This window comes from Nitrospirota bacterium (assembly GCA_040754395.1).
Taxonomy (GTDB): Bacteria; Nitrospirota; Thermodesulfovibrionia; order Thermodesulfovibrionales; family SM23-35; genus JBFMCL01.
The window spans coordinates 1-41,286 of the sequence record JBFMCL010000024.1; the positions used below are offsets into that span (position 1 = coordinate 1).

At 49.5% G+C, this 41,286-nt stretch carries 41 protein-coding genes and 1 tRNA gene; 20 read left to right on the forward strand and 22 right to left on the reverse strand.

Translation table 11 applies throughout. The annotated features are described in order from the left end of the window. Positions 1–90: 90 nt before the first annotated feature. The 9 genes from AB1552_11570 to AB1552_11610 form a co-directional block, all read right to left on the reverse strand. Positions 91–483: a hypothetical protein gene (locus tag AB1552_11570; protein ID MEW6054405.1), complete on the reverse strand. Its 393-nt coding sequence runs from the start codon at positions 481–483 to the stop codon at positions 91–93. Positions 484–746: 263 nt separating this feature from the next. Then, positions 747–1,019, reverse strand: a complete 273-nt coding sequence (locus AB1552_11575; GenBank protein ID MEW6054406.1) for an HU family DNA-binding protein — start codon at positions 1,017–1,019, stop codon at positions 747–749. A gap of 428 nt (positions 1,020–1,447) precedes the next feature. Continuing rightward, entirely contained in the window at positions 1,448–1,732 is a 285-nt protein-coding gene (locus tag AB1552_11580) for a hypothetical protein (GenBank protein ID MEW6054407.1), read from the reverse strand. Positions 1,733–2,000: 268 nt separating this feature from the next. Next, a tRNA-Val gene (locus AB1552_11585) sits at positions 2,001–2,075 on the reverse strand. A 58-nt stretch (positions 2,076–2,133) separates the two neighbouring features. Further along, entirely contained in the window at positions 2,134–2,547 is a 414-nt protein-coding gene (gene ndk, locus AB1552_11590; protein MEW6054408.1) for a nucleoside-diphosphate kinase, read from the reverse strand. An 11-nt stretch (positions 2,548–2,558) separates the two neighbouring features. Continuing rightward, a complete protein-coding gene (mdh, locus tag AB1552_11595; protein MEW6054409.1) occupies positions 2,559–3,485 on the reverse strand; it encodes a malate dehydrogenase in 927 nt (308 codons plus the stop codon). Between the two features lie 66 nt (positions 3,486–3,551). Continuing rightward, entirely contained in the window at positions 3,552–4,856 is a 1,305-nt protein-coding gene (locus AB1552_11600) for a hemolysin family protein (protein MEW6054410.1), read from the reverse strand. Positions 4,857–4,985: 129 nt separating this feature from the next. Further along, positions 4,986–6,065 carry an isocitrate/isopropylmalate dehydrogenase family protein gene (locus AB1552_11605; protein ID MEW6054411.1) on the reverse strand — a complete coding sequence of 360 codons (1,080 nt, stop codon included), beginning with the start codon at positions 6,063–6,065 and terminating at the stop codon, positions 4,986–4,988. Beyond that, complete coding sequence (locus tag AB1552_11610; GenBank protein ID MEW6054412.1) at positions 6,062–7,303, reverse strand: homocitrate synthase; 1,242 nt, start codon at positions 7,301–7,303, stop codon at positions 6,062–6,064. Before AB1552_11610 ends, AB1552_11605 begins: the two co-directional genes overlap by 4 nt. A gap of 230 nt (positions 7,304–7,533) precedes the next feature. Here AB1552_11610 and fabG point away from each other — a divergent pair, with 230 nt between their 5' ends. The 15 genes from fabG to AB1552_11685 all read left to right on the forward strand — a co-directional run bounded on the left by fabG (position 7,534) and on the right by AB1552_11685 (position 21,535). Then, the gene (gene fabG, locus AB1552_11615; GenBank protein MEW6054413.1) at positions 7,534–8,274 is read left to right on the forward strand and encodes a 3-oxoacyl-[acyl-carrier-protein] reductase; all 741 of its coding nucleotides are present in this window, start codon (positions 7,534–7,536) and stop codon (positions 8,272–8,274) included. Positions 8,275–8,341: 67 nt separating this feature from the next. After that, on the forward strand, positions 8,342–8,575 hold the full coding sequence (gene acpP, locus AB1552_11620; GenBank protein MEW6054414.1) for an acyl carrier protein: 234 nt from the start codon (positions 8,342–8,344) through the stop codon (positions 8,573–8,575). Between the two features lie 17 nt (positions 8,576–8,592). Further along, entirely contained in the window at positions 8,593–9,837 is a 1,245-nt protein-coding gene (gene fabF / locus AB1552_11625; GenBank protein ID MEW6054415.1) for a beta-ketoacyl-ACP synthase II, read from the forward strand. An 11-nt stretch (positions 9,838–9,848) separates the two neighbouring features. After that, on the forward strand, positions 9,849–10,544 hold the full coding sequence (gene rnc, locus AB1552_11630) for a ribonuclease III (GenBank protein MEW6054416.1): 696 nt from the start codon (positions 9,849–9,851) through the stop codon (positions 10,542–10,544). A 156-nt stretch (positions 10,545–10,700) separates the two neighbouring features. After that, complete coding sequence (locus AB1552_11635) at positions 10,701–10,856, forward strand: YHS domain-containing protein (GenBank protein ID MEW6054417.1); 156 nt, start codon at positions 10,701–10,703, stop codon at positions 10,854–10,856. Positions 10,857–10,868: 12 nt separating this feature from the next. Further along, the gene (locus AB1552_11640; GenBank protein ID MEW6054418.1) at positions 10,869–11,351 is read left to right on the forward strand and encodes a hypothetical protein; all 483 of its coding nucleotides are present in this window, start codon (positions 10,869–10,871) and stop codon (positions 11,349–11,351) included. Between the two features lie 121 nt (positions 11,352–11,472). Beyond that, positions 11,473–11,862, forward strand: a complete 390-nt coding sequence (locus tag AB1552_11645) for a phosphate-starvation-inducible PsiE family protein (GenBank protein ID MEW6054419.1) — start codon at positions 11,473–11,475, stop codon at positions 11,860–11,862. A 111-nt stretch (positions 11,863–11,973) separates the two neighbouring features. Then, complete coding sequence (locus AB1552_11650; GenBank protein ID MEW6054420.1) at positions 11,974–13,047, forward strand: HAMP domain-containing sensor histidine kinase; 1,074 nt, start codon at positions 11,974–11,976, stop codon at positions 13,045–13,047. A 132-nt stretch (positions 13,048–13,179) separates the two neighbouring features. Then, positions 13,180–14,232: a DUF1566 domain-containing protein gene (locus AB1552_11655; protein MEW6054421.1), complete on the forward strand. Its 1,053-nt coding sequence runs from the start codon at positions 13,180–13,182 to the stop codon at positions 14,230–14,232. A gap of 48 nt (positions 14,233–14,280) precedes the next feature. Continuing rightward, positions 14,281–16,686, forward strand: coding sequence for a multicopper oxidase domain-containing protein (locus AB1552_11660; GenBank protein ID MEW6054422.1), 2,406 nt, complete (start codon positions 14,281–14,283; stop codon positions 16,684–16,686). A gap of 247 nt (positions 16,687–16,933) precedes the next feature. After that, the gene (locus tag AB1552_11665) at positions 16,934–17,641 is read left to right on the forward strand and encodes a PilZ domain-containing protein (protein MEW6054423.1); all 708 of its coding nucleotides are present in this window, start codon (positions 16,934–16,936) and stop codon (positions 17,639–17,641) included. A 212-nt stretch (positions 17,642–17,853) separates the two neighbouring features. Next, positions 17,854–18,009: a hypothetical protein gene (locus tag AB1552_11670; GenBank protein ID MEW6054424.1), complete on the forward strand. Its 156-nt coding sequence runs from the start codon at positions 17,854–17,856 to the stop codon at positions 18,007–18,009. A 190-nt stretch (positions 18,010–18,199) separates the two neighbouring features. Then, positions 18,200–18,604 (forward strand): hypothetical protein, encoded by a 405-nt coding sequence (locus AB1552_11675; protein ID MEW6054425.1) that lies wholly within the window; start codon positions 18,200–18,202, stop codon positions 18,602–18,604. A gap of 228 nt (positions 18,605–18,832) precedes the next feature. Beyond that, entirely contained in the window at positions 18,833–21,130 is a 2,298-nt protein-coding gene (locus AB1552_11680) for a heavy metal translocating P-type ATPase (protein ID MEW6054426.1), read from the forward strand. 18 nt (positions 21,131–21,148) lie between these two features. After that, entirely contained in the window at positions 21,149–21,535 is a 387-nt protein-coding gene (locus AB1552_11685) for a DUF302 domain-containing protein (GenBank protein MEW6054427.1), read from the forward strand. A gap of 8 nt (positions 21,536–21,543) precedes the next feature. Here the strand turns inward: AB1552_11685 and nrdR are convergent, their stop codons facing one another. The 13 genes from nrdR to AB1552_11750 form a co-directional block, all read right to left on the reverse strand. Continuing rightward, complete coding sequence (gene nrdR / locus AB1552_11690; protein ID MEW6054428.1) at positions 21,544–21,999, reverse strand: transcriptional regulator NrdR; 456 nt, start codon at positions 21,997–21,999, stop codon at positions 21,544–21,546. A gap of 114 nt (positions 22,000–22,113) precedes the next feature. After that, positions 22,114–23,352: a serine hydroxymethyltransferase gene (gene glyA / locus AB1552_11695; protein MEW6054429.1), complete on the reverse strand. Its 1,239-nt coding sequence runs from the start codon at positions 23,350–23,352 to the stop codon at positions 22,114–22,116. After that, positions 23,333–23,800, reverse strand: a complete 468-nt coding sequence (gene rpiB / locus AB1552_11700) for a ribose 5-phosphate isomerase B (GenBank protein ID MEW6054430.1) — start codon at positions 23,798–23,800, stop codon at positions 23,333–23,335. Before rpiB ends, glyA begins: the two co-directional genes overlap by 20 nt. Positions 23,801–23,884: 84 nt before the next feature. Next, positions 23,885–25,471 (reverse strand): methionine--tRNA ligase, encoded by a 1,587-nt coding sequence (metG, locus tag AB1552_11705; GenBank protein MEW6054431.1) that lies wholly within the window; start codon positions 25,469–25,471, stop codon positions 23,885–23,887. After that, positions 25,472–26,353 (reverse strand): regulatory iron-sulfur-containing complex subunit RicT, encoded by an 882-nt coding sequence (ricT, locus tag AB1552_11710; protein ID MEW6054432.1) that lies wholly within the window; start codon positions 26,351–26,353, stop codon positions 25,472–25,474. It abuts the gene before it with no gap. Beyond that, positions 26,346–27,395 (reverse strand): DNA polymerase III subunit delta', encoded by a 1,050-nt coding sequence (gene holB, locus AB1552_11715; GenBank protein ID MEW6054433.1) that lies wholly within the window; start codon positions 27,393–27,395, stop codon positions 26,346–26,348. Before holB ends, ricT begins: the two co-directional genes overlap by 8 nt. Positions 27,396–27,537: 142 nt before the next feature. Beyond that, positions 27,538–28,692: an OmpA family protein gene (locus AB1552_11720; protein ID MEW6054434.1), complete on the reverse strand. Its 1,155-nt coding sequence runs from the start codon at positions 28,690–28,692 to the stop codon at positions 27,538–27,540. Positions 28,693–28,730: 38 nt separating this feature from the next. Continuing rightward, on the reverse strand, positions 28,731–29,354 hold the full coding sequence (gene tmk, locus AB1552_11725; GenBank protein MEW6054435.1) for a dTMP kinase: 624 nt from the start codon (positions 29,352–29,354) through the stop codon (positions 28,731–28,733). A gap of 18 nt (positions 29,355–29,372) precedes the next feature. Further along, entirely contained in the window at positions 29,373–30,386 is a 1,014-nt protein-coding gene (locus tag AB1552_11730) for a hypothetical protein (GenBank protein ID MEW6054436.1), read from the reverse strand. A gap of 189 nt (positions 30,387–30,575) precedes the next feature. Continuing rightward, positions 30,576–30,674 carry an AURKAIP1/COX24 domain-containing protein gene (locus AB1552_11735; GenBank protein ID MEW6054437.1) on the reverse strand — a complete coding sequence of 33 codons (99 nt, stop codon included), beginning with the start codon at positions 30,672–30,674 and terminating at the stop codon, positions 30,576–30,578. A gap of 63 nt (positions 30,675–30,737) precedes the next feature. Further along, positions 30,738–35,075: an acyl-CoA dehydratase activase gene (locus AB1552_11740; protein ID MEW6054438.1), complete on the reverse strand. Its 4,338-nt coding sequence runs from the start codon at positions 35,073–35,075 to the stop codon at positions 30,738–30,740. Positions 35,076–35,142: 67 nt separating this feature from the next. Continuing rightward, on the reverse strand, positions 35,143–35,718 hold the full coding sequence (locus AB1552_11745) for an isoprenylcysteine carboxylmethyltransferase family protein (protein MEW6054439.1): 576 nt from the start codon (positions 35,716–35,718) through the stop codon (positions 35,143–35,145). A gap of 154 nt (positions 35,719–35,872) precedes the next feature. Then, the gene (locus AB1552_11750) at positions 35,873–36,748 is read right to left on the reverse strand and encodes a glycine--tRNA ligase subunit alpha (protein MEW6054440.1); all 876 of its coding nucleotides are present in this window, start codon (positions 36,746–36,748) and stop codon (positions 35,873–35,875) included. Positions 36,749–36,948: 200 nt separating this feature from the next. On the opposite strand from AB1552_11750, the gene AB1552_11755 reads away from it, so the two are divergent. From AB1552_11755 to AB1552_11775, 5 genes are all read left to right on the forward strand, one after another. Next, the gene (locus AB1552_11755) at positions 36,949–38,046 is read left to right on the forward strand and encodes a 3-methyl-2-oxobutanoate dehydrogenase subunit VorB (GenBank protein MEW6054441.1); all 1,098 of its coding nucleotides are present in this window, start codon (positions 36,949–36,951) and stop codon (positions 38,044–38,046) included. Between the two features lie 144 nt (positions 38,047–38,190). After that, positions 38,191–38,562: a 30S ribosomal protein S12 gene (gene rpsL / locus AB1552_11760; protein MEW6054442.1), complete on the forward strand. Its 372-nt coding sequence runs from the start codon at positions 38,191–38,193 to the stop codon at positions 38,560–38,562. A 13-nt stretch (positions 38,563–38,575) separates the two neighbouring features. Continuing rightward, entirely contained in the window at positions 38,576–39,046 is a 471-nt protein-coding gene (gene rpsG, locus AB1552_11765; GenBank protein MEW6054443.1) for a 30S ribosomal protein S7, read from the forward strand. Between the two features lie 21 nt (positions 39,047–39,067). Continuing rightward, on the forward strand, positions 39,068–41,146 hold the full coding sequence (gene fusA / locus AB1552_11770) for an elongation factor G (GenBank protein MEW6054444.1): 2,079 nt from the start codon (positions 39,068–39,070) through the stop codon (positions 41,144–41,146). Positions 41,147–41,170: 24 nt separating this feature from the next. Further along, positions 41,171–41,286, forward strand: a 116-nt coding sequence (locus tag AB1552_11775; GenBank protein MEW6054445.1) for a GTP-binding protein, incomplete at its 3' end; no start/stop codon positions are given.

A 41,286-nucleotide genomic window follows, 5' to 3' on the forward strand; every position in this document is an offset into this window, starting at 1 on the left:
CTCTTTGTACCACTCTTTTGAATACTCTCTACTTGTTCCATCGATGACACTCCTTTCGTCTAACCCAATTTGGAGTGTCACCCTATTTCCCTAATTCCTTGGTATCATAAACTGGTCGTTAGGACAAGCAATGAGAATTCCTTTACCTGGTGAATTAAGAAAATTGATAACAGGTTTAAATTGGTAAGGGTAAAAATCTGTATTTGTAGTCTCCATGCTATAAATCAAATTAGCAAGTCGACCACTGAGACGAATATAGGTAAGATTTTGTCTAAGGTCTGCTGCTCGGCCAAACTTGCCAGCAGCTAATAGTTTTAGAGGATCTGTAATTTTATCTGCAATTTCGAATTGATTTTCAGGTACGAAATGTGTTTCGTCGGGGAAAACTACTTCCCAGACTAAGCGGCCAGCTCGCTCTCGGTGTTTTCCAGTTAAAACGCCGATACGCCCAGGATCAGCAATAAGTCTGACTCTTGTTCCCACTTCTAACTTACATATCCCTATTTTTATAATTTTTTATTAACTTTATACTTGTTAGCATTCTTATGAAGATAATTTATGTGATATGCATATTTGTGCCAATAATTATTAATAATTTCAAGCAAGTCGAGGCGTTCACTTGCGGTTGTCCCCTCATCCATACCAAAGGGCTTCTCCTTCCTTTATCAGCAATACAATGGACAACAATTCCTTAAAAAAGCCCCTCGAATTCACAAGGGGCTTTCTGGTCAATATCTTCATTGCCCTTACTTCACTGCATCCTTGAACGCCTTGCCAGCAGAGAACTTCGGCAGTTTTCGTGCCGCAATCTTCATTGTTGCGCCAGTCCGCGGGTTCCTTCCGGTCCTTGCTTTTCTCTTGGCAAGCGAGAAGGTGCCAAACCCCACGAGAGAGACTTTTTCTCCCTTCTTGACCGCTTTGAAAATTGCCGTGAGCGCTCCCTCAAGCGCCTTTGCCGCACATGCCTTTGTACACCCTGATGCCGCTGCCATTTTCGCAATCAGATCCGCTTTTGTCATTTCACTGCCCCCCTCTTGAAGATATGTTGGTAGATACGCATTGAAACGATTGTATGAAAAGAAAGGATGTCTGTCAAGGGATGCGGAAGAGGATGCTGTTCCTCTCAGGGGGAGGGCGGTAATTATTGGGAAGGTGGAGCTTCAGGGGAGTATGGAATTACGCTCCTATTTCTTCTTTCCTTGCGGGTAAGCTTTTGGGGTCAGCCCTTGAATCGTGATGAATATGCATTGTGTTGGAGCCCACTCTCAATTTCTGTTTGCACCCAACAAAGCTAACACGACTTGATAACCGTTTCTTTCTGTGGTTCTATCCCCCGTTCCTTGGAAAGGAGATACTAGGGTCAGGTCTTGTTTCTTGATTAACATGGCCAATATCTTCTCAAAACGTTTTCTATCATCTAAATTTTGCTCCGACATACATATTTGTACTAGTAATGTTTAATAATTTGAAGTAAAGGACAATGTTCCCTTGCAGGTGTTAGAAATAGCTTGAAACGGAAAGCTTTATCCTCTCTTGCTGTATAAGTTTCTTCATTCTGGTATCTTATTTCGACTTCATGGGCCTCTTGATATTTTTCACGTATTTGTTGTATTTCTAATGCATGTGTTCTTATATATTTGGAGGTGGTCGGGGAATTTTGTAGAATCTGTTTAGAATTCGTTCGGCAGCAAATGCCACCAGAGCCTTTACAGACCACCCCGATGATTTTCATTCCCTCCCTTACCCGAAAGGGGGCGTTTCGAGTAAATTTGCCCACCTGAAAAGCCCGAAAACCATCGATTTTGTTTGCTTTATTGACATTTGCAGGGTAGAATTTTGCCCAAAAGGAATGCCAAAGGAGTAAAAATATTAGCACCATCTCACATGGCAAAAGCGGTAGGTATTCTGGATAACACGCTTAACGAAAAAACGATTAGCACAAAAATAGCACAATTTGTGAGCTGAGTTGAATAAGAGATCGAGGCAAGTTATTGATTTAATGGTAGGCGCGAAGGGGATTGAACCCTTGGCCTCTTCCGCGTCAAGGAAGCGCTCTCCCACTGAGCTACGCGCCTATAGAAAAAACTATTTAACCTGAATCCGGTAAATCTTGTCAAGGCTGACAAGATGCAATCAGTGAATCTCGAGGGCTGAAAAGAAATACGGTATTTCGTAAGCAGCCGATTCCTTCGAGTCCGATCCGTGGACGATATTATGTTCAATGTCTGACGCAAAGTCAGCCCTGATCGTGCCGGGAGCGGCGTCCTTCGGGTTTGTCGCGCCCATGATCTCCCTGACCTTTGCAATTGCCTGCTCTCCTTCAACGACCATCAGCACGACAGGCCCTTCGGACATGAACGCGGTCAGGCTCCCGTAAAAAGGCCTGTCCTTGTGCACGATATAAAACCCTTTTGCCTCGTCTTCGGACATGCGGATCATCTTGATCGCCGCTATTCTGAGGCCGGCCTGCTCAAACCTCCTGATTACTTCACCGATGACGTTCTGTTTTACCCCGTCAGGCTTGACTATTGATAATGTTCTTTCCATGTTCCCTCCGTCTATATCGACAGCTTTTTTATCAGGGTTGCGACCGATGCGCATGATTTCCTGAACTGCGCCTTTTCCTCTTTCGAGAGTTTCACCTCGACAACTTTTTCCGCCCCGTCTTTTCCGAGGATGACCGGCACCCCCATGTACAAATCCTTTACCCCGTATTCCCCGTTCAAATAGGCGGCACAGGGGAGAACCCTTTTTTCATCCAGCAGGATGGCCTTGATCATCTGAAAGGTTGATGCCGCAGGGGCATAATAGGCGCTGCCTGATTTCAGGTATGCGACTATTTCCGCACCACCGTTCCGTGTCCTTTCTATCAGTGCCTGGATCTTTTTCCGGGGCAGCAGCTCAGTCAGCGGAAGTCCTTTCACTGTCGTGAACCTCGGCAACGGGACCATATCGTCCCCGTGGCCGCCGAGCACAAGCGCCTCGACGTCTTCGGGAGAAACCTTCAGTTCCCAGGAAAGAAACGCTGAAAGCCTTGCGGCGTCAAGAATGCCGCCCATGCCCAACACGCGCCTGCAGGAGAATTCAGTGGTTTTCCACGCGAGCTGTGCCATGACATCCATGGGGTTTGTGACTATAAGGAGGATGCTGTTCGGTGACAGAGGCGCCACTTCGCTGCAGACCCCCCTTACGATGTTGGCGTTTGCATGGAGAAGGTCATTCCGGGACATGCCGGGTTTTCTTGCAAGCCCTGCGGTAATAACGATGAGGTCTGAACCTGCGGTATCGGCATAACTGTTCGTCCCCAGTATCGCGGATGAGGAATTCCAGAGAGGACAGGCCTCTGCCATATCAAGCGCCTTCCCCTGAGGCATGCCCTCCACGATATCAAACAGGACTACGTCAGCCAGCCCGGACTGCACGATAAGCTGTGCGGTTGTCGCGCCGACGTTTCCGGCTCCTATGACCGAGATCTTCTTTTTCATTGAGAACTAAAATTATAAAGGATAGGATGGGATAATGGCAAGGAACATCATGCAAAATGCAGGGGACTAATCTTCGACAGGGTTTTCGGAGAGCTTCTCGAGCTTTACTTTTGCGATCCTCCTGCCGACCATTTCCACGATTCTCAGCTTCATGTTGTCCGCAATGATCTCGTCGCCCGGTTCGGGTATGCGCTGAAGAAAGGTGACAATAAACCCGCCAAGCGTTTCGTATTCGGGCGACTCAGGTATCTCGATCCGGCAATCTTCCTGGAGGTCCCTGATGCTGATCGAGGCATCTATGATCATTGTGCCGTCACCAATATGAATGACAGGACTCTCCACATCAAATTCATCCCTTATCTCGCCGATAATCTCCTCAATCAGGTCTTCCAGCGTCACCAGGCCCGAAACCGCTCCGTACTCGTCTATGACGATGGCCATATGGACACGTTTCCTCTGCATTTCTTTCAGTAAGGAACTGATTTTCAGTGTTTCCGGAGCAAACAAGGGCGGTTTGACAATCCTCCTGACGATTACGTTCTCCGACATCAGAAGGGTGTTGAAAAAATCCTTTGCATGGAGGATTCCCCTGATATCATTGATATCTTTTCCGATTACCGGATACCGGGAAAATTTTTCCTCGAAAATGATATGCTTCACCTCATCAATCGGCATGTTGATGCCGATCGTGACCATTTGGGGGGATGGCACCATAACCTCTTTCACGAAGATGTCAGTGAAGGCGAACACACTGTGGATCAGTTCTTTCTCCGCTGCCTCGAAAATGCCCTTTTCTTTCCCTTCCTCTATCAGCATCTTGATTTCTTCTTCCGATATGTATCCTCTTTCACGGAATGCCTTTTTCCCGAAGGGTTTCAGCAGGATATTCGTGCTTGCGGTCAGGATTGTGACGAATACGCTTGCAAGTTTCGAGAATTTTTCTATTTTCGGCGCAAGAAAAAGGCCCACTGCCTCGGGATGGGAAAGGGCTATCGATTTCGGGATCAGCTCACCCAGCACCACGGAAAAATAGGTGATAATGATTGCGACAATCGCGATGGACACAGCGTCGCTGGAGGCGGCGATGATAGAGACCGGTACCGTTTCGAGAAACGGCTTGAGGAACCGGATAGCCACTGCACCGCTGATCGCGGAAGCAAGCGCCACTGCCATGGTGACCCCGATCTGGATTGTGGCGAGGAATTTTTCAGGGTTCTCCCTCAGCCTGCCAAGAGATTCGGCATTCTTCCTGCCTTCGTCGATCATCTGTTTTATGCGCGTTTTCCTGAGGGTGACGACGGCGATTTCGGCGGCGGCAAAAAAACCGTTCAGGCAGATGAAAATGAGTATGATAACGATATCAGACCACATGGATCGTTACGGGCAAAGGGTCTGCAGAGCTGTCTGCGCCGACCCTTAGTCTGCTGTGAGGGAAAATGTCCTTGTCCGCAGTTTTATTGGGAGGTTCTTTTTTTTGTGAGTCACTTTCCATTATGCAGATTACTTTAGTCTCTCGATTATGGCGTCTGCCATGCCTGATGTTGTTGCGGCAGTCGGGTCATCGGGAGCAGGCTTCAGGTCATATGTCACATGCCTTCCTTCTGCCACGACAGAGGCTACGGCTGATTCGAGTCTGCCGGCTGCGTCGAGTTCTCCGAGATGTCTGAGCATCATGACACCTGAGAGTATCATAGCAAGGGGATTGACTTTATTCAACCCTTTGTACTTCGGCGCGCTGCCGTGTACCGGTTCAAATACCGCATATTCTCCGCCGAGGTTCGCACCCGGGGCAACGCCAAGTCCGCCGATCAGGCCGGCTGCAAGGTCGGATACCACATCTCCGTAAAGGTTTGGCAGCACGATGACATCATACAGTTCGGGTTTCTGGACGAGCTGCATGCACATGTTATCAACGATCCTGTCTTCGAACTCGATATCGGGATACTGCGCAGCCACGGCCCTTGAGGTTTCGAGAAAGAGGCCGTCGGAATATTTCATGATATTCGCTTTATGTACCGAAGTAACCTTTCTCCTTTTATTCTTGCGGGCATACTCAAACGCGAACCTTACGATCCTTTCCGTCCCGAATACGGATATCGGTTTTATGCTGATGCCCGAGTCGTGCCTGATCTGCTTTCCGGTCAGTTCATGAATCAGGCCGATTACCTTTCTTGCATCCTCCGAGTCTTTTTCAAATTCTATTCCTGCATAAAGGTCTTCGGTATTTTCCCTGACGATAACGAGATCGACAGCATCAAAACGAGTCCTGACACCCTTGAATGTCCTCGAAGGCCTGAGGCAGCAGTAGAGGTCGAGCACCTGCCTGAGCGTCACATTCACGCTCCGGAAGCCTGTTCCCACCGGCGTGGTGATGGGCCCTTTAATGGCGACCCTGTTTTTCTTGATGGAATCAAGCACTCTCTGGGGCAGAGGGGTTCCCTCCTGTTCGAACACATCAAGCCCCGCTTCCTGGATATCCCATGTGATGGGAACCCCGGTCGCTTCGATTACGCGCCGCGTTGCCTCTGAGATTTCGGGTCCTGTTCCGTCTCCGGGGATGAGGGTAATGGTATACATCAGATGTCCACCTTGAGGATCTTCTTCACCGTCTCAGGATACGTCGCGATCAGCTTCAGCTCATCGTCGGTGAGCGGCTTCTGCGTGTGAAGATTTGAATACTGCACAAGCTCGAGCACCTTTCTTGCCTCATTGTCGTCATGGAAGTGAATCCCGAGCTTGTCATAGACATGCCTGAACCCTTTGATGCCTCCATACTCCCCGGTTGTTATGATCCTTCCGGTTTCTGCAAGCTCAGGTTCGCCCCTGCCTACATCCTCCGGGTCATAGAGTTCATAATTGCGCCTGTCTTTCAGCGCGCCATCCGCATGTATCCCTGATTCATGGGCGAATGCGTTTGCGCCTATCCCCGGCTGGTTGATCGGTATCGGAATATTGAATGCATAGGAGGCATATTTGCCGATCTTCCACGCCATCTTGAGGTCAATATGCTTGTCCAGAGGCAGCTTGTCTTTCAGTCCCTGGGAGAATTTCAGCGCGAGTATTGTCGAAACAAGGTCGCAATTGCCGCAGCGCTCCCCGAACCCGTTGACGGTGGTATTGATATAAGTATCGACACCTGCTTCAATCGCCCCCTGTGCTCCGGCAACAGAAACCGCCTCTGCCATGCCAAGGTCATTGTGGCAGTGCATCTCGAGGGGAAACTTCGTTGCAAGCGCCAGCGCCTTTGCCCTTTCATAAATGGTGATCGGGTCGTCCGTCCCCAGTGTATCGCAGTATCTGAAACGGTCTGCCCCGGCCTCTTTTCCCGCGAGGATGAACTCGATCAGCCTCTCCAGCTCTGTTCTTGATGCATCCTCCGCATTAATCCCGACGGTTTCGGCGCCGAGTTCCCTTGCTGTCTTGACCGCCTCAACAAGAGACTGCGTGATGTCCCTGAACGTCTTTTTTCCCTGGAATTTGCCTGATATCATGATCTCTGACGTAGATACGGAAATATTGATATGCTTGAGATCAGGACAGTTTTTGAAGCTCAGCCTTACATCCTCGGGGATCGCCCTGCACCAGCCCTCGAGGTGTATCCTTTTGATGGCCCCGAGTTTTACCAGCTCGAGGTTTGCATTGATGTAGTTGATTTCGTGCTTGAGCGTGGGAAAGCCGATCTCGCTCTGGAATAAGCCCATCTCATCGAGATAGATATTCAGCATCGTCTTTGCGAGTTTCGGGAGGAGAATCCGGGATGTCTGGACACCGTCCCTGTTTGTTACGTCGATCAGATATACTGTACCTTTCATCTGCATGTATCTCTTTCATTAATTAAATTTCCCCTGGAGGTATTCTTCAGGGATATGGATTTGACCGGAAAATGCTTGTTAGGGCATATAGTGTCTCAACCTTATATCCTAATATTAATAGCATAAATTGATTAATATTACAATAACTTCCCTGCTCAGATGCACTGCCGGATCAAATAAAGACTGGAAAAGAGCACCGCTCTCTGTTAAAATTAAAGCCAGTTTTTTTAAAGAAAATGGAATTTAAGGGACAGACAGCATTAGTTACCGGCGGAACGCGCGGCATCGGCAAGGCGATTGCAGAGCAGCTTGCACGAAAGGGCGTCAATGTCATAGTCGCCGGAAGAACCCTCGCTGCGGCAGACGAGGTTGCAGAATCGTTGGCGGCACTGGGCGTTCAGGCTGCGGGAAAAAGACTCGATGTGTCAGATGCGGCAGAGGTCGAAAAGGTCTTTGAGGAGATCCGGTCAGAGTTCAGGAGGATAGATATCCTGGTGAACAACGCCGGGATTACCAGGGACGGACTCCTGATGAGAATGAAGGAGGATGCATGGGATGCCGTCCTCGGGATCAATCTGAAGGGAGTTTTTCTCTGCTCACGGGAAGCGATAAAGGATATGGCGAAGCAGCGCTACGGCCGGATTATCAATATCACCTCGGTGGCTGCCTTCATGGGAAACCCCGGACAGGCAAATTACAGTGCTTCAAAGGCAGGAATAGTCGGGTTCACAAAAACAGTAGCGAAAGAGTATGCGGGCAGGGGCGTTACCGTAAATGCTGTTGCCCCGGGTTTCATAGAGACGGCAATGACGGATGTTCTGCCAGATAATATCAAAGAGGAGATGAAAAAACTCATACCGCTGGCCCGGTTCGGTTCAGTGGAAGACGTGGCGAATGCTGCTGTCTTTCTTGCATCGCCTGAATCCGGGTATATCACCGGCCAGGTGATACATGTGAATGGCGGCATGTATATGTAATGCGTGAAGACACGGAAACAGCAGATCCAGTAAAAAATCATTGAAGAGTGCATATGGAGGTGTATGAATGTTCGAAGAAAAAGTAAAGGAAATCATTGCAAAGCAACTCGGGGTGAATGCGGCGGAGGTTGTCCCTGAAGCGTCATTTGTCGAAGACCTCGGTGCGGATTCACTTGATACGGTTGAGCTCGTCATGGCATTTGAAGAGGCCTTTGGCATTGAGATACCTGATGAGGATGCAGAGAAGATCTCCAAGGTGAAAGATGCCATCGAATACATCAATACAAAAAAATCAGCGTAAGTCCCTCGAGTTTTTTCATGAATAAGAAGAGAGTTGTTATTACCGGGGTGGGTATGATTACCCCCCTTGGTATAGGCGTTGAAGAGAGCTGGAAGGGTCTTGTCGACGGCAATCCCGGCATCCGGAGGATTACCCAGTTTGATGCCTCGGCATTCCCGACCCAGATTGCAGGTGAGGTGCAGAACTTCAACCCTGAGGATTACATCGAACTGAAAGAAATCAAAAAGATGGACCGGTTTATCCATTTTGCGCTTGCCGCTGCGGAGATGGCGGTCAAAGATGCCGGGTTCAGTGTCACCGGGCAGAACGCTGACAGGGTTGGCGTAATTGTCGGGTCCGGCATCGGCGGACTGCATGCGATCGAACATTACCATTCGGTTCTGCTGGAGAAAGGGCCAAGAAAGATTACGCCTTTCTTTATCCCGATGCTGGTGGTCAATCTTGCAGCAGGCCAGATATCGATCAGATTCGGGGCAAAAGGCCCGAACTCGGCTGTTGCGACCGCATGTGCTACCGGGAGTCATGCAATCGGCGATGCATTCAAGATTATCCAGAGGGGAGACGCGGATGCAGTGATCGCAGGGGGAACAGAGGCGGTGATAACGCCTCTCGGCATCGGCGGATTCAACGCAATGAAGGCATTGTCCACGAGAAATGATGCGCCTGAAAAGGCGAGCAGACCATTTGACATCGCAAGAGACGGATTTGTGATGGGGGAGGGGGCAGGCATTGTCATCCTTGAGAGTTTTGAAAATGCCATGGACCGTGGAGCAAAAATATATGCGGAAATTGTGGGATACGGAATGACTGCCGATGCTTATCATATCACTGCGCCTGCCCCGGGCGGCGAGGGTGCGGCGCGGTGCATGGCGATGGCATTGAATGATGGAGGGGTCAGCGCCTCCGAAGTAGGGTATATCAATGCACACGGGACGTCTACGAAATTCGGTGATGAACTTGAAACAAGCGCGATAAAGACCGTTTTCGGCGACTATGCTTACAAACTGACGGTCAGCTCGACAAAGTCGATGATAGGCCATCTTCTGGGGGCTGCCGGTGGAGTCGAGGGGGTTATCTCCATATTGGCAGTGCATCATGACATTGTGCCGCCGACAATAAATCTCGACAATCCCGACCCGGAATGCGACCTTGATTATGTGCCGCATGAGGCGAGAAGGATGACTGTCGATTATGCCCTGACGAATTCGTTCGGATTCGGCGGGACGAATGCTTGTCTGCTGTTTAAGAAGTTTGCAGAGTAACTCTTCTTTCCATGCGTGAACACGATCTCACAGAACTGGAAGAAAGTCTCGGCTATTCATTCAAAAACAAGGATATCCTGGCGGAAGCCCTTACTCACCGGTCTTACTGCCACGAGCACCCCGACAGGACAGAATGCTACAATGAGCGACTTGAATTCCTCGGGGATTCGGTGCTCGGGCTGTCGATCGTTGAAGCGCTTTTCCTGTATGACAGCAAACTGACAGAATCCACAATGGCAAAGACCAAATCCTATCTCGTAAAGGAGGCGGTTCTCTCTGAAATCGCAGGCTCGATTTCCCTCGGCAGGTATCTCAGGCTTGGCAAGGGTGAAGAATCCACAGGGGGCAGAAAAAAAAGGTCTCTTCTTGCGGATGCCCTGGAAGCGGTGTTTGGCGCGGTGTATATTGACGGGGGATATGACAGGGCCAGAAAGCTGATCCAGCGGCTGTTCAGGGAGAAAATCGTTGCGATCATGAATTCCGGAGAATTCCAGGACTTTAAAACAACTCTCCAGGAAAAGACCCAGCTTTTTTACGGTATGGTCCCTGAATATGTCATGATAAAGGAAGAGGGAGAGGAACATAAGAAGGTATTTACCGTGGAAGTGCTTGTGATGGGCGAAAAACTCGGCACGGGTGTCGGAAAAAACAAAAAGGAGGCGGAAACGCTGGCTGCCCGGGAAGCACTCAAAAAACTCCCGCAGTAAAATTCAGGTGTATTTGACTGAAGTGCGCATTTCTGATAGTCTTTTCTCAATAGAAGGCTGACGTATTCACCACACTCATAAAACGTCCGGGGATATCCCATGTGCGTTGGCTCCCGGGATTTTGCAAGACCATTAAATTGTCAGGAGGTGATCAGCGTGGCAAAAGATCCGGTATGCAACATGCAGGTGGATGAGAAGAAGGCAGCCGCAACAAGCGTGTATAAAGGCGCCACATACCATTTCTGCGCAAAGATCTGCAAGGAAAAATTCGACAAGGACCCTGAGAAGTATATGACAAAAGAACAGAAATAACCGGGAGGAGAGATGAAAAGACTGCTATTGATGTTTGTATTGTTGGCGTTGTGGACAACGGCCTTTGCACAGACAGGAACCCATGGCGGGATGCAGGGGCATGAGATGATGCCTGAAAAAGGAAAGCAGATGCCCGTGATGCACTGTCCCGGGATGCAGCAGATGTCCGGCGGTATGATGCGCGAAGGAAAGCAGATGCCTGCGATGCAGATGTGTCCCATGATGGGATCTGGCATCATGCAGGACATGATGACAATGATGATGGATATGATGGACATGCAGGAAAAGATGCTTAAGGGAGTAAAGGCTGCCGACAAGAAAAAAATGATGACGGATATCGCCGGGATGAAGAAAAAACTCCAGGAAATGATCGAGACGTGCAAGTGTCAAATGCACAAAATGATGCAGCATCACATGACGGAACCCCCCGCACAAGCCGGAGGGACGGAAGCAGATAAACCTGCTCCTCCTGCAACTGAACCGCACAAGCATTAGGGGACGCGCGCAGTCCTTATCACGATGCTTTGCTCAATGGCCTCAACAGGAATTCTGTGAGGCCATTGCCTGCTCCGCCAGGCAGACACAGGTTACATTGCGGATGGGAGATCAAAAGAATATGGATGCGCATGTGCGATCAAAACTTATTCTTGTGCCCGTCAAGATCATTGCGCTTCTTATTGCCTTAATGATACTGGTAAGGCTCGGGTATGTCTTTTATGATTTTCTTCTGAATCCCTTTCACGAGCCTGCGACGCTTAGTGAAGAATCGGTCAAGCATGTTATGACGGCGCTTATACTTCTCGAGCTTTTTGCGCTGACGCTCCGGTTTCTTGTGCAGGATCTCATAGACCCTATTCTCATTCTCATCACCGTTTTGACAGCCCTTGGAAGGGACTTGATTGTGCTGAATTTCAAAGAGACTCATTATCTCAGTCTCCTTGCATTGGGATTCATATTCGCAGTTACGATTGCAGGGATTTATTTTTTGAGGAAAAATCCCGGATAACCTACGGGAACCCGGACGGGTATACCATTGCATCAGAAAAGAGTTTCTTCCCCCTGCATAACGATACTGCAGTATCACTTATCCTGTATGAAGAGAAGGCATATCATGGAAATGAGAAACAGTAAAATAAAAGCGGTCATAGTGGTATTCCTGGTTATTGTCAACAGTTCCCTTCATTATTTTACAGAGATGACGCGTATCTACTATCACATTTTTTTCCGGGAACTCTATTTTCTTCCGCTGATTCTTGCAGGATTCTGGTTTGGTCTGCAGGGAGGAATAGTTGCCGCTCTCGGTATCAGTGTGCTCTATGTGCCCTTCGTTGTTCTCCATTGGCAGGGGTTTTCTCCGGGAGATTTCGACAGAGTGCTGGAAATCCTGCTGTTTGGCGTTGTTGCATCAGGCCTCGGCTTCCTGTCCGACAGGAGAAAATCGGAAGAGAAGGCAAAAGTGGAGGCAGAGCGCTATGCGCGGGAACAGGCTGAAAGCGCAAACCGTCTGAAGTCGGATTTTTTGTCAATCATGTCTCATGAACTCAAGACACCCCTGATCAGTATCATTGGCTACAATGACCTTCTGCTTGACGGCGTTGCCGGAGACATGACAGAGGATCAGAAAGCTTCGCTGAAAAAAATAGACAAGCATGCAAAAAAGCTGCTGGAACTTATCGAAACAATGCTTGTTCTCACCGGAATCGAAGCCCAGGCTCCGGAGAAAAGAGAGATTGCTGTCTCTGTGCTGCTTGACGAATTCCGGGCCGAGAACAGGAGTCTGTTCGAGAATTCCAGGCTCGAATTTTTCTGGAACATTCCATTGGGACTCCCCTCCATTCACACGGATTCCACAAAACTCAAGATAATCCTGAAAAACCTTCTCACGAATGCAGTGAAGTTTACTGAACAGGGCAATGTTACGGTTGACGTGTGCACAGAGAGAGGTGGGGTCAGTTTTAGCGTGACCGATACAGGCATCGGGATTCCCCGGGATGCGCTGACGATTATTTTTGAACCGTTTCGTCAGGTGGAAAGCCCGCTTACCCGTCAGCATGGAGGGGTCGGGCTGGGGCTATATATTGCGAGGCGGATTCTTGACCTGATTGGCGGGACGATACACGTGCAGAGTGAAGTCGGCAAAGGTTCACGTTTCAGCATCTGGATTCCGTCCGGCTTTGACGGAAGACACTGACAGGATGCTTCTGACCCGGAAAATGAGTATTTCACATCCCCGAAAAGACGAGAAAATGGATGCCAGTATGCATGCAGATATGTTCACTGACGGCTTTGCGTATATGGCAAGAGGAATGTTGCCGGGGCAATAATGAAGGGCTGCCTTTGGACCGGCCAGATCACATGTCATGATACTGAGGGAAGAGAAGTGCCCTGCAGCGACAGCGGCCAGGATGCAGAGTTCAGGACAGGCATCCCATGGCCTGAGCCGAGATTTAAAAAGGAGGGAGATACGGTTCTGGATTGTCTCACAGGGCTTGTGTGGACAAAAAATGCGAATATTGCGGAATATCCTCTGATGTGGCAGGAAGCCCTTGATTACATCGCTGATAAGAACCATGAAAAATTGTTCGGTTACAGTGACTGGAGGCTTCCGAACCGACGGGAACTCAGAAGCCTGATAAGCTTCCAGACAATAAAGCCTGCGCTTCCCGAGAATCATCCTTTTATAAATGTATTCCCCGGCTGGTACTGGACATCCACCACTTCAGCAGTGAATACTGCGTATGCCTGGTATGTGCATATGGAAGGTGCCAGGATGTTCTATGGAGGAAAGAAACAGAACTATATCGTCTGGCCTGTGAGGGGCGAAGGGTACGGGATACTGCCAGCAACAGGACAGTCCGGATGCTTTGATGCGGAAGGACGGGTTATGCCCTGTAACGGAACAGGTCAGGACGGAGAATTCAGGCATGGCCAACCATTGCCTGAAAAACGTTTTGCAGTTTATGGGGAAGCGGTGATTGATAACCTGACAGGACTCTGCTGGGTAAAAAAAACATCCCTTGCGGGCAGGCCGGTGACGTGGAAAGACGCGGTCGAGGCTGTCGGTTCACTCAATCAGAAGGCCGGGACGACAAAACCGTGGAGGTTGCCGAATATCAATGAACTTGAATCCCTCGTGGATGCACGGACGCACAGCCCTGCACTTCCCGAAGGCCATCCCTTTGAAGATGTTCAGGAAGGGTACTGGTCCTCAACCACGAGCATGTTCGGGCCGGACTGGGCCTGGGTATTGTATATGGCGAAAGGAGCTGTGGGAGTCGGGCAGAAGCCGGGTGCACACTTCCATGTATGGGCAGTAAGCGACTCCGTTACTACTGATGCTTTCCTGAGAACATATACCTTCCGGGTAATGCGCTGATTGCATAAAATGGGTAATTCCGTAGAATATTAGGATAAGGAGTCTGGAATGCAGACCGGCAAGGTTGACAAAATGCAATCGCAAAAAAGCATTATCATCATCGCGGCCATAGTGCTCGCTTTCTTTTTTGCCGCTGTGCAGGCGTATGCAGCGACCGTTGAATACGATCTCATCATAGACGAACAGGAGCTTAATTTTACCGGAAAGCCTGTGCGGGCAATGACCATAAACGGGGGCATTCCCGGACCCGTCCTCCGCTTCAGGGAAGGCGATGTTGCCCGCATCAGCGTCCGTAACAGGATGAAGGTGGAAACCTCCATTCACTGGCATGGCCTGCTTGTCCCGAATGATATGGACGGGGTTCCCTATGTTACCTTTCCGCCTATCGCTCCGGGTACCGTGTTTATCTATGAGTTCCCGCTTCGCCAGAACGGCACGTACTGGTACCACTCCCATACCAGCCTGCAGGAACAGAGCGGCATTTACGGTGGCATCGTGATCGAACCGCATCATGATGGCATAAAGTCCGACCGGGACTATGTTGTTCTGCTCTCTGACTGGACTGATGAGTACCCGCATGAAGTACTCCGGACACTCAAGCGCGGGAGTGAATGGTATGCGGTCCGGAAGAACAGCGGACAGAGTATCCTCGGCGCGGCATATCTCGGGATGCTCGGCGACTATCTCTCGCGCGAGCTCCAGCGCATGCCGGCAATGGATATTTCCGATGTCGCGTATGACCTTTTTCTGGCCAATGGCAGACCTGCGGTGTCATTGCCGGCAGAGCCGGGTGAAATTGTGCGGGTGCGCATTATCGACGGCTCTTCAACAACCTATTTCCATCTCGAGTTCTCGGGCGGACCCATGACCGTCGTCAGCGCAGACGGCCAGGATGTCGAGCCGTTCCGGGAACAGCGTTTTCTCATCGGTGTTGCGGAAACCTACGACGTGATTGTCCGCGTGCCGGGCTCAGGCTCCTACGAATTGCGGGCAACCGCCCATGACGGGTCTGGTCATGCCTCGGTATGGATCGGTTCCGGCACCCGGTTTCCAGCTCCGGCTGTGCCAAGACCGAATCTCTATCATGCCATGGGAGGGCTCAGCCTGAAACAGCTTTTCTCGCTGACACCTGCTGGCGTAATGGGAATGTCTGACCGCGATGTTGAAAACGGCGTTTTTGACCGTCCCGGTATGATGGGAATGGGTTCGATGGAAACTGGCCACATGCATGGTGCCCGTAACGACACGCATATGCCCGGCATGAGCGGGGCCAGTTCGCATCATCTGCCGGATGCAGCCGGTCCGGTACACAACACCGGTGCCACGATGCATCATGACGGACACGAAATGGGGCAGATGGAACATGCGGATGCCGGAACGACCGGAACAACGCATATCGGGGAGTCCGGCAGACGTCGCATCCTGTATCGGCTTCTTTCCGGAGATGCCGCTTCTTGGGGGGATCTTGCCCATGACGGGATGGACTCAGGCCGTCCCTGGCCTCCGTATGAAAAACTGCGCGCCACAAGGAACACCGCTTTTTCCGGGGAAAAACCTGTACGGGAGTGGCGCCTTACCCTCGATGGCGACATGGAGAGATATGTCTGGTTTCTCAACAACAGGCCGCTTGCTGAAAGCGATTCGATACTGATTCATCAGGGCGAGGTCGTGCGGTTCATCATGATCAACCGCACGATGATGCACCACCCCATGCACCTGCACGGCCACTTCTTCCGTGTGCTCAACGGGCAGGGGGACTATTCCCCGCTGAAGCATACTGTCGATGTTGCGCCCATGTCTACCACAGTCATTGAATTTGATGCAGAAGAGCCAGGCGACTGGTTCTTTCATTGCCACCTTCTCTACCACATGAAGAGCGGCATGGCCCGTGTCCTGCATTACGATGGTTTTGCCATGAATCCGGATCTCGCTGCAGTCAGGCCAGTGCTCTATAAGGATGCCTGGTATATATGGGGAGAGGCTTACCTGCTCAGCAACATGACCGAAGGGATTCTTGTGCTTTCAAACACCAGAAACATCCTGTCGGCAGAATGGGAGGCGGGATGGCAGACAGTCGAGGACACCGTGTGGGAAGGTATTGTCACATGGGACCGTTATCTCAACCGCTTTCTCAAGGTCTTTGCCGGCGCTGACCTTGAAGGCGTCGGTGACGTACTTGAAGATGTGCGCGCAGTCTTCGGGATTCGCTATCTCCTGCCGCTCAACATCGAATCGCGTCTGTGGGTGGATTCAGACAGCGGTGCGCGCATTGCGCTCGAAAAACATCTTGAACTCACACCTCGCCTCATGCTTTTTGGCGAAGCCGAATACGACACCCGCGACTTCTGGGAAGGAAAGGCAGGCCTGTCATATAGCGTGAACAAGAAGATATCCCTTCTCCTTCAATGGCACTCTGATTACCGGCTGGGCGGAGGCATCAGTATCAGCTTCTGATAACTCCCCGGGAGCAAAGCCCTCGGCCCGATGGACGCGCTGCTGCAATACCTCTTTGCGCATGCCCTGCTTGTCTGCAGTCATCGAAACATCTTCCCTACGCAAGTAGGATTGACAAATCAGGGCAATAAAATCAAAATTAAATTAATGAGAATTATAATTATTATTTATTAAAACATCCATATGAGCACATGCAGATATCAGATGCGGAAGTCAAAATCATTTCATAGCGCATAAGGAAAGTGTTATGGAAAAAAGGCGTTTCAAGAGATTTTCCGTGGCTTCCATGGAGATCCATGGAAGAATCCTTTTTTCCACTGATATCAATGTGCTCAATATCAGTGTGGGTGGCCTTGCCTTCAGCACCGATAAATATCTCACCATGGGAGGGATTTATGTGCTGAAACTGGAAAGCAAAGGCAGTTCACTGTTTTTGCAGGGAACCATTGTATGGTCAAAACAGCATGAAAGCGTCCATGGTGATACTGGTACTGTTCCAGTCAACAGTTTTGGGATGAAGTTCTTGCATGCTTCAGATACCCAGCGAAAGGATATCGAGAAATTCATCAGAGATCATTTCGTGGAATATCAGAGAATTAATGATGTCCCCAAATATGTCAGCGGTATCAGAATTCATGTCAGATGCCGTATCAATAACCCGGAAAAGGCCGTCATTAATTGCTCTGAGGGGTACAAAGTGAAGAAGATCAGCCAGAGCGGCATGCTTATAGAAAGTGCCAACCTGCTGAAGACCGAAGAGAGAGTCCCCATGCAGATGACACTTGCCGAACGCAAACATATCACGTTTTGGGGAAGGATTGTCACGTGCCAGGCAAGACGGATGAAAGAACAGCTGCTTTATGATATCGGAATAGAATTCGTCGAGATGACAGAAAGAGACAGCGTCATGCTCGGGGATTTTATTCATTCTCTCGAGACCCAAAAAGCTTCCTAGAATATTGTTTATTTACGCCTGCGATCCATTTTTGCCATTCTGTTTCGTCAGTACGGCATGCTCCATGCCGCTGCGAATAAACGACTGAGCATGAGCGATAATGCTCTGTCCTCAGGATAATCAGAAAAATTTATGAATAATAAGGGTTAAATTTATTGCTTTTTCAAAACCCCCGCCGTTTCTTCAGGGGTATATTCCCATGCGTTGTCACAATGTCGTTTTTCGTGACTTCCGAGCATTTGATTGTCCCTGCAAAAGAGAGTAAACTGATATTGAGGGAAGGAGGTGAAGGGGTAGCATTGGGCAGTGTTCTGTCCGTTGCACTGAACCATCATCCTGTCATCGTATGCGACGAAGTCCTGAAATAGTGTCTCATCATGAAATCGCACGTTTTGTTATGCACAGAAAGCCGGAGTTCTTTCAATGAGTATATGAGTAGTTGGCATGTCAGCCTGAAGCACAGGGATGACGAATGATAAAAGTCAGCGGGCAGGAAACGGACAACAGGGAGGAGCATGTATCATCCAAAAACAATCGGGAGGAGCACGGAGGCAAGAAATGAAAAAAGTGCTGGTTATTTGTATTCTCGTTCTGGCGGTAAGCGCAGGGTACAGTTTTGCCCAGATGGGCGAAGGCATGATGGGCGGCAAGATGGGTGAGGCAGGACAAGGGCATATGATGACCCAAAAGGGCATGATGGAACATGGCCGGATGATGGGCGGGATGATGGACATGACACATCAGATGTCCGGAATGATGGGCCAGATGTCCGGGATGATGAAGGATATGCCCGCGGACAGGATGAAAGAGATGTCGGGAATGATGTCGGACATGTCCAAACAGATGATGGATATGTCAAAAATGATGGGGAAGGGCAAAATCTCGGAGAAGGATATGAAAAAAATGCAGGATAGCATGATGAAACTGCAGAAAAAAATGTCGGGGATGGGAATGAAGAAATAATGCATTCCGGATGCGCAGGGTAAACGCACAGAAGGGGAGTCTTCATGTCCGGTGAGGACTCCCCCGCGTCTGAACGGGAGATGATCAGACAAAAGGCATCTTTACTGCGCTGGCAACAAGGTTTTTTGCAATACTTGCCGGCCTTCCTGAAATGCAGGAGGACTAAGGAGAAGAATGAAATCGTGAACATGCCGGAAGGTTTTCTGTATAAGGGTGGGGGAGGAGAACATGAAAGTTACTGATCCAGTCTGCAAAATGACCATAGAAGATAAAGACGCTGCCGGGACATCCTCATATAAAGGCAAGACTTACTATTTCTGCGCAGAACAGTGCAGGGATGATTTCGAGAAAGCCCCGGAGGCCTATCTTGGGGAAGCGGCTATTCCGAAGGGCGAAGAAACGGGTTCCGTGTCCGCAAAGAGTGCCGCAGGGATGGCAAAAGACCCAATTTGCGGGATGGTTATTCCCAAAGAGCGTTCGATCAAGAGAGTGGTCGGAGAGAGAGAATACTATTTTTGCAGTGAAACCTGTGTGAAGACATTCGAGGCCCCTGAAGCAGAGTTGAAAGATATGAAAAGGAGGGTGACCATCGCCCTCACCGGCGTGCTCGCCCTGGCTGTCTTCAGAGCGGCCATATTTCTCGGCCTTGCGGCAGGAGCGACAGTCCTTACTTGGGTTCCTTTTTCGTTTCTTCCGTGGTTTACCGCGGGTGTATGGCTCTTCATCATCACCACTCCGATAATGATTTTCGGAGGAAAAGGATTTTTCATCGGGGCGTATCAGGCCCTTAAGCAGCGTATGGCCAATATGGACCTCCTCATCGCGCTCGGCACATCAACTGCCTATCTTTACAGTGCATTTGTGGTGTTCTTTCCCGGGGTCCTCCCTGTGCAGGAAAAGAATGTCTATTTTGACGTTTCGGCAATTATCATTGCGTTTGTCCTCTTCGGAAAATATATGGAGGAGATTATCAAGAAAAGGAGCTCAGCTGCCATACGAAAGCTGCTCGATCTCAGGCCACAGACCGCACGGGTAATAAGAGACGGCGCCGAGGCCGAGATACCTGCTGATATGGTTTTGATAGATGAGATAGTGGTTGTCAGGCCCGGAGAAAAAATACCTATGGACGGCATTGTGACAGACGGGCATTCGTCTGTTGATGAGAAGATGATCACGGGAGAAAGCGTCCCCGTCGAGAAACAGGCGGGGGATGAAGTAATAGGCGGAACCATGAACAAGGTCGGGTCCTTCAAGCTCAGGGCAACAAGAGTTGGTGCCGATACGACGCTGAATCAGATAATAAAGATGGTGGAGGAGGCACAGGCATCGACCGCGAATATTCAAAGGCTTGCGGACAAGGTGGCGTCCTATTTTGTCCCTGCGGTGGTCAGTGCCGCATTTCTGTCGGCTGCCGGATGGGTATTATTCGGCAATTATACCTCGGCGCTTCTTTCATTTGTTGCTGTGCTTATTATCGCCTGTCCGTGCGCACTTGGCATCGCAACCCCTGCCGCCCTAATGGTCGGCGTGGGAAAGGGCGCTGAACTGGGCATCCTGATACGGGGAGGGGAATATCTTGAAAGGGCCGAGAAACTGAATACAGTCGTTTTTGATAAAACGGGTACGCTTACCAAAGGGGAACCGGAGGTTACGGAGATAGTATCTTTTGACGGAAAACCTGAAGATGTCATTCTCTCCGCATCCATAGCAGAGAAAGATTCGGAGCATCCGCTTGCAGAAGCCATAATGAAAAGGGCCGGCATGATGAATCTCGCCGTACCCGATGCCGAAACCTTCGAAGCAATACCCGGTCATGGCGTTAAGGTTACGCATAATGGCAGAGATATCCTGATAGGGAACAGAAGGCTGATGAAAGATATCGGAATTCCTGTGGAGGATAAAGAGGCTGCGATTTCGCGTCTTGAGGAAAAAGGCAATACGGTTATTATTGTAGCTGAGGACAGGAAACTGAAAGGACTTGTGGCCGTGGCTGACACACTGAAGGAACACGCCGGCATTGTGGTGAAAGAGCTCCGGTCTGAAGGGATTCAGGTGATCATGCTGACAGGTGATAATGAACGGACAGCAAAGGCTGTCGGTGGAAAGGTCGGCATAGAAAGGATCATTGCAAATGTGCTTCCTGGTGACAAGGCGAAAGTCATTAAGGAGCTTCAGTCAGAAGGGAAGGTGGTTGCAATGGTCGGTGACGGTATCAATGACTCGCCTGCACTGGCCCAGTCGGACATAGGCATAGCCATTGGGAGCGGGTCGGATGTCGCGAAAGAGACGGGAGGAATCATACTCGTGAAGGATGAACTGACAGACGTGATTAAGAGCATCAGGCTTTCAAGGGCGACAATGCGGACGATCAAGCAGAACCTCTTCTGGGCATTTTTCTACAACACCGCCGCGATACCAATTGCGGCATTTGGCCTTCTGAATCCTATTATCGCGGCGGCGGCGATGTCGATAAGTTCCCTGTCCGTGGTAACCAACTCGGCGTTGCTGAAAAGGGTGAAGATATAAGAAAGGAGGCATAATGCCATGGCGTATTATTTCAGCAAGATTCTGCAAGGTTCCTTTGATGAGGCAGTCGCAAGGGTTACGGAAGAGCTGAAAAAGGAGGGGTTCGGAATCCTCACCGATATCGATGTGCAGGCAACCCTGAAAAAGAAGATGAATGCGGATTTCAGAAAATACAGAATCCTGGGGGCATGCAACCCTCCATTTGCCTATCAGGCGCTGCTGGCAGAGGACAAGATCGGTACAATGCTGCCGTGCAATGTGATTGTGCAGGAGATTGCCGAACGACAGGTTGAAGTCGCAGCCATTGACCCGGTGGCCTCGATGATGGCGATTGAGAATCAGAAGCTCGGTGACATCGCCCTGCAGGTCCAGGCAAAATTGCGGAAGGTAGTCGAGAGTTTATAGCCGGGGGATTATGTGTGGTCGAAGAGGTTTTTCACTTCGTTCATCAGTTCATTGATATCCTTGAACTGCCGGTAGACAGAGGCGAACCTCACGTAAGCGACCTTATCAAGCTCTTTCAATGAAGACATCACTTCTTCCCCGACCCAGGTGCTCTGGATCTCCTTGACTCCAAGGCCGATAAGCTTTTTTTCGATGGTATCCGTGATGCCTTCAAGCGTTTCCATGCCGATCGGCCTTTTTTCACACGCTTTTTTCAGTCCGGCCAGAATCTTTGATCTCTCGAACGGTTCCCTTCTGCCGTCCTTTTTTACCACCATGGGGACTATGTCTTCCACGCGCTCATAGGAGGTAAAACGTTTTGCGCATTTCAGACATTCCCGCCTCCGGCGAATGGCATTGCCTTCCCTGCTGGTGCGGGAATCAATGACTTTGTCTTCAAGGTTGCTGCAGAACGGACACTTCATGTGTAGTTCCCTGACTGCATGAACATATTTCCCCTTTTTTCCGCGTTCCGGAGAAAGCTGAAATGCTTCCCTGTGCGAAAGTAGCTCAGAGGAGACTGTTACGTGAAGAAGGATCTAATAAATGGGAAACCTTTCACAGAGCGAATCAACTCTTTTTGCGAGTTCGTGTATTGCCTGCGCGTCTTTGTTGCGTGAAATTACAGAAGCGATTATATCGGCGATTTCGACCATCTCGGTTTCTCCCATCCTCCTTGTGGTAACGCAGGGTGTCCCAAGCCGTATCCCGCTGGTGACGGTCGCAGACCTCTCATCATATGGTATGACATTCTTGTTGACGGTGATTCTTGCATTCCCGAGCGCTTCTTCCGCTTCTTTTCCGGTGATACCTCTGTTTGTCATATCAATGAGCATCAGATGGTTATCCGTGCCTCCGGAAATGACCCTGAAGCCTCTGCTGATCATTTCCTCAGCAAGTTTTTTCGCATTTTTCACGACCTTTGCCTGATATTCCCTGAATGTCTCACTGAGGGCCTCTTTCAGAGCGACCGCCTTAGCTGCAATAACATGCACCAGAGGTCCGCCCTGTATCCCGGGAAATATCATCTTGTCGATCGCCTTTGCATACTCTGCCCTGCACATGATCATCCCGCCCCTTGGCCCCCTGAGGGTCTTGTGCGTGGTCGTAGTGACAAAATCGGCGTACGGAACCGGAGAAGGGTGCAGGCCTGCGGCAATGATCCCGGCGATATGGGCAATATCAGCCATGAGGTACGCGCCGCACTCTTTTGCAATTTCAGCGCATGTCTTGAAATCAATGATCCTCGAGTAGGCGCTTGCTCCGACGAGTAGCATCCTTGGCTTATTTTCAAGGGCGAGCCGCCTGACCTCGTCATAATCAATATATCCGGAGTCCCTGTTTACCCCATATGCGATGGTATTGTAAAGAACCCCTGAAAAATTCACGGATGCGCCGTGTGAGAGGTGCCCTCCATGGCTCAGACTCATGCTGAGTATGGGGTCTCCGGGCTTCAGCACCGCAAAAAAAACTGCCATATTTGCCTGGGAACCGGAGTGGGGCTGTACATTCACATGTTCAGCACCGAAGAGTTCCTTTGCCCTCTGCACGGCAAGCGTTTCCACGATGTCGGCATATTCACAGCCTCCGTAATATCTTCTGCCGGGATATCCTTCTGCATATTTGTTGGTGAAAACAGAGCCCTGAACCTCAAGTACGGCAGGACTCGCATAGTTTTCCGATGCGATCAGGACAATATTGTTTCGTTCCCGGTCGATTTCCTTCTGCAGCGCGTCGTATATTTCCGGATCAGTCGTTTTAAGGTTTTCCAGCCTCATGGTTTTTTAACCGTTCCTCTATGTGAGATATTTTATCAAGCCTTCTGCAGTGCCTGTCCCCTTCAAAAGGGGTGTTGACCCAGGTAGTGACAATTTCTTTGGCAAGGTCCTTTCCGACCACCCTTCCTCCCAGAACGAGGATATTGGCGTCATTGTGGAGCCTGCTCATTTTAGCGGTGAAAAGTTCATTGCACAGGGAAGCCCTGATGCCGGGAAACTTGTTCGCTACGATTGACATTCCTATGCCGGTGCCGCAGATCAGGATTCCCCGCTGTATTCTGCCGGAGGAGACTGCTTCGGAGACTTTCTCGCCAAAATCAGGATAATCTACCGACTCAGGGGTGTCTGTTCCGAAATCAGTGCATTCAATATTGAGGCCGGACAAAAGAGCTATCAATTCTTTTTTGAGTTCGATTCCAGCATGATCACAGCCGATTGCGATTGTCATTTCGGTATTTACTTAATAGGGTTCATTAATATTATCCGAGAGATTGTGGCGAAGTCAAGAAGCGTCTCGTTCTGTCCTGAATACTTATCTGTCTTTTTTCTGGATCCTTGGAAACAGGGCAGGCCCTTTATTGACAAGGGTTCCCGGTGTGAGTCTGCCCCATTCCCGTTCTGCATGGAGCAGGGTCCCTGCCAGTTCGTCCTTGATATTCAGCTGTTTCCATATCCTGTCTGCAGTGGACGGCATGAAGGGGGAGAGAAATATCGCAATGATCCTTAGTGTCTCGGCAAGTGCATAAAGCACTCCTGAAAGTTTCATCTCCCTGCCTTCCTTCCACAGGATCCACGGAGCTTCATCCTCGATCAGTTTATTCGCCTCATTGACCGTGAGCCAGATCCGGTCCAGGGCATGGCCAAACGAGAGTTTTTCTATTGAACGGTCGAATTCTGCATAGATATTTTCTGCAAGGTTCTTGAGCTGGATCTCCCTGGAAAAATCGGTTTCGCTATCAGAGGTATACGGGGGAGGGAAGGGAATCTTTCCTTCACAATACTTCTCGATCATGGTCAGTGTTCTGCTCAGGAGATTTCCGAGATCGTTGGCGAGTTCAGTATTGAATCTGTTGATTAATGCCTGATCGGAAAAATCTCCGTCCAGCCCGAACGGGACTTCCCGGAAAAGAAAATACCTGAAAGGATCCGCTCCGTATTCATCGACCACCTTGCCCGGATCAACGACGTTTCGGAATGACTTGGACATCTTTTTCCCTTCGACTGTCCACCATCCGTGGGCGAAGATATTTCTGGGGAGAGGCATTTCAAGCGCCATCAGCATTGCAGACCAGTAGATCGCATGAGTCGTCAGAATGTCTTTCCCGATAAGATGGTGGTCCGGCGGCCACCAGTAATCCGGCGGAAGTTTCCTCTCCTGAAGGGATTTCGGGGCAAGGTACTGGGTTGCCGAATAATAGTTCAGAAGCGCATCGAACCAGACATAGGTGACAAAACCGTTGTCGAAAGGCAGTGGTATCCCCCAGGAAAGCCTGTGCCTTGGCCTTGAGATGCAGAGGTCTCCGAGCACGTTGTTCTTCAGGAAGCCGAGCACCTCGTTTTTTCTTGTCTCAGGAGAGATAAATGACGGGTTCTCCTCAATATATCTGATGAGTTTCTCCTGATACTTTGACATCAGGAAGAAAAAATTTTCTTCCGAGATCTGGTCCACATGTCTTTTGCAGTCAGGACATTTGCCTTCGATAACCTCTTTTTCGGTCCAGAACCGCTCATCAGGCACGCAGTACCATCCGGAATAGAGTCTTTTTTCTATTTCTCCTTTTTCGTACAGCTTTCCCAGTATTGACTGCACTGTGCTGATATGTTCAGGATCTGTTGTGCGGATGAATGCATCGTTGCTGATATCGAGTTTTTGCCAGAGCCTGCGGTAATTTGCAACCATGGCGTCCGCATGTTCTTTTGGTTTCAGTGCCTTTTCCTGTGCAGCCTTCTCCACTTTCTGGCCATGCTCGTCTGTTCCCGTGAGGAAAAACACATCTTTTCCCTTCAGTCTGTTGTACCTTGCGAGAATATCTGCAGCAATGGTCGTGTATGCGTGTCCGATATGGGGAACGTCGTTCACATAATAGATAGGTGTCGTGACATAGAACAGGCGGTTCACTTACTGCGGGTCCTTTTTCTGTTGCGCTTTTTTCCTGCGTTTTTTCATATACCAGCGCCTGCTTTTTTCCTTTTTCCGTGATTTCGGGGTTTGCTGCCCCTCCCGGGAGGCACCGCTGCGGGCGGTTACCGGTTGCGCAGCAGGTTCAGGTGTTTCTGCGGGAGCCTCGCTTGAGGCAACAACGAATTCGCCCGTTTCTTCTTCAGTCACTGCAAGGGTCTCCTCGCCCGGCAGGGCAGTGTCTTCCGCAAATGCTTCAGAATACTCAAATCCCAAACAACACATGAGTCTTCCGCACGCCCCGGACAGCTTGCCTGTATTCAGTACGAGTTCCTGTTTTTTTGCCATCTTGATCGAAATGGGTTCAAATGAAGTGAGGAACCGGGTGCAGCAGAGCTCTCTTCCGCAGATGCCGATGTTCCCGATTATCCTTGCCCCATCCCTTACCCCAATCTGTCTCATCTCAATCCTGGTCTTGAATTTTGACGCAAGGTCCTTTACGAGCTCCCTGAAGTCGATCCTTTTTTCTGCAGTGAAATAGAAAATGATGCGCCTCTTGTCAAGGGTTGCCTCTGTGCAGATGAGTTTCATGGGGAGGCCGCGCGCCATAATCCGTTCGATGCAGTTTTCCCTTGCTTCATTTTCGAGTTTCCTGTTTTCCTCCTTCTGGAGGAAATCCTCTTCCGTTGCCTTGCGGATAATGATTTTCAGTTTTTTCTCGGGGTCTTCTGCGGGATGGCGTTCTGTCACGACCCTGCCTATGTTTATGCCGAGTTCAGATTCCACGACCACGTAATCTCCCTTGGTCACCTCAATCCCGTCGACTGCGAATTCGTAGATCTTTCCACAGGGTTTAAAGCGCACTCCTACCGCATCAGGCATTGATATCATCCATTGTTGTCCTCAGCAGGGCACCTGAATAGTTCCATGTGAGGGATTTGTTCAGATTAAAGAATAAATACCCTTTCAAGACATGAAGCCTTTGGTAACTTTCTATTATAACCTTTATATCGAGAGAACTGCTTAACTTATGCAAATATTCCCTTAGGTCGATATTGATAAGCGCGGAATCACGTCCCATTTTTGCAAATACCATGTCCCGGAGGAAGATGAACAGCATCTCAAACCACCGTTCCATTTCCTCACGGGATGCCCAGCCGTCTTTTTCCGTATGGAGCATGTCCCTGAAGAGTTGCAGGAACCAATCCCTTTCTTCAAGGATATCGCCCGAAATCACTCTGCCCGGTCTTCCCATTGAGAGACGCATCAGCAGAGCCAGGCGTTCGCCGTCAGGAGCTGGCTGTGTGCGGGGAGATTTCCTGCCTTTCTGCCCGGGGGATTTCCGGCTGTCTGCTGCCTGCTGACTGAAAGCCCTTTCTATTACGTGGCCGCAGTCTTCATGTGAAAGCGGGGAGAAATTGATCCGTGAACACCGGGATCTGATAGTGTCCGGCAGGCTGTCGGGGTTTGAGGTGACGAGAATTATCAGGCTGTCGTCGGGAGGTTCCTCGAGCGTTTTCAGAAAGGCATTTGCCGCAAACTGGTTCATGGCATCTGCATCATCAACAATGACAACCTTATATCTTCCTTCAAGCGCTTTCAGAGAAAGCCTGTCATCAACAGCCCGGATTTCCTCAATCCTTATCCTGCCACCTTCCGGGGCGATAAAAAGGAAGTCGGGATGTGTGCCTGAATCGATTTTTCTGCATGAGGAACAGACGTCGCACGAATCAGATTCCAAGGTTGCTGTTCCCTGTCCGGGGGTGAGGCAGTTCAATGCCTTTGCAAGACTGACGGCTGTCAGTTTCTTCCCGATGCCGGATTCACCCGCAAAGAGATAGGAAGAGGGGAGCCTGCCTCTCCCGATGGTCTTACGAAGGATCTGGACAGCCCTGTCTTGCCCTATAATGTCGTGCAATGCCATAACGTTTAAGAAATCTATAATTCCCAGCTGTCTTTGCAGCGGGAGAGAACATCCAGTGAGAGAATATTTTTGAAATTATACCCTTGCAGAAAAGATATTGACAAGGGCAGGAAACTGCGGGGGTATCGTTGGGTTAATTAAACTATCGGAGCATTGTTTCAGCACTGACTCCTTCATCGAGGATGATGATCTCGACACGGCGGTTCTGCTGTCTGCCTGCTTCCGTCTCATTACCTGCTACAGGGAATTGTATCCCATAGCCCTTTGCAGTGATTCTTTCCGCGGCAATGCCCTTTTCTGTTAATGCATTTCTCACTGCATTTGCCCTCATCTGGGAAAGCTCAAGGTTGAATGCTTCACTGCCTGCGCTGTCGGTGAACCCTTCGACAAGGACATTGCGTTTCGGATTTTTCTTCAGAAATTCTGCAAGGGTATCAATCGTCCGCATCGCACCTGACATTAACTCCGCTTTTTTTGTTTCAAAGAGGATATACCCAAGGGTCAGCACTACCCCCCTGTCTTCCTGTCTGGCTTTCAGTGCCACAAGTTCATTTTCCAGTTGTTTGGGGGCATCTCCGGCTTTTTCCGCTTTTGCGCGCGCTATTTCTGCCTCAAGCCTTTTGGCTTCAGCTGCTTTTTTTGTCATCTCAAGTTCCCGCGCCTTTGCATCAGCCTCCTTTTTTGCATGATCCGCTTCCCGCGCCTTTATACGGGCCTCTTCTCTCGCCCGTTCCAGTTCAGCGGCTTTTGCTTCGGCTTCCTGTCTCGCTTTTTCCGCCTGGATCGCCAGGAACTCGGCCTCTTCCTTTGCACGCTGAATCTCACGCAGTTTTGCTTCAGCCTCCTGTTTCAGACGGTCAGCTTCCTGTGCTTGTGCCACGGTGATATCCGCTGACGTTCTGCTTTCAAACAAACGGGCTTCACGCTCAATATTTTCTTTCTGTATGATCAGCTCTTCCTCAGCTTTTTGCGCGATCTTTTGTTCCGCTTCTGCAACCGCTATCCAGGATCTTCTCTCCGCAATGTAGGCAAGATGTTCGATCTCGTCAGAGTCTTTGGCCTGTTCGGCTTTTTTCAGTGCCTGGGAAGCTTCATGCATGGACACGGGAGCGATTTTCGCTATCTCCGGATTTGCCCGGGCCTGTTCATATGCGGAGCGTGCACGTGCAAGGGCTGCGTTTTTTTCAGGAGCTGATGCGCAGCCGGTGAGCAGGAACGCTGAGATGATAAGTATTACTCCAAACACCAATAACAGACTGGTATTCGCTGCACGGGACGGGTTAACAATGTTGTTCATAGTTTTTCTCCCTGGGTAGCTTTTTCATCAGAAATTCATCAGTAGCCTGTATGGTCTGAGACTATCCTGACTATTCTGCCATGTAGTTCACCTATGCTTCCGGTGGCGTCGATAATTTTAATCCTTCCGGGTTCTTCTGCGGCGAGACGGCGATATCCGGCTCTCACCTTTTCATGAAACGCTGCGTCCTCCAGCTCAAACCTGTCTGCCTTGTTGATGTCCCTGTTCCTCATCAATCCTGTTTCCACATCGATGTCAAGGAGAAGGGTGATGCCGGGTCTCATTCTCCCTGTAGCGATGCAGTCAATTGCATCGAGAAGCTGCAAATCAATGCCCCTTCCATACCCCTGATACGCAATTGTGGAGTCTGTGAACCTGTCACTTATGACCAGGGCACCTCTGTTGAGTGCAGGGTTGATGATTTCTCCGATATGCTGTGAGCGCGAAGCATTGTAGAGGAGAAGCTCCGTAACCGGCAGCATTTCTTTGTGTTCGACGGAAAGAAGGAGTTTCCTTATCCCGAGCCCGATTCCGGTACCACCGGGCTCTGCGGTCAGGACGACATCCAACCCTCTCCCCCTGAAATATTCGTAAAGGAGTTTCGCCTGGGTCGACTTGCCTGTCCCCTCTATCCCTTCGAATGTTATGAAAGCGCCCTTCATATGGGATGTCCTTCAATCTTACCTGCGTGTCTGAAGCAGAGCTTCCTTCAGTTCGACCAGTATCCTGAACACCTTTTCCGCTTCTTCCGTACTCCTTGATCCTGTGCCGCATGAAGGAGTCAGCAGTATCTGAGATCGCAGGAGGTCGGCCGGGATTGAGCGGGACAATGTTTCAATTCCCTGATCGAAGCGTTCCTTTATCGTTCCGGTGTCTTCGACCCGTATCAGTTCAGTTGTCGGAACAATGCCCCATGCAAGGTATCCCCCGCGTTTCAGAAACCCGGTGAATTCCGAGGGGAAGAGCGAGATCGTTTCGAGGTAGTCATATGCGTCGAAACTGATAATGTGTGCACCGCTGCCAATTACCAGGGGCCAGTCGGCCTTGCTGCAGCAGTGAATGCCGGAAATGGCGCCGGATTCCATGACCGTATCTGCTGTCTCCTTCAAAAGCCTCAATGCCTCGTCAGCGGCTACCCCGAGATACCCGGAACTGCCGAGCGCGGAAAGTATGGGCTCATCTATGAATATGATTACCTGATCGGCATGTGACTGCAATGCTTTTACCTGCCACCTTATCTTTGCCTTGAGCACCATCAGGGCGATTTCCCGGAGTTCTTCATCAAAATACAGGAGTTTTCCGCCGGAGTCTTTGATTCCAAGGGTAAAGGTGAGAGGTCCTGTAACATGTCCCTTAAGGAACGCAAAACGGCTGCCCTGAACAGACCTGATGAATGCGTGAAAACCCTGTGCATATGCATCAGACACAGGGAGCAGGAGGTCGTCAGTATAGGTATCATAAAATTTTGTCAGCTCATCACCGTCTTTCTCTATCCAGGCTGTTTCCCGTTTTTCGTCGATCCTGAGGCATGGCATGCCTTCTGAATACTGGGGTATCATCAGTTCACGGAATGACAGGCATGGGAACTGGGGCCAGAACGGAATATCGAATGTTTCAAGGATGAGCCTGCAGGCCTTTTCAGTGTCTGTATGAGGCAGACTGCCGATGCCTGTTGTGGTAAACGGAGCAAACATGCTACATGATACTCCATCCACAAGTTCCCAAGTCAATAGGAAATGACATCAGCAGAAAAGAAAACCACGCAAAATGGCCGGGATTTTTTTGTGAGTATTGCGGCTAATACCCGCTGCAGATGCAAGGGGTATTAGCCTCGAAGGGATATCTGCCCTGCGGATATGCGAGGCATCCGCATAGCAGGGTGATTATTTGCTCTTTCTTCTCTGGAACTTTGTCTTTTTCCTGAGTTTTTTGTGTTTGTGTTTGCTCATTTTTTTCTTACGCCATTTTTTTACGTTGCCCACACATGTACCTCCTCGTCTCTAATATGAAAGAATTCAGTAATCAGTAGGCAGCACAAATGCGATTCAGTGCTTTCTGTTTACTGTAATCTGTTTGCTGAACTCTTTTGCCTGATCCAGGAACGCCTCAAGCTGTATCTCTGTCGCGGGCGACTCCGTCCCGTCATACGGGATACTTATGCAGGGAATGCCGTAATCCCTGCCCACTCCTCTCAAGAGGGCGGTTACTATTGTGCCGGGCATGCAGCCGAACGGCATGGCATTAATAATACCCGATGCCCCTTTTTCTATCAGGTCAATGCTTTTCCCGATGCTCAGGATAGTTTCACCCTCAAAGGAGCTGTGGAGATATGGAGAAGCCTTATCGATAATCTCCCTTGTCTCGGGCTCCTTCAGCGTTTGCAGGAAACCATGAAAATATTTTGCAAACCTGTGTTCTATCCTTTTCTGGAAGAATCTCTTCAGGAAAAAACTAATAATAGCAGACTTCTCCTTTTTTAACAATGCCTTCTTCAGGCCCACAAGATTGACATAATAAATCCATTCTTCTACCGGTGCGAGCCAGACCTCTCCGCCGAGCGCTTCGACTTTTTTCACAAGGTCTTCATTCGAAAACCTGTGGGAACGGACGAATATCTCGCCGATGATGCCGATTAGGGGCTTTCTCTCCCTGTATCTCGGAAGGTTCTCAAAGTCACGCCTTATTTCCCTGAGCGTCTCTTCAAGGGACCCGTTATTGTCAGATTTCAACAGCTGGTACACTTTTCTGAAATAGCGTTCGTATAATGCATCCGCAGCGCCCTGCTCTTGTTCGTATGGTCTTGTTTCGTGGAGGCATTTCTGTAGCAGTTCGAAGGAGATAATGCCTTTCCATGCGTGCATGGTGAAGTCTTTTCCGACAATTCCAAGGTCTTTGTAGAAGGTGGTATCCTGATTCGGGGAGAATATCGGTACATCAGGATATCCCAGACTGTCGAGAACGAACCTGTGGAAGACATTATATTGACCGAATCTGCAGGGACCGGTGCCTGACGGCATGAAGAAAGCGCTTTTCCCCGGGATGAAATCCGCTGCCATAGCTTTTTTCAACATGTCACCCGTGGTAACAGTGCAGGGATAGCATTCCTTGCCGGAAACGTATTTCCTTCCTATATCTGTGGTTGTTTTGTCAGATTCGGGAAGGATCTCGGCATCCACCCCGCAACGCTGAAAGGCTGCTGCAAGGGCAAATGCATGGTCTGACATCCGCGGGATGAAGATCGTACGTTCCGCGTGATTTGTAACGGGCACAGAAGCGGGGGGAACTGTACACGGATCAGGTGCAAACGCCTGCTCGCTCCCCTGTTTCCCGTATTCGGCACGCTGGTTTTCCACGCTGTCCATGAACGCTTCGCACCTTGTTATCGCTCCCGCATCGGCACTGTGTTCATCTATCTCGATATGGAGAAAAGGCTTTTTCCCCATTTCCTTCTTGAAGAATTTCAATATGAAAGAATCGGGCCCGCACAGAAAATTGCCAATGTAGATGGCATACAGATTGGCATGTTCGCGGACATATCTTGCGGCCTTCAGGATACGCTGTCCCGACCGCCAGTACATATTCGGCCATTCGCGCTCTATTGCATAATTCTCGATCGGGAGAAAATCATAGGGAATGGAGAGGATATCGAGATCGGCAAGTTTTTTGGGTATTTCAAGGTTAACCCCGCTGTCAAGGGAATTGTATGCCCTGCCGATGATTACAATGGTGCTGTCTTTGACTTCTGACAGTATTTCGGCTCCCTTTGTCTTTATGGCATTATTGAATTCGTCCTGTGCAGGGTAGGCGCTTTCGATTGCCTTTGAGATACGGGATTTTTTTATTCCGAAACTTTTCAAGGCAGCGGCAAGCTGATCAATAAGGAATTTTCTGCCGCGTCTCATATTTATTACCGGTTTGAGCAGCCTGATTCCCTGGAATGCGACTTCTGAGATATAGGGAATCGTTTGTGTGTAGGGGCATGCAAGACCTCTCTCCATCCTGTCTTCAGGCGTGTTGAGATTCACAAAGCTCGGCAGGAATATAGCATCAACGTTTTTGTCCAGCAGATGCTGGATATGTCCATGTGCAACCTTCACAGGGAAGCAGGCTTCGGAAAGCACCCGCTCAAGGCCAAGATTGACAATCTGTCTGTTTGTTTTTGGGGATACTTCCACACAGAAACCCAGTTCCCAAAGAAGCGTCGTCCAGAAGGGAAGATAATCGTGAAGGTAAAAAATATAAGGAATGCCGATTACCGGTTTGCGCGATTGAGCGGACGGCTCTGATCCATTGCCCTTTCCCGGATGCTCTTTGCCGGAGGAGGAATGTTCTTCCGGACTAAGGCTGCCGTCTGCTGCTTTTCTTTCGAGATGTTCTTTCCATAGCATCTCTTCCCTGAAAAGGAAGAGGTCCGGCTTTCCTGACGGTTTTTTCTTCCTCACATCGTATTTTTCACATCGTCCGCCGTAAAAGAGGAAACCGCCTTCCCCGGCAATCTTAACCCTGTTGATCTCACAGACATTCGGACAGCCTTTGCATTCAAATGAGGATATCTCGTACGGGCGTTTCGATAGTTCGAATCCCTTGAATGTTGTAGCGGACGCACACTGGTGTGTGTCCTGCCCGTTGCCCGATGATTCCCGGATTCCCATGTGTCTTTTCGCTATCAACGCCATGCCGATCGCTCCGGTGACGTCATGGTGGGGAGGGACAGTTATTTTTTTGTCAAGATATTTTTCGAATGCAGCAACAACGGATTTGTTGAAGGCAACCCCGCCCTGAAAAAATATATTGCTGCCGATATGCTTTCCGGCAACAACCCGGTTGATATAGTTCTGTACAATCGAATATGCAAGACCTGCAAGAAGGTCATTCCTGTCGGCTCCTTTCTGCAGATTTGCCATCAGGGAATTTTCCATGAATACCGTGCACCTTTCACCCAGCCTGCAGGGATGCTTCGCAGAGAGCGCAGACTCCTCAAATTCGCCTTTGACCGAGATGTTAAGCTTCTCGGCCTGTTCCTCAAGAAAAGATCCTGTTCCGGCTGCACAGGCCTTGTTCATTTCAAAGTCAATGATTACCCCGTTTTTCAGGGATATGAACTTTGAGTCCTGTCCCCCGATTTCGAATATGGTATCAACTTCCCTGTCGATAAAGGCTGCTGCGGTGGCCTGGGCAGTGATCTCGTTTTTGACAATGTCTGCCCCCACATAATCGGCGATCATATATCTGCCGGACCCGGTTGTTCCGACGCCCATAATCTCAACACGTTCCCCCACCTCTTCCTCTATCTCTGAAAGGCCCTGCATGACGGCTTCTATGGGCCGTCCTGATGTCATGAGATACCGCTTTGCAAGGAGTCTTCCTTCTTCATCAATGACCGCAAGATTTGTGCTTATGGACCCTATATCTATACCGAGATAGGCCCTGGTCCGTTCGGAATTGAGGGGATCTGTTTCATGGATCCGGCCAACCGACATTTCCCGGCTGGCTGATGATGCATTATTGCCGAGCGGCGGATACCCCTCATTAAGAGGCCGGTACGATTTCAGGAATTCCTCTATTCGTGAAATGTCAAAATGCTGCTGAGTTTTTTCCTGAATATTTTTTAATGCGGCGCCGATTGCGCCCATTAAGGCATGATCTTCCGGAACAAGAAGTTCATGAAGTCCGAGTATTTCTCTGAATGCACGCACCATTCCCTTATTTGCCGCCACTCCTCCCTGGAATGATACAGGAGGAACCAGGAGCCTTCCTCTTGAAATGGAACCCTTGAAGTTTCTCGCAACAGCAAAACAAAGTCCTGCCACGATATCTTCAACAGGAGTTGCGATCTGCTGGAGGTGAATCATGTCGGATTTCGCAAACACACTGCATCTCCCTGCTATCCTGGGAGGTTTTTTCGACATGAGCGCAAGGTCGCTGAATTCTTCAATAGTAAGCTTCAACCGTTCTGCCTGCTGGTCAAGAAAGGAACCGGTTCCTGCAGCGCATACGGAATTCATGGAAAAGTCTTTTATCGAGCGCGTATCTTCGTCAAGGAGAATAAGCTTTGAATCTTCCCCACCCATTTCTATGATCGTCTTTATGTGCGGGAAAAGAACATGGGTCGAATATGCCTGGGCGACAATCTCATTCACCGGTTCTATGCCAAGAATGGACGCGACCAGTCTTCCGGCCGAACCGGTGACGGACAGAGAGCGGGTATTCGAGTCATGAAGATGAAATATTTCTGACTCTGCAACTTCTCTCAGGAGTTTGAGGGCAATGGCAATGGGATGCCCTTTATGTCTTTGGTAGCGGCTGTAAAGCTTGCTGCTTGCATCATCCAGAACAACAAGCTTTACACTGACCGAACCTGCATCCAGACCGATAAAGATCATTGCTGTTCCGATTTTTTAGCATTATACCATATACCCGGCATCTCATGAACCGGAAAGGACTTCAGCATCAGTAGATCCACGGGCAGATACGTGAAGGAACTTTTTCCCTGTAACGCCTGTAGCTTTCACCGAACCGGACCGAGAGTTCTCTCTCCTCGAGGGGAATGATGAAGGTAACCACTATGAAGAGATCCAGAAGAGTCAGAATGCCGACAGCAATCACGCCGGTCATGAGGAAAACACCCGAGAATATCAGGGTATGTGCTGAGTAAGTCGGGTGCCTTACACGCGAGAAGGGGCCTCTGGTCACAAGGTTTTCTCTGATCCTGTGCGAGATTTCCGGGACGCCGATAATGCCCCACAGTCCGAGAAGCTTTGCCGTCCATATGTGCAGAAGGGAGCCTGAAGCGAGGAAGAATATGCCGAGGATCTTCAGTGACACAGGCAACTCTGCATTTGTCTGAATCAGAAATTCTCTGTTCATATAAATGAGATACGCAACGGGTACCCAAGTGAAGAGAGGCATCATGTAGGTGAAAAACCCGATTCTTCTGAAAAAGCCCGGAAAAAAATGCACGGGGATCCAGAAAAGCGGAATGACAGGCCAGAACATAATCGTCATAATGGCGATGAGATCATTCATCGGGTTATCCTCTCCTGTGACAGGCGTATAAAATACAGGATACCATAATGATTCAAACAGGCGATATTTCCGGTATGCCATGTTCTGCAAGTAAAGAAAAAACACCGATATCCCGGCAGCAAAAGGTATTTCTGCCGGACAGCGTTGCGGAAAACTAAGAGGCGCCTGAAAGGAGCGGGTACCCCATCTCTTCACGCTGATTGAAGTACGCCCTTGCACACAGCCGGGCAAGATTCCTGACACGTGCAATATAGCCCGTTCTCTCGGTGACAGATATTGCTCCTCGTGCATCAAGCAGGTTGAAAGTATGCGAGCATTTCAGGCAAAACTCATACGACGGAAGTACCAGTCCGGCTTCATTCAGCCGGATGGATTCCTTCTCAAAAGATTCAAACTGTCTCATCAGAAGTTCGGTGTCTGCATAATCAAAATTGAACTTGGAGAATTCCACTTCTCCGGTATGGTGTATTTCACCGTATTTTATGCCTTTGCACCACTCGAGACTGTAAACGTTATCCACTTCCTGCAGATACATGGCGATTCTTTCAAGACCGTAGGTGAGTTCAAGGGATACCGGTTTCAGGTCTATGCCTCCGACCTGCTGGAAATAGGTGAACTGGGTAATTTCCATGCCGTCAAGCCAGACTTCCCAGCCAAGTCCCCAGGCCCCGAGTGTCGGTGATTCCCAGTCATCCTCGACAAACCTGATATCGTGTTTGAGAGGATCAATGCCAAGGTAGGAGATGCTTTCAAGATAGACCTCCTGGCTGTCAGGCGGGGATGGCTTCAGGATGACCTGATACTGATAATAATGCTGGAGCCTGTTCGGATTTTCTCCGTATCTGCCGTCTGTCGGCCTTCTTGAGGGCTCAACATATGCCACTTTCCATGGTTCCGGTCCAAGAACCCTGAAAAAAGTGGCGGGATGGAATGTCCCTGCGCCTACCTCAATATCATATGGCTGCAACAGAATGCAGCCCTTCTCGGACCAGAACTGATGGAGCTGCAAAATAAGATCCTGAAAATACATAGCACCTCCGGTAAAGTAAAAAATCATAAAAGAAGAAGTTGCAGTTTGTCAATCAGCCACCATGCAGCGGGGGACTTCTTCTTTTCAGAAAACCATCAGCCCGGGATTGTCACATTGGGCAGGATGAGAAGAAAGTATATCGATATGCTGCTTTTCTGAAGCGATGAAAGGCGCATCTTTTGTGGTATAATTTTCAGCAAATGCACAGGAAAATTCTCATGAGGGGCAATGAAGCGATCGCAGAGGCTGCAATCCGGGCTGGATGCCGCTTTTATGCAGGCTACCCGATAACTCCGCAGAACGAAATCCCGGAATATATGTCCCGCAGAATGCCTGAAATCGGCGGTGTGTTCATACAGGCCGAAAGTGAGGTGGCTGCGATTAATATGGTATACGGGGCTTCTGCTGCGGGTGCGAGAGCCATGACCTCATCGAGCAGCCCCGGCATAAGTCTTATGCAGGAGGCGATCTCATTTCTGGCGGGTGCGGAACTGCCGGCGGTTATCGTGAATATGCAGAGGGGAGGGCCCGGTCTCGGGAATATTTCCGGCAGCCAGTCAGACTATTTCCAGTCGGTGAAGGGAGGCGGGCACGGTGATTACCGGATGATCGTGTATGCACCAAACAGCCTTCAGGAACTTTGGGACCTTACCATGCTTGCGTTTGATAAGGCCGATGAATACAGAACTCCGGCAATGATTCTCGGAGACGGCATTATCGGCCAGATGATGGAACCATTCCATCAGCATCCGCATGTGCCGCCTGATCTTCCTGCAAAGAACTGGATTCTCGACGGGTGCAGGAACAGGCAGCCAAGGGTGATAAAAACCCTGTATATGGGAGACGGAGAACTGGAAATGAGGAACACCATTCTCCAGAGGAAATACAAGCTGATGAAAAGCAAAGAGGTCAGATGTGAAAGCTATTATGCCGATGACGCGGAATTCGTGATTGTTGCGTTCGGAATAGTTGCGCGGATTGCCCTTGCTGCGGTTAAGAGACTCAGGAGGGAGGGGGTCAAAGCGGGTCTTTTCAGACCGATTACGCTTTTCCCGTTTCCTGAAGAGGAGCTGTTTTTTCTTTCCGGAGAAAAGAGGCGTTTCATCACGATAGAAATGAACACCGGGCAGATGGTGGAGGATGTCAGGCTTGCAGTAAACGGAAGGTCAGAGGTAGAATTTTATGGCAGGGCAGGTGGCGCCCTTATAACACCTGAAGAGGTCGAGCAGATGGTAAGCATGGTAATAAGCCGGAGCCGGTATCGTGTTAATGAAGAATTCAACCACAGGGATGTTTAAGGTGAGTATCTTCTGTCAATATTGAAAAAAAGTTTTCTGTCTTTTTTCAACAGCAGATACCTTGACAAAAAGATTTTTCTCTGGTAATATTTCCACTTGCTGTGTAATCCAGCTTTCATAATTAAATAATTGTTTGGAGGTAAAGTGCCTACTATAGCACAACTGGTAAAAAACGGGCGTGAGAAGGTCAGGATCAAGACCAAAAGTCCGGCGCTGAGATCGTGTCCCCAGAAGAGAGGTGTCTGTGTCAGGGTGTATACCACAACACCGAAAAAGCCCAATTCCGCCTTAAGGAAGGTTGCAAGGGTCAGACTGATGAATGCTATGGAGGTTACCGCATACATTCCCGGAGTAGGTCATAATCTCCAGGAACATTCCATTGTGATGATAAGAGGTGGCAGAGTAAAGGATCTTCCCGGTGTACGGTATCACATCATCAGAGGAACTCTGGATTCCATGGGAGTTGCCGACAGGAGGCGGGGGAGATCAAAATACGGGGCAAAAAAGCCTAAATAAGAGAGAGTAATACATGCCAAGAAGAAGAGTTGCAGAAAAAAGAGATATTTTGCCTGATCCGAAATTCAACAGTAAAATCGTCAGCAAATTCATTAATGCCCTGATGGAGAGCGGAAAGAAATCCACTGCAGAGCAGATCTGCTATCGCGCGTTCGATATCCTGAAGCAGAAGACAGGCAACGATCCCCTTAAAGTATTCAAGACGGCTCTCGAAAATGCGAAACCTGTTCTGGAAGTCAAGCCGAGGAGAGTCGGCGGAGCAACATATCAGGTGCCTGTCGAGATCAGGCCTCACAGGCGTACGGCCCTTGCATTCAGGTGGATTATCAATTATTCAAGGGCAAGAAATGAAAAGACCATGCGGGAAAGGCTTGCAGGAGAGTTGCTGGATGCGTTTAACAATACGGGGTCTACGATCAAGAAAAAAGAAGATACCCACAAAATGGCAGATGCCAATAAGGCTTTTGCACATTATAGATGGTAGGAAGAATAGAGGAGAAAGGTTTTGTCAAGGTTTCAATTACAAAAGACGCGCAATATCGGCATTATGGCACATATCGATGCAGGGAAGACTACGACGACAGAACGTGTTCTCTACTATACAGGTGTAACCTATAAGATAGGAGAAGTCCATGACGGCACCGCTGTGATGGACTGGATGGTTCAGGAGCAGGAAAGAGGAATTACCATTACCTCTGCCGCTACCACATGCTACTGGAAGGATTGCAGAATCAATATTATAGATACACCCGGCCATGTTGATTTTACGATCGAGGTAGAAAGATCATTGCGGGTACTTGACGGTGCTGTTGCCGTATTCGATTCTGTTGCCGGCGTGGAACCACAATCAGAGACGGTCTGGCGGCAGGCGAATAAATATGGAGTTCCCCGCATCGCGTTTATGAATAAAATGGATAGGGTAGGTGCTGATTTCTTTATGAGTGTAAACAGCATGATTGAGCGTCTTGATGCAAATCCGGTTCCTGTCCAGATGCCTATTGGGGCCGAAGATACCTTCAGGGGCCTGGTCGATCTTGTCAGAATGAGGGCAATATACTATGACGATGAAACGCTTGGGGCAAACTATACAGAGGGTGACATCCCCGAAGAACTGCTCCCGAGTGCGCTCGAGCACAGAGAGAAGATGCTGGAGGCCCTGGCTGATGTAGATGACACTCTTATGGAGAAGTATCTTGGAAAAGAAGACATAAAGGATGATGAGATAACGGCTGTGTTAAGAAAAGGGACATTGGATCTGAAACTGACTCCTGTCCTCTGCGGTTCTGCATTCCGGAACAAGGGAGTGCAGCTGCTGCTCGACGGGATTATTGACTACCTGCCGTCCCCGACAGATATCCCGCCTGTTGTCGGGAAGATTCCCAGGAGCGATTCTGTCATTGTCAGGCATGCAGATGACAGTGAACCCTTCTCTGCCATTGCCTTCAAGGTCATGACTGACCCGTTTGTCGGGCAACTGACCTTTATCAGAGTCTATTCAGGCATGTTAAGCGCAGGTTCATACATATATAATTCGACGAAAGACAACAAGGAAAGAGTCGGCAGGATTCTGAAAATGCATGCAAACAAGCGTGAGGAAGTGAAGGAAGTGTCTGCCGGAGATATCGCTGCAGTAGTAGGACTGAAAAACACGCTTACCGGCGATACGCTCTGTGACGAAAAGAATCCTATTATTCTTGAGTCAATGGAGTTCCCTGAGCCGGTTATGTCGGTCGCGATTGAGCCGAAGACAAAAGCCGACCAGGAAAAGCTTTCACAGTCGCTGGCGAAGCTTGCCCAGGAAGACCCCTCATTCCGGGTCTCGTTCAATGAAGAGACGGGCCAGACCATCATATCCGGCATGGGAGAACTTCACCTCGAGATTATTGTTGACAGGCTTCTCAGGGAGTTCAAGGTCAGCGCAAATGTGGGAAAACCCCAGGTGGCATACAAGGAGACCATCAGGGGAGCGGCAAAGGCAGAGGGCAGATTTGTCAGGCAGTCGGGCGGACGCGGACAATTCGGTCATGTCTATATAGAGATAGAGCCACAGGAAGCTGGCAAGGGATTTGAATTTGAAAACAAAATCGTTGGCGGTGCAATTCCCCGTGAATATGTCCCTGCTGTGGAAAAGGGGCTCAAAGAAGCAGCTGACAGGGGAATTCTCGCGGGCTATCCTGTTGTTGATATTAAGGCCATACTTTATGACGGTTCATATCACGAGGTTGACTCCTCGGAAATGGCATTCAAGATTGCAGGGTCAATGGCTTTTAAAGATGCTGCAAAAAATGCCAGGCCGGTTCTTCTGGAACCCATTATGAGCATTGAGATTGTCACACCTGAAGAATACATGGGTGATGTGATCGGGGATCTTACCGCCCGTCGCGGCAGGATCCAGAATATTGAGAGAAGAGGGAATGTCCAGGTTATTAAAGGACTGTCCCCTTTGGCAGAAATGTTTGGCTATGCGACCGATCTGCGGTCGAAATCACAGGGAAGGGCTACGTATACAATGCAGTTTTCACATTATGATGAGGTTCCCAAGGGAGTCTCTGAGGGAATCATAGCAGTGGTGAGGGGCGAATAATGCCTTTGAAGAGGAGGAGGAAAAATGGCAAAGGCTAAGTTTGAGAGGGTAAAGCCTCATGCGAACATAGGGACGATAGGGCACGTAGACCACGGGAAGACGACATTGACATCGGCGATCACGAAGGTACTGGCGATGAA

Excerpts from the sequence above, each read along its gene's own strand:
- AB1552_11575 (MEW6054406.1), bottom strand. The coding sequence starts at position 1,019 with ATGACAAAAGCGGATCTGATTGCGAAAATGGCAGCGGCATCAGGGTGT.
- AB1552_11580 (MEW6054407.1), bottom strand. The coding sequence starts at position 1,732 with ATGAAAATCATCGGGGTGGTCTGTAAAGGCTCTGGTGGCATTTGCTGC.
- ndk (MEW6054408.1), bottom strand. The coding sequence starts at position 2,547 with ATGGAAAGAACATTATCAATAGTCAAGCCTGACGGGGTAAAACAGAAC.
- mdh (MEW6054409.1), bottom strand. The coding sequence starts at position 3,485 with ATGAAAAAGAAGATCTCGGTCATAGGAGCCGGAAACGTCGGCGCGACA.
- AB1552_11600 (MEW6054410.1), bottom strand. The coding sequence starts at position 4,856 with ATGTGGTCTGATATCGTTATCATACTCATTTTCATCTGCCTGAACGGT.
- AB1552_11610 (MEW6054412.1), bottom strand. The coding sequence starts at position 7,303 with ATGCAGATGAAAGGTACAGTATATCTGATCGACGTAACAAACAGGGAC.
- fabG (MEW6054413.1), top strand. The coding sequence starts at position 7,534 with ATGGAATTTAAGGGACAGACAGCATTAGTTACCGGCGGAACGCGCGGC.
- acpP (MEW6054414.1), top strand. The coding sequence starts at position 8,342 with ATGTTCGAAGAAAAAGTAAAGGAAATCATTGCAAAGCAACTCGGGGTG.
- fabF (MEW6054415.1), top strand. The coding sequence starts at position 8,593 with ATGAATAAGAAGAGAGTTGTTATTACCGGGGTGGGTATGATTACCCCC.
- rnc (MEW6054416.1), top strand. The coding sequence starts at position 9,849 with ATGCGTGAACACGATCTCACAGAACTGGAAGAAAGTCTCGGCTATTCA.
- AB1552_11640 (MEW6054418.1), top strand. The coding sequence starts at position 10,869 with ATGAAAAGACTGCTATTGATGTTTGTATTGTTGGCGTTGTGGACAACG.
- AB1552_11645 (MEW6054419.1), top strand. The coding sequence starts at position 11,473 with ATGGATGCGCATGTGCGATCAAAACTTATTCTTGTGCCCGTCAAGATC.
- AB1552_11650 (MEW6054420.1), top strand. The coding sequence starts at position 11,974 with ATGAGAAACAGTAAAATAAAAGCGGTCATAGTGGTATTCCTGGTTATT.
- AB1552_11655 (MEW6054421.1), top strand. The coding sequence starts at position 13,180 with ATGAAGGGCTGCCTTTGGACCGGCCAGATCACATGTCATGATACTGAG.
- AB1552_11660 (MEW6054422.1), top strand. The coding sequence starts at position 14,281 with ATGCAGACCGGCAAGGTTGACAAAATGCAATCGCAAAAAAGCATTATC.
- AB1552_11665 (MEW6054423.1), top strand. The coding sequence starts at position 16,934 with ATGGAAAAAAGGCGTTTCAAGAGATTTTCCGTGGCTTCCATGGAGATC.
- AB1552_11670 (MEW6054424.1), top strand. The coding sequence starts at position 17,854 with ATGTCGTTTTTCGTGACTTCCGAGCATTTGATTGTCCCTGCAAAAGAG.
- AB1552_11675 (MEW6054425.1), top strand. The coding sequence starts at position 18,200 with ATGAAAAAAGTGCTGGTTATTTGTATTCTCGTTCTGGCGGTAAGCGCA.
- AB1552_11680 (MEW6054426.1), top strand. The coding sequence starts at position 18,833 with ATGAAAGTTACTGATCCAGTCTGCAAAATGACCATAGAAGATAAAGAC.
- AB1552_11685 (MEW6054427.1), top strand. The coding sequence starts at position 21,149 with ATGGCGTATTATTTCAGCAAGATTCTGCAAGGTTCCTTTGATGAGGCA.
- nrdR (MEW6054428.1), bottom strand. The coding sequence starts at position 21,999 with ATGAAGTGTCCGTTCTGCAGCAACCTTGAAGACAAAGTCATTGATTCC.
- glyA (MEW6054429.1), bottom strand. The coding sequence starts at position 23,352 with ATGAGGCTGGAAAACCTTAAAACGACTGATCCGGAAATATACGACGCG.
- rpiB (MEW6054430.1), bottom strand. The coding sequence starts at position 23,800 with ATGACAATCGCAATCGGCTGTGATCATGCTGGAATCGAACTCAAAAAA.
- ricT (MEW6054432.1), bottom strand. The coding sequence starts at position 26,353 with ATGCCTGATGCGGTAGGAGTGCGCTTTAAACCCTGTGGAAAGATCTAC.
- holB (MEW6054433.1), bottom strand. The coding sequence starts at position 27,395 with ATGGCATTGCACGACATTATAGGGCAAGACAGGGCTGTCCAGATCCTT.
- AB1552_11720 (MEW6054434.1), bottom strand. The coding sequence starts at position 28,692 with ATGAACAACATTGTTAACCCGTCCCGTGCAGCGAATACCAGTCTGTTA.
- tmk (MEW6054435.1), bottom strand. The coding sequence starts at position 29,354 with ATGAAGGGCGCTTTCATAACATTCGAAGGGATAGAGGGGACAGGCAAG.
- AB1552_11730 (MEW6054436.1), bottom strand. The coding sequence starts at position 30,386 with ATGTTTGCTCCGTTTACCACAACAGGCATCGGCAGTCTGCCTCATACA.
- AB1552_11740 (MEW6054438.1), bottom strand. The coding sequence starts at position 35,075 with ATGATCTTTATCGGTCTGGATGCAGGTTCGGTCAGTGTAAAGCTTGTT.
- AB1552_11745 (MEW6054439.1), bottom strand. The coding sequence starts at position 35,718 with ATGAATGATCTCATCGCCATTATGACGATTATGTTCTGGCCTGTCATT.
- AB1552_11750 (MEW6054440.1), bottom strand. The coding sequence starts at position 36,748 with ATGTATTTTCAGGATCTTATTTTGCAGCTCCATCAGTTCTGGTCCGAG.
- AB1552_11755 (MEW6054441.1), top strand. The coding sequence starts at position 36,949 with ATGCACAGGAAAATTCTCATGAGGGGCAATGAAGCGATCGCAGAGGCT.
- rpsG (MEW6054443.1), top strand. The coding sequence starts at position 38,576 with ATGCCAAGAAGAAGAGTTGCAGAAAAAAGAGATATTTTGCCTGATCCG.